47 protein-coding genes (1 of these 47 only partly in view) are annotated in these 57,296 nt (G+C 68.8%); 28 read left to right on the top strand and 19 right to left on the bottom strand.

What is annotated here, in order from left to right; translation table 11 throughout:
• Window positions 1-155: 155 nt before the first annotated feature.
• Window positions 156-770 (top strand): peptide-methionine (S)-S-oxide reductase MsrA, encoded by a 615-nt coding sequence (gene msrA, locus AB5S17_RS07475; RefSeq protein ID WP_369237786.1) that lies wholly within the window; start codon window positions 156-158, stop codon window positions 768-770.
• 74 nt (window positions 771-844) lie between these two features.
• On the opposite strand, the gene AB5S17_RS07470 is transcribed toward msrA, so the two are convergent.
• Entirely contained in the window at window positions 845-1,519 is a 675-nt protein-coding gene (locus AB5S17_RS07470; protein ID WP_369237784.1) for an SDR family oxidoreductase, read from the bottom strand.
• 186 nt (window positions 1,520-1,705) lie between these two features.
• On the opposite strand from AB5S17_RS07470, the gene dps reads away from it, so the two are divergent.
• Window positions 1,706-2,209: a DNA starvation/stationary phase protection protein Dps gene (gene dps, locus AB5S17_RS07465; protein ID WP_369237782.1), complete on the top strand. Its 504-nt coding sequence runs from the start codon at window positions 1,706-1,708 to the stop codon at window positions 2,207-2,209.
• A gap of 103 nt (window positions 2,210-2,312) precedes the next feature.
• On the opposite strand, the gene AB5S17_RS07460 is transcribed toward dps, so the two are convergent.
• Window positions 2,313-3,143, bottom strand: coding sequence for a MipA/OmpV family protein (locus AB5S17_RS07460; RefSeq protein WP_369237780.1), 831 nt, complete (start codon window positions 3,141-3,143; stop codon window positions 2,313-2,315).
• Between the two features lie 650 nt (window positions 3,144-3,793).
• Here AB5S17_RS07460 and AB5S17_RS07455 point away from each other — a divergent pair.
• Window positions 3,794-4,045, top strand: a complete 252-nt coding sequence (locus AB5S17_RS07455) for a hypothetical protein (RefSeq protein WP_369237778.1) — start codon at window positions 3,794-3,796, stop codon at window positions 4,043-4,045.
• An 81-nt stretch (window positions 4,046-4,126) separates the two neighbouring features.
• Here AB5S17_RS07455 and AB5S17_RS07450 read toward each other — a convergent pair whose 3' ends face one another.
• From AB5S17_RS07450 to AB5S17_RS07410, 9 genes are all read right to left on the bottom strand, one after another.
• Window positions 4,127-4,885 carry a TIGR04290 family methyltransferase gene (locus tag AB5S17_RS07450; protein ID WP_369237776.1) on the bottom strand — a complete coding sequence of 253 codons (759 nt, stop codon included), beginning with the start codon at window positions 4,883-4,885 and terminating at the stop codon, window positions 4,127-4,129.
• Between the two features lie 75 nt (window positions 4,886-4,960).
• Window positions 4,961-6,022 (bottom strand): UDP-glucuronic acid decarboxylase family protein, encoded by a 1,062-nt coding sequence (locus AB5S17_RS07445; protein WP_369237774.1) that lies wholly within the window; start codon window positions 6,020-6,022, stop codon window positions 4,961-4,963.
• 58 nt (window positions 6,023-6,080) lie between these two features.
• Window positions 6,081-7,184: a glycosyltransferase gene (locus tag AB5S17_RS07440; RefSeq protein WP_369237772.1), complete on the bottom strand. Its 1,104-nt coding sequence runs from the start codon at window positions 7,182-7,184 to the stop codon at window positions 6,081-6,083.
• Window positions 7,181-8,275 carry a glycosyltransferase gene (locus tag AB5S17_RS07435; protein ID WP_369237770.1) on the bottom strand — a complete coding sequence of 365 codons (1,095 nt, stop codon included), beginning with the start codon at window positions 8,273-8,275 and terminating at the stop codon, window positions 7,181-7,183. Before AB5S17_RS07435 ends, AB5S17_RS07440 begins: the two co-directional genes overlap by 4 nt.
• A complete protein-coding gene (locus AB5S17_RS07430) occupies window positions 8,275-9,405 on the bottom strand; it encodes a glycosyltransferase (RefSeq protein WP_369238324.1) in 1,131 nt (376 codons plus the stop codon). Before AB5S17_RS07430 ends, AB5S17_RS07435 begins: the two co-directional genes overlap by 1 nt.
• 2 nt (window positions 9,406-9,407) lie before the next feature.
• A complete protein-coding gene (locus AB5S17_RS07425; protein WP_369237768.1) occupies window positions 9,408-10,529 on the bottom strand; it encodes a glycosyltransferase family 4 protein in 1,122 nt (373 codons plus the stop codon).
• Between the two features lie 112 nt (window positions 10,530-10,641).
• Window positions 10,642-12,699 (bottom strand): NAD-dependent epimerase/dehydratase family protein, encoded by a 2,058-nt coding sequence (locus AB5S17_RS07420; protein WP_369237766.1) that lies wholly within the window; start codon window positions 12,697-12,699, stop codon window positions 10,642-10,644.
• Entirely contained in the window at window positions 12,696-13,799 is a 1,104-nt protein-coding gene (locus AB5S17_RS07415) for an NAD-dependent epimerase/dehydratase family protein (RefSeq protein WP_369237764.1), read from the bottom strand. The genes AB5S17_RS07420 and AB5S17_RS07415 overlap by 4 nt, the downstream gene beginning before the upstream one ends.
• Window positions 13,800-14,343: 544 nt before the next feature.
• Window positions 14,344-15,297, bottom strand: a complete 954-nt coding sequence (locus tag AB5S17_RS07410; protein WP_369238322.1) for a zinc-binding dehydrogenase — start codon at window positions 15,295-15,297, stop codon at window positions 14,344-14,346.
• Between the two features lie 421 nt (window positions 15,298-15,718).
• Between AB5S17_RS07410 and AB5S17_RS07405 the strand changes: the two genes are divergently transcribed.
• Both AB5S17_RS07405 and AB5S17_RS07400 read left to right on the top strand, forming a co-directional pair.
• Window positions 15,719-17,116 (top strand): cation:proton antiporter, encoded by a 1,398-nt coding sequence (locus tag AB5S17_RS07405; RefSeq protein ID WP_369237762.1) that lies wholly within the window; start codon window positions 15,719-15,721, stop codon window positions 17,114-17,116.
• Between the two features lie 144 nt (window positions 17,117-17,260).
• On the top strand, window positions 17,261-18,046 hold the full coding sequence (locus AB5S17_RS07400; protein WP_369237760.1) for an SDR family NAD(P)-dependent oxidoreductase: 786 nt from the start codon (window positions 17,261-17,263) through the stop codon (window positions 18,044-18,046).
• A 62-nt stretch (window positions 18,047-18,108) separates the two neighbouring features.
• Here the strand turns inward: AB5S17_RS07400 and AB5S17_RS07395 are convergent, their stop codons facing one another.
• On the bottom strand, window positions 18,109-20,007 hold the full coding sequence (locus AB5S17_RS07395) for a glycoside hydrolase family 15 protein (protein ID WP_369237758.1): 1,899 nt from the start codon (window positions 20,005-20,007) through the stop codon (window positions 18,109-18,111).
• A gap of 78 nt (window positions 20,008-20,085) precedes the next feature.
• Window positions 20,086-20,868, bottom strand: a complete 783-nt coding sequence (locus AB5S17_RS07390; RefSeq protein WP_369237756.1) for a glucose 1-dehydrogenase — start codon at window positions 20,866-20,868, stop codon at window positions 20,086-20,088.
• Between the two features lie 289 nt (window positions 20,869-21,157).
• Between AB5S17_RS07390 and AB5S17_RS07385 the strand changes: the two genes are divergently transcribed.
• The 20 genes from AB5S17_RS07385 (at window position 21,158) to glgX (ending at window position 48,508) form a co-directional block, all read left to right on the top strand.
• Window positions 21,158-21,526, top strand: a complete 369-nt coding sequence (locus AB5S17_RS07385; protein ID WP_369237754.1) for a hypothetical protein — start codon at window positions 21,158-21,160, stop codon at window positions 21,524-21,526.
• Between the two features lie 399 nt (window positions 21,527-21,925).
• The gene (locus AB5S17_RS07380) at window positions 21,926-23,194 is read left to right on the top strand and encodes a peptidoglycan-binding protein (RefSeq protein ID WP_369237752.1); all 1,269 of its coding nucleotides are present in this window, start codon (window positions 21,926-21,928) and stop codon (window positions 23,192-23,194) included.
• Between the two features lie 204 nt (window positions 23,195-23,398).
• Window positions 23,399-25,495, top strand: coding sequence for a peptidoglycan-binding protein (locus AB5S17_RS07375; RefSeq protein WP_369237750.1), 2,097 nt, complete (start codon window positions 23,399-23,401; stop codon window positions 25,493-25,495).
• 1,019 nt (window positions 25,496-26,514) lie between these two features.
• Window positions 26,515-26,883, top strand: a complete 369-nt coding sequence (locus AB5S17_RS07370) for a response regulator (protein WP_369237748.1) — start codon at window positions 26,515-26,517, stop codon at window positions 26,881-26,883.
• Window positions 26,880-28,826, top strand: a complete 1,947-nt coding sequence (locus AB5S17_RS07365; protein ID WP_369237746.1) for a chemotaxis protein CheA — start codon at window positions 26,880-26,882, stop codon at window positions 28,824-28,826. Before AB5S17_RS07370 ends, AB5S17_RS07365 begins: the two co-directional genes overlap by 4 nt.
• A 23-nt stretch (window positions 28,827-28,849) precedes the next feature.
• Window positions 28,850-29,329, top strand: coding sequence for a chemotaxis protein CheW (locus AB5S17_RS07360; RefSeq protein WP_369237744.1), 480 nt, complete (start codon window positions 28,850-28,852; stop codon window positions 29,327-29,329).
• Window positions 29,326-31,053 carry a methyl-accepting chemotaxis protein gene (locus tag AB5S17_RS07355; protein WP_369237742.1) on the top strand — a complete coding sequence of 576 codons (1,728 nt, stop codon included), beginning with the start codon at window positions 29,326-29,328 and terminating at the stop codon, window positions 31,051-31,053. The genes AB5S17_RS07360 and AB5S17_RS07355 overlap by 4 nt, the downstream gene beginning before the upstream one ends.
• A 9-nt stretch (window positions 31,054-31,062) precedes the next feature.
• Window positions 31,063-31,530, top strand: a complete 468-nt coding sequence (locus AB5S17_RS07350; RefSeq protein ID WP_369237740.1) for a chemotaxis protein CheW — start codon at window positions 31,063-31,065, stop codon at window positions 31,528-31,530.
• A 42-nt stretch (window positions 31,531-31,572) separates the two neighbouring features.
• Window positions 31,573-32,433, top strand: coding sequence for a protein-glutamate O-methyltransferase CheR (locus AB5S17_RS07345; RefSeq protein WP_369237738.1), 861 nt, complete (start codon window positions 31,573-31,575; stop codon window positions 32,431-32,433).
• A gap of 14 nt (window positions 32,434-32,447) precedes the next feature.
• A complete protein-coding gene (locus tag AB5S17_RS07340) occupies window positions 32,448-33,575 on the top strand; it encodes a chemotaxis response regulator protein-glutamate methylesterase (protein WP_369237736.1) in 1,128 nt (375 codons plus the stop codon).
• Window positions 33,575-35,254, top strand: coding sequence for a hypothetical protein (locus tag AB5S17_RS07335; protein ID WP_369237734.1), 1,680 nt, complete (start codon window positions 33,575-33,577; stop codon window positions 35,252-35,254). The genes AB5S17_RS07340 and AB5S17_RS07335 overlap by 1 nt, the downstream gene beginning before the upstream one ends.
• Window positions 35,255-35,413: 159 nt before the next feature.
• Window positions 35,414-36,775 (top strand): NAD-dependent succinate-semialdehyde dehydrogenase, encoded by a 1,362-nt coding sequence (locus AB5S17_RS07330; RefSeq protein WP_369237732.1) that lies wholly within the window; start codon window positions 35,414-35,416, stop codon window positions 36,773-36,775.
• A 230-nt stretch (window positions 36,776-37,005) separates the two neighbouring features.
• Window positions 37,006-38,652 (top strand): glucose-6-phosphate isomerase, encoded by a 1,647-nt coding sequence (gene pgi / locus AB5S17_RS07325; protein ID WP_369237730.1) that lies wholly within the window; start codon window positions 37,006-37,008, stop codon window positions 38,650-38,652.
• A complete protein-coding gene (locus AB5S17_RS07320; RefSeq protein WP_369237728.1) occupies window positions 38,652-41,150 on the top strand; it encodes a glycogen/starch/alpha-glucan phosphorylase in 2,499 nt (832 codons plus the stop codon). Before pgi ends, AB5S17_RS07320 begins: the two co-directional genes overlap by 1 nt.
• Before the next feature lie 171 nt (window positions 41,151-41,321).
• Complete coding sequence (glgC, locus tag AB5S17_RS07315) at window positions 41,322-42,593, top strand: glucose-1-phosphate adenylyltransferase (protein WP_369237726.1); 1,272 nt, start codon at window positions 41,322-41,324, stop codon at window positions 42,591-42,593.
• A gap of 5 nt (window positions 42,594-42,598) precedes the next feature.
• Window positions 42,599-44,041, top strand: a complete 1,443-nt coding sequence (gene glgA, locus AB5S17_RS07310) for a glycogen synthase GlgA (RefSeq protein ID WP_369238320.1) — start codon at window positions 42,599-42,601, stop codon at window positions 44,039-44,041.
• Window positions 44,038-45,666 carry an alpha-D-glucose phosphate-specific phosphoglucomutase gene (locus AB5S17_RS07305; RefSeq protein WP_369237724.1) on the top strand — a complete coding sequence of 543 codons (1,629 nt, stop codon included), beginning with the start codon at window positions 44,038-44,040 and terminating at the stop codon, window positions 45,664-45,666. The genes glgA and AB5S17_RS07305 overlap by 4 nt, the downstream gene beginning before the upstream one ends.
• 129 nt (window positions 45,667-45,795) lie before the next feature.
• A complete protein-coding gene (locus AB5S17_RS07300; RefSeq protein WP_369237722.1) occupies window positions 45,796-46,122 on the top strand; it encodes a type II toxin-antitoxin system RelE/ParE family toxin in 327 nt (108 codons plus the stop codon).
• Window positions 46,119-46,418 (top strand): helix-turn-helix domain-containing protein, encoded by a 300-nt coding sequence (locus AB5S17_RS07295; protein ID WP_369237720.1) that lies wholly within the window; start codon window positions 46,119-46,121, stop codon window positions 46,416-46,418. The genes AB5S17_RS07300 and AB5S17_RS07295 overlap by 4 nt, the downstream gene beginning before the upstream one ends.
• Window positions 46,419-46,456: 38 nt before the next feature.
• Entirely contained in the window at window positions 46,457-48,508 is a 2,052-nt protein-coding gene (gene glgX, locus AB5S17_RS07290; RefSeq protein WP_369237718.1) for a glycogen debranching protein GlgX, read from the top strand.
• A gap of 130 nt (window positions 48,509-48,638) precedes the next feature.
• Here glgX and AB5S17_RS07285 read toward each other — a convergent pair whose 3' ends face one another.
• The 4 genes from AB5S17_RS07285 to AB5S17_RS07270 all read right to left on the bottom strand — a co-directional run bounded on the left by AB5S17_RS07285 (window position 48,639) and on the right by AB5S17_RS07270 (window position 51,375).
• Window positions 48,639-48,848 (bottom strand): type II toxin-antitoxin system RelE/ParE family toxin, encoded by a 210-nt coding sequence (locus tag AB5S17_RS07285; protein ID WP_369237716.1) that lies wholly within the window; start codon window positions 48,846-48,848, stop codon window positions 48,639-48,641.
• Window positions 48,838-49,113, bottom strand: coding sequence for a type II toxin-antitoxin system ParD family antitoxin (locus tag AB5S17_RS07280; protein ID WP_369237714.1), 276 nt, complete (start codon window positions 49,111-49,113; stop codon window positions 48,838-48,840). Before AB5S17_RS07280 ends, AB5S17_RS07285 begins: the two co-directional genes overlap by 11 nt.
• A 58-nt stretch (window positions 49,114-49,171) precedes the next feature.
• Entirely contained in the window at window positions 49,172-50,863 is a 1,692-nt protein-coding gene (locus AB5S17_RS07275) for an AMP-binding protein (protein WP_369237712.1), read from the bottom strand.
• 131 nt (window positions 50,864-50,994) lie between these two features.
• Window positions 50,995-51,375: a rhodanese-like domain-containing protein gene (locus AB5S17_RS07270; protein ID WP_369237710.1), complete on the bottom strand. Its 381-nt coding sequence runs from the start codon at window positions 51,373-51,375 to the stop codon at window positions 50,995-50,997.
• 260 nt (window positions 51,376-51,635) lie between these two features.
• Between AB5S17_RS07270 and AB5S17_RS07265 the strand changes: the two genes are divergently transcribed.
• From AB5S17_RS07265 to AB5S17_RS07255, 3 genes are all read left to right on the top strand, one after another.
• Window positions 51,636-53,567, top strand: a complete 1,932-nt coding sequence (locus AB5S17_RS07265) for a methyl-accepting chemotaxis protein (RefSeq protein ID WP_369237708.1) — start codon at window positions 51,636-51,638, stop codon at window positions 53,565-53,567.
• 252 nt (window positions 53,568-53,819) lie between these two features.
• Entirely contained in the window at window positions 53,820-55,742 is a 1,923-nt protein-coding gene (mutL, locus tag AB5S17_RS07260) for a DNA mismatch repair endonuclease MutL (protein ID WP_369237706.1), read from the top strand.
• A gap of 118 nt (window positions 55,743-55,860) precedes the next feature.
• Entirely contained in the window at window positions 55,861-56,079 is a 219-nt protein-coding gene (locus AB5S17_RS07255; RefSeq protein WP_369237704.1) for a DUF2093 domain-containing protein, read from the top strand.
• A 2-nt stretch (window positions 56,080-56,081) separates the two neighbouring features.
• Here AB5S17_RS07255 and lpxK read toward each other — a convergent pair whose 3' ends face one another.
• Complete coding sequence (gene lpxK, locus AB5S17_RS07250) at window positions 56,082-57,113, bottom strand: tetraacyldisaccharide 4'-kinase (protein ID WP_369237702.1); 1,032 nt, start codon at window positions 57,111-57,113, stop codon at window positions 56,082-56,084.
• Window positions 57,110-57,296: the end of a lipid IV(A) 3-deoxy-D-manno-octulosonic acid transferase gene (waaA, locus tag AB5S17_RS07245; protein WP_369238318.1), read on the bottom strand. The gene runs 1,133 nt beyond the window's last position; the window shows 187 of its 1,320 coding nt (coding positions 1,134-1,320); its start codon lies beyond the right edge, outside the window — the gene reads right to left on this strand; its stop codon occupies window positions 57,110-57,112. Before waaA ends, lpxK begins: the two co-directional genes overlap by 4 nt.

Genomic DNA, 57,296 nt, shown 5'->3' with positions numbered 1-57,296 from the left:
AGCCTGCCGGGCCCGCAGGATCACGGCCGATTGAACACGCCCGCGAAACCTTTCGCCCGCTCTCACCGAAGCTTGTGTCGAGAGCCGGTGCGCCGGTTTGGTAGGTTCGCCGGCCGCAGCGGACCGCCGGCGAACGGCAGGACAAGGAGACAGGCATGAGATCGACAGTCGCATGGGCGGGCGCCGCCCTGTTCGCAGCGGGCCTTGCGTCGACGGCCATTCCCGCCGGCGCGGCCGGCACCAAGACCGCGATTTTCGCCGGCGGCTGCTTCTGGTGCGTCGAGAGCGACTTCGACCATGTGAAGGGCGTGACCGACACCACCTCCGGCTATATCGGCGGCACGATAGAGAACCCGACCTACGAGAACCATCCTGGCTTTCGCGAGGCGGTGCGCGTCACCTTCGATCCTTCCAAGGTGTCCTACGACCAGCTGCTGACCGTCTACTGGCATTCGATCGACCCGACCGATTCCGGCGGCCAGTTCTGCGACCGCGGCCATCCCTACACCACCGCGATCTACGCCACCGACCAGGACGAGCTCGCCAAGGCCAAGGCGTCGGAAGCGGCGGTGAAGAAGGATCTCGGCAAGGTCGCGACGGTGATCGAAATGGCGCCGAAGTTCTGGCCGGCGGAAGGCTACCACCAGGACTACTACCGGAAGAACCCTCTGAAATATAAGTTCTATCGCTATAATTGCGGGCGCAATGCGCGCGTCGAAGCGGTGTGGGGCGACAAGGCCTATATGGGCATCAGGCAGGCGATGGATTGACCGCCGATCCCGCGCTGCCCCGGTGACAGGACCCGCAGGCGGCGGCCGTTGTTCGTCCGGCCGCCGCCTCGCCGTCAGCGGTTCAGCGGCTCCACCCAGATCTCGCCCGCGAGCACATTGGCCGGCTGGGTGATCGCATAGACGACGGCGCGGGCGATGTCGTCCGCCACCAGGGCGTTCGGCTTGCGCTCGTCGAAGAACGGCGTGTCGACCATGCCGGGCTCGATCAGCGTCACCTTGACGCCCTTCTCGCGCATCTCCTCGCGCAGGTTCTGGCCGTAGCCGCTCATCGCCCATTTGGTCGCGCCATAGACCGAACCGGGAATGATCTTGCGCCCGGCCCCGGAGCTGGTGATCAGGACATGCCCCTTGGCGGCGATCACCGCCTCGTGCGTCGCCTTCACCGTGAACATCACGCCGAGAACGTTGGTCATCACCATCGTCCGCCATTCGTCGGGGTCGCCGCCGGCCGTTCCGGAGCCCTTCGCGCCGACGCCGGCATTGGCGAAGACGACGTCGAGCGTGCCGAATCGGTCCAGCACCGCCTTCACCATGGCCTGCTGCGAGGCATAGTCGGTAACGTCGCACTGGACCGCCATGGCCCGGTCGGGGCCGAGGTCCTTCACCAGCCCGTCGAGCTTCTCCTTCGATCGCGCGGCGAGCGCGACGGCGTATCCCGCCTCGACGGCCCGACGCGCGGTGGCCTCTCCGATGCCGCTCGAGGCGCCGGTGATCAGCATGGTCTTCATCATTCTCTCCAGATCGGTTCAGGCCCGCATCTGGAGCCCGCCGGCCGCTCCGCAACCCGGACATGCCGGCAGCGGGCAACACGAGCGCCGGCGGCTGGCGGCGCCATGGTTGAGAATGGAACCGTTAGCCGCACAAGCGATTATCGCGGCGCCGCCCGATGCCGTCCCTCATCACGGAGACGACCCATGGCCAGCAAGACCGGCAAGACCAAGCTGCATTCGACCATGAACCCGCTCTCGGAGAACATCCGGGGCTCGATGGTGGAGCTGCTCCAGACCCACCTCGCGACTGCGGTGGACATCACCTATCAGACCAAGCAGGCGCACTGGAACGTCAAGGGCATGAACTTCATCGCCGTGCACAAGCTGTTCGACGAATTGCACGAGTTGACCGAGGACTATGTCGACACCATCGCCGAGCGTCTGACCGCCCTCGGCGGCCAGGCCCACGGCACGGTGCAGGCGGCCGCGCAGAACACCCTGCTCGACCCCTACCCCTTGGACCTCGTGAGGTCCGAGGATCACCTGAAGCGGCTGACCGAGAGCTACGCCAAATGGAGCGCGGCGGTCGAAAAGGGCATCGAGGAGGCCGAGGAGGCCGGCGATCCGCTGACCTCCGACCTGCTCACCGCGGTCGGGCGCGGGCTCGACAAGTCGATCTATTTCATGGAGAGCCATTTTCAGGGCTGACCGCCCGCTCTCCACAGGCCGTAAAGAAGCGGCCGGGCGCGTCAGCACCCGGCCGCTTGTCATCTGGAAAAGACCTGCGCGACGATCGGGCGCAGCCCCCCGCTCAGAACAGGTCGAGCGAGAAGCGCTTCGAGATGCCGAGGCCGAAGTAATACTGGTTCTTGTCGCCGGCCTTCACGATCGGCGAGTCGGCAGCGTCGCCGACAAGGCGGTCGTAGGTCGCGTCTGCGGTGATGAAGTAGTCCTTGAAGACTTCGTAGCGCGCCGAAGCCGCGAGGCCGACGCTCTTGAAGCCGCCGCTCGGCGAATAGGCGTCGAGCCGCCCGCCGGTATTGGCCGACTCGCGCGGGGTGACGCCGAAATAGGTGTCCATGTAGTCGCTGGAGGCGAGCGAGACGGTCGGGCCGAACTTCAGCGTCAGGGCCTCGGTCGGCCGGGCGATCGCGCTTGCGCCGAACTCGCCGACGAAGCCGTCAGCGCCGCCGAGCGCATAGCGGACATTGCCGGACACCTCGGCATATTCCCACTCGTAGCTCGCCTTGATGCCGAGCTCATAGGAGGCGTCGACGTCGTCGAGGCCGCGCAGGCTGGAATAATCGGAGGAATCGCGCTTCGGCTGATACTTGAACGACGGCCCGATGGAGAAGCCGAGGCCGTCCGGGCCGCCGAAGGAGCCGATGCCGGGCAGGTTGACGTATTCGACGGAGAAGAGCGCCGACGGGGCGATCTGGTAGTCCTTCGAACCGAGATATTCCGGCTGCACGATGCCTTCGACGCCGAGCTCGAAGACGAAGTCCGCGCCGTTGTAGTCGACCTTTGCGGGCGCCGCCGGCTGCGGAGCCGTCTCGTAGGGCGTCACCACATCGGCGGCATGCGCCAAGAGGGTGGAGCCGAGAAGAAGCGCGAAGGCCGCGCCGGCGCTGCGAAGGGTCATGTCCTGATACTCCAGCCTGCCCGCGTCTTCTGCCGCCCGACGGAGCGGGCCGGACGCGGTGTCCATCCGGTCATACGGGAAAATGTCCAGTCGACAATGAACGAAGGGGTTATTCGGCGGTCGATCCGGGGCTTTCCCCGCCGGCCGTTGCCGCATGACAACAGGAGCGTGTTTCGGCAGGCTTTGGACTGACGCGCGTCGTCGCCCGCGGCGACGCCCGACCGGAGGCGTCGGCTCCGCGAAAACGAAAAAGGGGCGCGGCGATCCCCCGATGCCGCGCCCCATGTCCCCCGCCCTCGATCGGACAGGATCATCCCAAGCAGATCGATCGTTAATGCCTGATTATGTCCGAAAACCGGTTGATTTCCGGGCGCAGGAACCGACCGCATCCCCTTCGATCGCTCAGACTAGAGCCAATTCGTTAAGCCGGAGTTAACCTGTGCCGCTTGCCCGAAGCTAGTGAGGGTGGCGTCGCCGCTCCGGCTCGCGCGCGGCCTCCGGCGCGACGAAGCGGACCCAGGCGTCTCCCGCGATCCGCCTTCGGCGGAACCGCTGCGCGCAACGGCTGGTTTGGCCATCATCCGAACCAGCGTCGGCCGAGCGGCCGACGCTTCGAACCGACATCCGATTTCCAACCGTGGAGAGACATCATGGCTTCGGCAGAACCGGTGACCGATCACGACGAAATCCGCCAGTGGGCGGAGAAGCATGGCGGCCGGCCCTCGAAGGTCGAGACCGGCGGCGAAGGCGGCATCCTGCGCCTCGACTTCCAGGACCCCGACGAGAACCTGACGGAGATCTCCTGGGAGGAGTTCTTCCAGATCTTCGAAGACAACAAGCTGGCCCTGCTCCTGCCCGAGGACAACGACAAGAGCCGCTTCAACAAGTTCGTCGCGCGCTGACGCATTGTCGTGGAGGGCTGGAGGCACTGCCTCCGGCCTTTCCGGCAGATCCCGCGCAACGCCGCCGCCGCGCCCCGCGCCTCAGCGGTACGAGATCTCCGGCGGCGGCTCGACCATGAAGCCGCGCTCGCCCCTGCGACAGAGATAGACTTCGTCGTCGGTCGCATCGACGATGGTGAAGCCGGCGCTGCGCAGCATCGCCTCCATGCCGGCGCGGTTGGGGATCCACCAATTGGTGGGATCGCCGGAATAGTTTTGCTCGACGAAGACCATCCGCGGGTAGCCTTCCCGTTCGAAGACGGCTTCCTCTTCGAAGGGATAGTCCGCGGCGACGTCCGGCCGTTGCGTCGACCCCCGCAGCATCGACTGGAACAAGAGATCGCCCCCCACCACGGTCTCGTAGAGCAGATCCAGCGCCAGCAGCGGATGGCGCAGATGATAGAGCACGCCCATGAAGATCACGAAGTCGAAGCGCTCCTTCAGCGCCCCGACCTCGTAGACCGACAGCTGCCGGAACTCGATGTGTGCTCCGGCGATCTCGGCGGCGAGCCGTGCCTGGGCGAGGTAGCGCGGGTCGGAATCGATCCCGACGACACGCTCCGCTCCGCGCCGCTTCATTTCGAGCGAGTAGAAGCCGGCATTGCAGCCGATGTCGAGCACCGTCATCCCGCTCATGTCCTCGGGAACGAGGTGCCGGAAACGCTGCCACTTGAAGTTCGGATAATCGCCGAGGAAGTGCTCCGGCGCAGTCTTGACGCCGGCGAGGTCGAGATTGTGGAACCAGGGGCCGAGCGCCCGGATGCGGCTTTCGATGTCGGACGTCGAGACTGCGTCGTCCATGATGCTCCCCTCTCGCGCGCCGCCCGTCGGGAACGACGGATGCGCGGCATTCATGTGTTTCAGGCGGGCCCGGCGCTAATGCCGCTGGGCGGCGACGGGCTCCGGCAGGCGGCCCGCCGTCTCGCGCGCCAGATGCGCGCCGCTCGGCACCGCACGCCCGCCCTTTCGCGTCTCGCCGGCGAACCAGTCGATCGTCGGCCGCAGCCCTTCGACGAGCGGGATCTCCGGTTGCCACCCGAAGAGCTCGCGGGCGCGGCTGATATCGGGGCGCCGGCGCTGCGGATCGTCGACGGGCAGCGGGTGCAGCGTCAGCTCCGAGGTCGAGCCGGTGATCTTCAGGACGAGTTCGGCAAGCTCGTTGATGGTGAACTCGCCAGGATTGCCGAAATTGACCGGGCCGCCGGGATTGTCCTTCGCTCCCATCATCTGTACCAGGCCCCTGACGAGGTCCGAGACGTAGCAGAAGGACCGCGTCTGCTCCCCGGTGCCGTAGATCGTCAGCGGCTCGCCGGAGAGCGCCTGGCAGACGAGGTTGGAGATGATCCGCCCGTCGTCGGGCCGCATGCGGGGGCCGTAGGTGTTGAAGATCCGCACCACCCGCACGTCGGCGCGCCCGGCTCGCAGATAGTCGAAGCAGAGGGTCTCGGCCGCACGCTTGCCCTCGTCGTAGCAGGCGCGCGGGCCGGTCGGATTGACGTGGCCCCAGTAGTCCTCCCGCTGCGGGTGCTGCTCGGGATCGCCGTAGACCTCGCTGGTCGAGGCCTGCAGGAAGCGCGCGTCGCAACGCTCGGCGAGCGCCAGAAGGTTGTTGGTGCCGACGACGCAGGTCATCATCGTTCCGACCGGATCGGCTTGGTAGTGCGGCGGCGAGGCGGCGCAGGCGAGATTGTAGATCTCGTCCACCATGAACCCTTCCGGCAGCGGATCGCAGATGTCCTGCTTCAGGATCACGAAGCGGTTGCTGCCGGTCAGCGCCTTGACGTTGCGGAGCGAGCCGGTGGCGAGATTGTCGACGCAGGTGACGTGATGCCCCTGGCCGACGAGAAGTTCGCACAGATGGGAGCCGAGAAAGCCCGCCCCGCCGGCGACGAGGATCCGCTTCATGGCGGCACCGTTGGCGAAGTCTTCACGCTTCATGCCGTCACTTCCTTCTTCTGATACGCAAGACACAGGCACATCGCAGACACCGCCCTCCCTACGGGCGACCGGCCGCGGAAAGCCGCGGCGCGTGATGGATCCTGAGCGCGGCGGCAAGTTCCTTGGCCCGGGCCAGACCGGTATGGGCCGACAGCACGATCTCCTGCGCCGCGTCCGCGAGCCGCCGGCGATCCTCCTCGCCCGTCTCACAAAGCGCGGCGACCACGTCCTCGGTTCCCCGGGCGACCACGATCGCCTCGCCCTCGGGCAGGAGCTCGCCGAGGCCGTCCCAGGCGTCGCTGACGATCGGCACGCCGACGGCGGCCGCCTCGAACAGCCGCACGCTCGGCGACCAGCCCGCGGCGATCATGTCGGCCCGGGTGACGTTGAGCGTGAAACGCTGGCGGCTGTAGAAGGCGGCGTGCTCGGCCGGCGGCAGGTGGTCGATCCGCTCGACATTGTCCGGCCAGGCGATGTCCGCGGGATATTGCGGCCCGGCGACGACGAAGCGCTTGTCCGGCAGCTGCCGCGCCGGCTCAAGCAGCAGCCGCTCCAGCGTCGGCTGGCGGTCCGGGCTGTAGGTTCCGAGATAGCCGAGGTCCCAGACCGGCTCGGCGCCGGTGTGGCGGTAGCGCTCGGACTCGACCGAGCAGAACAGCGCCTGCGCGTCCTTGGCCCCGAACTCCTGCTCCAGCCTGTCGAGCGTCGGGCCGCCGGTGAAGGAGAAATAGGTGGCGAAGTCCGGGATCTGCCGGCGGGCGAGATATTCCTCGTCGCCGCGCATGAGCTTGGCGAGCGTCACCGGCGTGTCGATGTCGTAGAAGCTCACCCGGCCGGGCGCGATCGCCGTCAGCCGGTCGATCACCTCGACGCCGTCCGGCACATAGGAGCCGACGATGACCGCATCGGCCTCGGCGATCTCCCGGCGGTAGGTCGTCGCGAGCTCCTCGACCGAATCATAGAGGCGCAGCTCGCAGAAATCCGGCTCCGGCAGATCACGGTTGGCGGCGTACCAGGGCTTGTCGCGCTCCAGGAACAGGACGCGGTGGCCGAGCGCGGCGAGGCCCTTCAGGAGCGAGCGGAAGGTCGTCGCATGGCCGTTGCCCCAGGACGAGGAGAGCGACAGGCCGACGACGACGATGTCGAGCGGTGCGTTCCTCATGCCGCCGCTCCCGCGCGCCGGGCCGCGAGCGTCTTGCGCAGGAGGTCGTCGACGAGGACGGCGCGCTGCTCGTAGGTGTGCTCGGCGAGCACCCGCTTCAGCGCGGCCTCACCGATCGCGGCGGCACGCTCTTCGGAGAGGTCTGCCATGATGTCGAGAACGTCGGCCCCGTCGCGCGCGACGAGCACTTCCTTGCCGGGCTCGAGGAACAGGTCGATGCCCGGCCACTCGTCGGTGATCAGGCAGGCGCCGGCGCCCGCCGCCTCGAAGACGCGGGTCGGCGGCGAGAAGCCGATCTCCGCCATGCTCGCCCGGTTGATGTTGAGGACCGCCGTCGGCGGGACATTGAAGGCGTTGTGGTCGCGCGTGCCGACATGGCCGATGGGCTTGCCGTTCGCCGGCAGCGGCCGGTCGGTCCAGCCGGAACCGCCGAGGAGGAAGGATGCCTCCGGCAGGCGCTCGGCCGGCTCGAGGAAGAACTGCTCGACCCGCGCCTCGCGATCCGGTAGGCGGTTGCCGAGAAAGCCGAGGCTGGCCGCGAAGCGCTCGTCGCGCGGCACCGGATGATGGGTCCGAGGGTCGAGGGCGTTGTAGACGGGAATGCAGGCCCGCGCGCCGAGGGCGCGATAGGCGGAAACGACGGGGTCGCCGCCGCCATAGGTGAGGACGAGGTCGAGCCTTTCGAGCTGGCGATGGCTCGGATGGTCGGGCTTTTCCTTCAGCTCGGCGAGCGTCGCCGGCGCGTCGACGTCCCAGAAGATCCGCACCGCATCCGGCCGCGCCGCGGAAAGCACCGCCTCCAGTAGCGCATCGTCCTCATAGCCGACGCCCGAGGCCTTGACGACGACATCGGCCTTTGCCGCCTCGGAGGCCGCCGCCTTCAGCGCCTCCGGCGTCGCCTGCCAGACGACGACCTTCGCCCAGTCCGGCGGCTCGATGTCGCGGTTCTCCTGCCGGCCATAGGCGTCCGGCTCGTAGAAGGTGATGTCGTGGCCGTGCGCCGCGAGCGCCCGGAGGAGCCCGCGATAATAGGTGGCGGCGCCGTTCCAGTAGGACGAGAGGAGGCTGGAGCCGTAGAAGGCGATCTTCATTACTGTGCGGCCTCCTTCGGCGCGTCCGCATGCTGGCGAAGGGCGTCGACCGTCTGCAGAAGCTCGTCGACGCGGTGGCGGCAGGTGTGCCGGGCGCGGATCGTCTCGAGGCCGGATGCCGCAAGCGACGCGGCAAGATCCGGGTCGTTCAGGACGCGCCGAAGCTGGGTGCGCATCTCTCCGCCGTCCCTTGCCACGAGATAGTCGGTGCCCGTGCGGAACAGCCCTTCGGCGTCGTCCCAGGGCGCCGAGATCAGCGGGATGCCGCAGGCCATCGCCTCGAACGGGCGGATCGTCGGAATGCCCGGCAGGGCCTCGACGTAAGGCCGGCGCGGAACGTGCACGGTCACCCGGTGGCGGGCGAAGGCCTGCGGCACGTCGGCATTGGCGATCCAGCCGCGAAAGGCGAGGCCGGCATCGGTGAGCGCCACCAGCGCCGGCTCGGGATAGCGCACGCCGTGGACGTCGCCGGAGATCCCCAGCGCCTTGACCGGCTCGATCAGGAAGCGGCGAAGCTCCTCGGTGCGCTCGCCGTCGCCCCAGTTGCCGATCCAGACGAGGTCGGCGGTCTTCTCCGCCTGGGATTGGTCCGCCTCGGGCGGGCGGAACAGCCGGTCGTCGGCCGCCTCGTGCCAGGTCACGACCTGTCGGCCCCAGCCGCGGCCCAGATAGCGCTGGCGAAGCGTCTCACCGAAGGCGAGGACGCCGTCATAGTCGGCGAGCGCCATTTCGGCGATCGCCCGCTCGTCCGAGACCGCGCGATGGTGCGTGTCGTGGAAGAGCAGGAGGAAGTCGCCGCCCTTGCGACGGATGTCGCCGATCGCCTTGACCAGCGCCGGCTCCGTCCACTCGTGCACCACCACGACGTCGGCCCCGTCGAGGGCGGCTTCATGGTCGAAATCCGGCCCGTAGGTGCGGCTCGTCAGCTCCGGAAAATCGTCGGAGAAGCGCTCGATCGCGGCCGGACCCTGGGTCTCCAGGAGATTGGTCCGGCTCCATCCGTCCTCCGGCTCCAGCGCCACGGCCTCATGGCCGCGGGCGACGAGATCGCGCATGACGCCGCGCAGGAAATGCGCGTTGCCATGGTTCCAGTCGGAGACGAGGGAGTGGGTGTAGAAGACGAAGCGCATGGTCACTCGGCAGCCTGGGGGAGGCCGAGGGGGAGCCCGGTGCTGCCGGCTGCGGCAGCGCGGTAGACGGCGAACAGCGCCTCCAGCTGGCAGGCCGGGGTGAAGCGGCGGGCCCGCTCCCTGGCCTGCGCGCCGAGCAGCGCCCGTGCGCCGCTGTCGGCCGACAGCGTTTCGACCGCCCGGGCGAAGGCGGCCGGATCGTTCGGATCGGCAAAGCGCGCCGCACCGCCCCAGAGCTCGCGATAGGTCGCGATGTCGGCGAGGACGAGCGCGGCCCCGGCCGTCGCCGCTTCCAGCACCGCGAGGCCGAAGGGCTCGTAGAGCGACGGCGAGACGAAGATGCCGGCTTCGCCCATCAGCCGCTGCGTCTCGGCGAAGGGCAGATTTCCCAGCGCCTCGGCATGGGTGAAGGACACGCTCTGGCCGTTGTCGCCGCGGGTCGCGCCGGCGGCCTTCACCGACCAGGACACCTCGGCGGCCATGGCGTCGAGTAGCCTTGCGTTCTTGCTCTCGTCCCACCAGCGGGCGGCGGCGAAGACGACAGGCCGCTTCGGCGCCTTCTGCGCCTCCAGCGGCGGCGTGATCGCGTTCGGCACGGTTCGCACCGGCCGGATGCCGGCATAGGCGGCGCGCACCGCCTCGGCATGGGCCTTGGCCGGCGCGACGATGGCGTCCGCACGTTCGAAGCCCGCCCGGTTCAGCGCAAACTGCCAGTCCCAGTCGGCCGGCAGCGGCCCTTCCCGCATCGCCGCCCACCAGGTGACGACGCAGGAATGCGAGACGACGACGACGGGCCTCGCCGTTTCGATCCCGGCCGCCTGGGACGGCAGGTTGAGATGCAGGAGGTCGGCGCCGGTCTCCTCGGCGAGCGCGGCGAGCCGCCGCGGCACATCCGCCAGCGCCTCGGGACCCTCCGCCATCCAGTCGAGCGGCAGGTCCAGCGTCACCAGCCGGGTCGATGTCAGAGCATCGGCCTCGCGCCGCTTGTCCTCCGACGGCGCCGGGCCGAGGCAGGCGAGCACCACCTCGATCCCCGCGGCATTCAGCGAGCGGGCGAGGTCGAGGGAGTAGCGCCAGACACCGCCGACGGCGTCGGTGGTCATCAGCACCCGGTTAGGGATCATCGGAACGCCTCCAATACGCGGAAAACAAGGGACGCAGAGATGGTGGATCGCCCGCCGGACAGGCAGGGCGGGGTGGCGCAGCCGGCGCCTTGCCGGCGGGGGCGAGGCCGGCTCATGCCCGCAGCCTCTGCGCCGCGGGCGCGGTCGTCTCCTCGGCCCGGTCGGCGGCCGGTCCGTTCCACGAGGAGAGCCAGGCGTTGAGGTCGCGCACGCCGTCGCGCCAGCCGATCCTGGCGCGCCAGCCGGTGGCTTCGGCGAGCTTGCGCGTATCGGCCACGAAGTAGGCCTGGTCGCCCTGGCGGGTCTCGGAGAAGCGGATCTGGACCTCGCGGCCGAGCATGTCGCCCATCTCGCGCAGGAGGACGCGCAGGCTGATCGCGTTGACCGGTCCGCCGCCGAGATTGAAGGCGTTGCCGCGCACCGTGTCGATGTTCGACAGCAGCGCCCGGTAGGCCGCGACGGCGTCCGACACATGCAGGATGTCGCGCACCTGTTTGCCGTCGCCATAGATCACGATCTCCTCGCCGTTCAGCGCCCGGATGAGGAAATGCGCGACCCAGCCCTGGTCCTCGGTGCCGAACTGGCGCGGGCCGTAGATGCAGCTCATCCGAAGGACGGCGGTCGGCAGGCCGTAGCTCTTGCCGTAATCGAGGACGTACTGGTCGGCGACGCCCTTGGAGCAGCCATAAGGCGTGCAGAAGTCGAGGTTCCGCCACTCGCCGACGCCGTGGGCGGCCACCGCGTTGTCCGTCGGCACGTAGCGGTCGCCGCTGTCGGCGAGGGACAGGTCGGCGAGATTGCCGTAGACCTTGTTGGTCGAGGCGAAGATCACCGGCGTCTTGCGGCCGGAGCGGCGCACCGCCTCGAGCACGTTCAGCGTGCCGCGGCCGTTCACCTCGAAGTCGTCGACCGGCGCGTCCAGGCTCGTGGTCACGGCAACCTGCGCCGCGAAATGGAAGACCGCCTCGGCATCCCGCACGACGTCGCGCAGCGCCATGCCGTCGCGCATGTCGACCGGCGCCCAGCCGGCGCGCGCACCGTGCCGATCCTTCAGCCAGAAAAGGTTCTTCTCGACGCCGGGACGCGAGAGATTGTCGACGAGGAGCACCTCGCGGCCCTCGGCGAGGAAGCTGTCGGCAAGATTGCAGCCGATGAAGCCGGCGCCGCCGGTGATGACGACCGGGTTGGTCTTGCGCGCGACGTTCGGCGCGGCGAGCGCCAGCGTCGCCTCGATCGCCGCGGGTCCGCCCTCCTGCAGCAGACGCGCCAGGAGCTTCGGCCGGCCGTCCTGGTCGACGACGCCCATGTGGTAGTGCCGCTCGTCGAAGCGCAGGCCTTCCTGCACGGCGACGGTGTCGGCGATGTCCTGCCAGCCGTACCAGTAGAGCCGGTCGGCCGAGGCGTTCAGCGCGTCGAGAAAGCTCTGCGCCTGCGTCGCCTCGTCATGGCGCCAGGTCGAATAGCCGGCCTCGGTGATCCAGATCTCGGCGGCCGGGTTGAACTCGTCGAGGATGGCGCGCATCTGCCCGGTCAGCGCTTGCCAGCCGGCCCAGGTGCCGACGTCGCTGTCCCAGGTGCCGGGAAAGCCATGCAGGCCGACCGCCGTCATGACCGAGAGCACGCCGCGCTCGCCCATCAGCCGCAGCCAGTGCGCATCGAAGGGCGACGGGCCGCCGAGCACGGTCTTGAAGCCGCGCTCGCGCGCCCAGTGGCCGGCGGCGCCCACCATCTCGCAGAACAGCGCCCATTCCGGATCTTCGCGCCAGTCCCAGTCGAGCAGGTTGTTCGGCTCGTTCCAGAGCTCCACCGCCTCGAAATGCTCGCCGTAGCGGGTGAGGACGTGGTCGACGAAGTCGGCATAGTCCTGCAGCCGCTCGGGCGCGCCGGCGGACGTGCCGGTGCGCGACAGCGAGGGCGGGGTGTAGTGGATGCAGGGCAGGAGGGCGAAGCGGCGTCCGACCTCGGGCAGCAGCCAGTCGTACCAGGCCTGCCCGCCCTCGCCGTGATACTCGGCCCAGGACAGATGCGTGCGCACATAGCGCGCGCCGGCCCGCTCCATGCCGTCGAGCGCGGCGAGGGTGCGGTCGTATTCGCCGGGCCGGAACCACTCGGCGAAACCGAACGCCTTGCCGCCGCCGGTGTTTCCTGCCCCTGATGACGGCTTCGTCATGCGACGAGGCCTCGCGCTTCGAGATGCCGGCGCATTTCCTCGTTGCGGTCGGTCACCGTCTGCGACGCGACCCAGTCGGCCAGCTCGCCGAGCGAATCCTCGAGGCTGCGCTGCGGCTCGAAGCCGAGAAGGCGCTTCGCCTTGGAGATGTCGGAGAAGCAGTTGCGGATGTCGCCGGTGCGGGCCTTGCCGGTGATCTCCGGCTGGATGTCGCTGCCCATCGCGCGGGCGACCTCTTCGGCCACCTGGGTGACGGAGTAGGAGCGCCCGCTTCCGACATTGATGACCTCGCCCGTCGCCTCGGGCTTCTCCAGCGCCAGACGGAAGGCGCGGGCGACGTCGTTCACATGCACGAAGTCGCGGCGCTGCTTGCCGTCCTCGAAGATCGTCGGTGCCTTCCCCGCAGCGATGCGCGAGGAAAAGTTGGCGAGGACGCCGGTATAAGGGTTCGACAACGCCTGGCCGGGCCCGAACACGTTGAACAGTCGCAGGGCGACCGCGTCGGTCTGGTAGGCGTTGCCGAAGATCAGCACCGCCTGCTCCTGCTGGTATTTCGTCAGCGCGTAGATCGAGGCGAGATCGACCGGCTTGGTCTCGTCCGTCGCCACCGGCTCCAGCGGCTCGCCCTTGTCGGACAGGATCTCGAAGCGGCCCGCCTTGATCTCGCCCGGCCGGCGGCGGGCATTGTCGACGACGCGCCCGTCCGGCGTGCGGTAGCGACCCTCGCCGTAGACGCTCATCGAGGACGCCACGACGATCCGCTCCACCGGCTGGTCGATCATCTCCTGCAGGAGAACCGCGGTGCCGACGTCGTTGGCGCTGACATAGCGCTCGATCTCGTACATGCTCTGGCCGACGCCCACCTCGGCCGCGAGATGCACCACGCCGTCGATCCCGGCGAGCGCCGCGCGCACCTTGTCCGCATCCCTCACGTCGCCGCGGTGGATCTCGACGTCGCCGAGATCGAGCGTCTCGTTCCCGCCGTGCACCTGTTCGATCATCGCATCGAGGACGCGAACGTCGTGGCCATGGTCGAGAAGCTCGCGGCACACCTGGCGGCCGATGAACCCGGCGCCGCCGGTCACGAGATAACGAGACAATCAGACCTCCTTGCAGTCAGGACTGTTGATGATGAGAACGCATGAGGGGTTCAACCGATCCAAGCCCTGCGCAGGCCGTCGCGCAGTCCGGGCCGGTTGTCGGAAGACAATTTTGCGGATGCCGGCGGAAGGAGCACCGCCACCGCGGCATCCGGCAGAGGGGCGACTGTCGAACGGGCGGCCACGAAAGATTGTGACGCGCTGGACGGTCGATTGGTGGCGGCTGTCCAGGCATTCGCTCGGCAAGATCTGCAAAACCCGATCGGATGGCGCTGCACCCGCAAGACAAGCCGCGGGCGCAGGGAAGAAAGGACGTCGAACGCGGCCACGTTGCCTTGACGCGTGACCGAGGACGACTTCCAATCATCTGGAGCCTTCACGCGGGCGTGACAGAAGCGCGTCGCAACGATTTCGTTAGGAGTCTACAGACAAAGTCCCTCGCAGGCCCGAACGATCAGCGGCGGCCGGACGAAACCGCCGGCCGCCGAACCGTCGGAAAGGCGCCGCCGCGACCACGGGTCGGCGCCGGCCGTAGTGCTTCCCGTCAGAACGTGACGAGCGCCTTCATGAAGCCCTCCGGCCGGTCGCGCGTCGTGTTCAGCGCCTCGTCCAGCCGCTCCAGCGGAAAGCGGTGGGTGTAGAGCGCGGAGGGATCCAGCCGGCCACTGGCGACGGCGTCGACGGCGTCGCGGATGCCCCGGATGTAGATCGCCGGGTCGCGCTCGTGGGCGTTGATCACGTCGAGCCCGCGCCAGTTCCACAGCTGCATGTTGACCTGCCGCGCCCCGTCCTGGTGATAGCCCGCGACGACGAGCGTGCCGCGCTCGCGCGTCAGCTCGGCGGCGAGATCGAGCGGCCACTGCTTGCCGACCGCCTCGATCACCCGGTCGCAGAAGACGCCGCCGGTCAGTTCGCGCACCTGTTCGATGATCTGCCAGTGGTCCTCCATCGGGATCGTCTCGGCCGCGCCCATGTCCCGTGCGACCTGCAGCGAAAAGGGGCGGCGCGAGATGGCGATGACGCGCGCCCCGGCCTGCGAGGCGAGGCGCGTCAGGATCGCGCCGAGAAAGCCGATGCCGATGATCGCGACGGTCTCGCCGGCCTTGATCCCGGAGCGGGCGAAGATGTTCATGGCGCAGCCGAGCGGCTCGCCCGGGAAGGGCGTCTCCCCGAGCGCCTCCGGCAGCTTCACGACGTTCTCGGCCGGCCCGACATCGTATTCGCCGTAGCTCTTGTAGAACAGCGCCGCGACGCGGTCGCCGACAGAGACGGCATCGACGCCCTCGCCGACGGCATCGACGACGCCCCAGCCCTCATGGCCGAGACCGCCCGCCTCGGTCGGAAACTGCATCCATTCCGGCCCGGCCCAGGGCGTCAGGTTGGAGGCGCAGACGCCGCAGCCTTCGAGCTTCACCCGGACCTCGCCCGGTCCCGGCTGCGGCCGCGCGACCGCCTCCACCTTCAGCTCGCCGGGGCCGGTCACCACCGCCGCCCGCATCGTCTCTCGCCCCTCGCTGACGCTCACGCTCTCACTCCGTCGAAACCCGTTCACTCGATCACTGAAAAGGGGAAAGCGCCGGCCCGGCGCCGGCGCATCGCCCAGCCGGCGCATCTGGCGCGCCGGCCGCCGATGAACAGGCGGAAACACGCGGCAGGGCGTCGAGGTCTGAGGGGAACGCATCATCAGGAAGGCGCCGCGCTGCACCGGGCGGAGCCGGCGCCGGTGCATTTCGTGCCGCCCGTCGCCGCGGTTGGATGGAGGGACGCGGGGATGTCCGACCGGCCGCCCTGGGGAGAGCGATGATCACGCCGCAGTGAAGCGACAGCCAAGTGTTGCGCGAGAGGCGCGCCCTTCCCAATCGGTGCCAGTGAACAAAATGAGGATCGCCGGCCTTGCCGGTTCCCAAAGGAGATGACGTATGGCTTTGGATGCGGCGCTGTTCGTCGCCGGCAGCGCAGTGCTCGTTCTCGGCCTTCTCGGCGGCTATGTGAAGAACCGGCTCTGGATCACCGAGACGGCGATCTGCCTGATCATCGGCGTCGCCATCGGTCCGGCCGTGTTCGGCCTCGTCGACATGGCGAACATGCCCTCCGACCGCTTCCAGGTGATGAAGGAGGTGGCGCGGCTGACGCTCGGCCTCGCGGTGATGGGTGCAGCGCTCCGCCTGCCGCCGCGCTTCGAGATCACCCAGTGGCGCGACCTCTCCCTTTCCCTCGTCGGCGGCATGACGCTGATGTGGGGCGCGGGGTCCGCCCTCGCCTATCTCATCCTCGGCCTGCCGCTCCTGCCCTCGCTGCTCCTCGGCGCGATGCTGGCGCCGACCGATCCCGTGCTCGCCGGCTCGATCGTCAGCGGCCGCTCGGCGATCGATTCCGTCCCGACGCGGGTGCGCAACGTCATGAGCGGCGAGAGCGGCGCCAATGACGGGCTCGGCATGCTGTTCGTGATGCTGCCGATCCTGCTCCTCACCAAGGACCCGCAGGACGCCTGGGTGGAATGGGCGACGCAGGTCTTCCTCTGGGAGATCCTCGCCTCGGTGGCGATCGGCGCCATGATCGGCTGGCTGATCGGCCGGCTGCTCATCTGGGTGTACGACCAGCCCTTCTTCGAGAGTCAATCCACCGTCACGGTCGGCCTGGCGCTGTCGGTTACGGTGCTCGCGGCCGTCAGCCTGATGGGCAGCGACGGGATCCTGGCGGTCTTCGCCGCCGGCCTGATGTTCAACCGCTTCATCTCCACCCGCGAGACCCGCCAGGGCCATGCGCAGGAGGCGATGGGCCGCTTCTTCGACCTGCCGGTCTTCATCCTGATCGGGGTGATGCTGCCCTGGGGCGACTGGTTTACGATCGGCTGGCCGGGCCTCGCCTTCGCCATCGCGCTTCTCTTCCTGCGCCGGCCACCCTTCTTTTTCCTCCTGTCGCGGGGAATGACCTGCATCCGGGGCTGGGCGGAATCCGCCTTCGTCGGCTGGTTCGGGCCGATGGGCGTCGCCTCGGTCTACTATTCGATCCTCGCCGACGAGAAGACCGGGCTGCAAGTCTTCTGGCCGGTCGCGACGCTCGCCGTGACCGTCTCGGCGCTGGCGCACGGGATCAGCGCCACGCCGCTCTCGCATTGGCTCGGCCGGTTCGAGGACGCGGCGGAGCGGCGCCGCGAGGCGGCGGAGGACGGCGGGCAGGACGACGACGCTGCCGCACCCGGCTCCTGCCGGGACGAGGAAGCCGCACCCTCGCCCGACCCGGACGGTTCGCCTTCGGCTAAGGAAAGCAGGGGCCGCGCGCCGGAACGGGCCCTTTCGCCCAGCGGTTCTGGCTGACGAGACCAGCGGCCGCCTCGAGCCTTGCAGCCATGTCGGCGTAACCGGCGCGATCCCGCCACGGCGGAAGCGCGCCGGGCGGCCCTGCACCGCGAATGCGCCCCGAGGCGCCGCATCCCGACCTGTCCTTCCCGGAGATACCCCATGGCCGATCAACGCCCACTCGCCGTCGTCACCGGCGCCTCGACCGGTATCGGCTTCGAACTCGCGCGACTCTGCGCCGAGAACGGCTTCGACCTCGTCGTTGCCGCCGACGAGCCCAAGATTGCAGACGCGGCCAGCACCTTTCGGCAGCTCGGCGCGGACGTCACCGCGGTCGAGGCCGACCTCTCGACCACCGAGGGCGTCGACAAGCTCTATGCCGCCGTCGCCGACCGGAAGGTCGACGCGCTGCTCGCCAATGCCGGCCGCGGGCTCGGCAAGGGCTTCCTCGACCAGGACCTCGAGCGCGCCCTCAAGGTGGTCGACACCAACGTCACCGGCACGATCTCGCTGATCCACAAGATCGGCAACGACATGCGCCGGCGCGGCGAAGGCAAGATCCTGATCACCGGCTCGATCGCCGGCTTCATCCCCGGCAGCTTCCAGGCCGTCTACAACGGCACCAAGGCCTTCCTCGACAACTTCGCCTTCGGCCTGCGCGACGAGCTGAAGGATACCGGCGTCACCGTCTCCTGCCTGATGCCGGGGCCGACGGACACGCAGTTCTTCGAGCGCGCCGACATGATGGATACCAGCATCGGCCAGGCGAGGAAGGACGATCCCGCCAAGGTCGCCAAGGACGGCTTCGACGCCATGATGAGCGGCGAAGGCGACCTCGTCAGCGGCTGGAAGAACAAGCTGCAGGCAACGCTCGCCGATATCACGCCGCCGGGCCTCCTCGCCGGCCAGCACCGCGGCATGGCGGAGCCCGGCAGCGGGACGTCGTAAGGCGGGCGGCAAACCCTGACGGAGGAAACCGTGGCTCCCGCGATCGGGCCGGGCCGGCTGTCCTACTGCGCCGGTCCCAGATCGTTGCGACCGCTTGCCTCGGCCTCCGGGCTGCCGGCTTCATCCTCCTCGACCTGTTCGACGCCGCGCGGTGCGACCTGCGCGGCGCGCTGGCGCGCCGGCCCCTGCGCCTTGACGAGGTTGTGCGCGGTGTTGATCAGCCCGATATGCGAGAAGGCCTGCGGGAAATTCCCGACCAGGCGCTTTGCCTGCGGATCGTATTCCTCGGCCAGCAGCCCGAGGTCGTTCGGCAGGCGCAGGAGCCGGTCGAACAGCGCCTGCGCGTCCCCGGTGCGGCCGCAAAGGATGTAGGCGTCGGCGAGCCAGAAGCTGCAGGCGAGGAAGGCGCCCTCCTCGCCGCCGACCCCGTCGTCGGAGGCGTCGGTCGAGTAGCGCAACACGAAGCCGTCGCGCATCAGCTCGCGCTCCACCGCCTCGATCGTCCCGACGACCCGCGGGTCGTCCGGCGGCAGGAAGCCGAGCTGCGGCATCAGGAGCAGGCTGGCATCCAGCGTTTCGCCGCCATAGTACTGGACGAAGCTGTTCTTCGTCTCGTTGAAGCCGTGGGTGCAGATTTCCTCGTGGATCTGCGCGCGGATCTCGCGCCAGCGCTCGACGGGCCCGTCCATGCCGAAGCGCTCGACGCTCAGCACGGCGCGGTCGAAGGCGACCCAGCACATCATGCGCGAATGGGTGAAGGCCTTCGGGTCGCCGCGCACCTCCCAGATGCCGCGGTCGAGCGTCTGCCAGGCCGTCTCCAGATGCTTCAGGAGCACCTTCTGCATGCGCCAGGCTTCCGACTGCGGCTGCAGCTCGGCCTCGCGGGCGGCGTGCAGCATGTCGATCAGCTCGCCATAGACGTCGAGCTGGGTCTGCCCGGCGGCGCCGTTGCCGATGCGCACCGGCCGGCTCTCCTCGTAGCCGGACAGCCAGGGGATCTCGAATTCGGGCAGCGAGCGCTCGCCGGCGAGGCCGTACATGATCTGCAGCTGCTCGGGCTGGCCGGCGACGGCGCGCAGCAGCCATTGCCGCCAGGCCTCCGCCTCCTGCCGGTAGCCGGCATTGAGCAGCGCATAGAGCGTCAGGGCGGAGTCGCGCAGCCAGCAGTAGCGGTAGTCCCAGTTGCGCGAGCCGCCGATCGCCTCGGGAAGCGAGGAGGTCGGGGCCGCAACGATGCCGCCGGTGGGTGAGAAGATCAGCGTCTTCAGCGTGATCAGCGACCGGACCACCGGCTCGCGCCATTCCTCTGGCATCTGCTCGAAGCTGCCGCGCTTCACCCATTCGCGCCACCAGATCACCGTCCGCTCCAGGCTTTCGCGCCGGTCGGGGATGAAATGCGGGTTCTGGTGCGAGGGGTGATAGGACAGCGTCATCGGCACGCTGTCGCCCTTGCCGACAGTGAAGGAGGCGACGGTCTTCATGTCGCGGCCCTCGAGCGGCAGGTGGGTGTGGAGTTCCACCGCATCGGGTCCCGCGACGGCGCTGAGGCCGTAGTCGCGCCGGCGCACCCAGGGCACGTCCCGCCCATAGCCGAAGCGCAGCACCAGCCCCATCTCCATCTCGACCGTGCCTTCGACCCCGGTGACGATGCGCACGAGATCGAGCTTCTTCTCGTTGTCGGTCAGCGGCATGAAGTCGGTCAGCGTCACCGCGCCCGTCGCCGTCTCGAAGCGCGTCTCCAGAACCGCCGTGTCCGGAAGGTAGCGCCGGCTGACCCCGGTGACGGGATCGCTCGGCGCGATCTTCCAGAAGCCGTTCTCGGGACCGCCGACCAGCGCGGCGAAGCAGGCGGGGGAATCGAAACGCGGCAGGCAGAGCCAGTCGATCGAGCCGTCCTTGGCCACCAGCGCCGCGGACAGCATGTTGCCGATCAGCCCGTAGTCCTCGATGCGTTTGCTCATCCTGCCTGTCTCCATGACGAAAAAGGCCGCGCGCTCGAAGCTGCGGTCCCCGCTCTGGGCCGGTTGCGGCGGGCGGCCTCAGCCGCCATGCGCGAAGTCGGGATAATCGGTCATTCCGCCGTCGATGAAAATCGTCGTTCCGGTGATGTATCCGGCGACGTTGGAGGCGAGGACCACGGCCATGCCGGCGATGTCTTCCGGCTTGCCCACCCGGCCGAGCGGGATTTTCGACAGGAGGTCCTTGTAGCCTTCGGGGTCCTCCCAGACGGACTGGTTGATCGGCGTCTGGATCGCGCCGGGCGCGATGTTCAGCACCCGGACCCCGTGCGGCGCCGCCTCCTGCGCCAGCGTCTTCGCCATCATGGAGAGGCCGGCCTTGCTGGCGGTGTAGGCGCTGTAGCCGGTCCAGGCGATCACCTCGTGGACGCTCGACGTGTTGATGATGACCCCGCCCTTCTCCGGCACCATCCGCTTCAGCGCCTCGCGCGCGCAGTGATGTGCGCCCTTCAGATTGACGTCGATCACCTTCGACCAGGCCTCGACGTCGCTCTTCCAGCCGAGCATGGCCTCGCCGTCGATCCCGGCATTGTTGATGAGGACGTCGACGCCGCCGAAACGCTCGTCGATCTCGGCGAACATCGCCTCGACGGCTGCGAAGTCGGAGATGTCGGCGTGGACTCCGATCGCCTCGCCGCCCGCTGCCGTGATCTCGGCGATCAGCTTCTCGGTCTCGTCCGGATGCGCCACATAGTTGATGGCGAGCCTGGCGCCCTCATCCGCGAAGGCACGGACCATCGCGGCGCCGAGCCCCGAATTGCCGCCGGTGACGAGCACGCGCTTGTCCGCAAGATCGAGCTTCATCGTCTTCATCTCCCATGACCTGTCGCTTCGGGCCGCGAAGCGACCGTCCTTAGCCGAGAACCGATGGGTCAGGCCCCCGTTCCCTTAAACACCCGTAAGGTCGGCCAGCGCCGGAGAGGCTCCAGCTCATGGAGGCTCCTGCCGAGCGTCCGCCGCTGTGGATAGATGCCTACCGAAAGACCTTGAACGCATCGGCCCTTCGCAACGTTTTCAAGGAAATAGCGGCGTTGCCATCCGCCCGGGCGACCGGCACCCGCAGTCTTTCCCACCACAGACCAGGAGGTTCGCCATGCCGACATGTGCGACCGTTTCCGCCGCAGGCTTTACCCTGCTTCTTTCGATCGGCGCGGCTCAGGCCCAGAGCCAGGGCGCCGCGGCGAACCCGGCCGGGACCGCCTCCGGCGACCAGACATCGCAGTCGCTGCGCCAGCTGCACGGCACCGAAGCGAACGGCCAGGTCAACGGCCTGATGCCCGGCAGCCGCGCGATGACCGGCGCACAGGCGCTGGAGGCGGCGCGCCGGCAGGTGAACAAGAGCAATCTGGCCGAGCCGTCGAGCCCGGTCGCGGCGCAGCGCCAGAAGCAGCAGCTCGACTCTCCGGCCGCGCCGCCATCCACCACCGGCGGCACGGCACCTGTCCCGGCGACCGGTCGCTGATCCCTCGCAGGCAGCCGGACGAGTCCGGCAGCCGCTTCCCCCCTCGATGATTGCTCCGGCAACCTGGCGCCGCGTGCTGCCGGATCAAACGGCTGCGCCCGACGACCAGACGCCGGCGAGCGCCCCGATCGTCGCGCCGGCTGGCCGCCTCGGTCGGGCGCGGCGGATGATTTGCCAACCACACGTCATTGGTGCAATTCCCGCGACCATTCTTGGGCGGCGAACGTTAGGCGCCTAGCGCACGAAGATTAGATATCAACACAAACATCGTTGAACCCGCTGTGGAATTCGGCGTTCCTTTGTCGACGACGCGGCAAGGGGTCGCATCCGTAATGGTTGCATCCGGCATTGTCGCGTTTTCCCGAGACTCACGACAATCATCTTGAAAGGAGTGACACCATGAGGGCAACCCAGCTTGCTGTCACCACCGCGCTTGCAACTGCTCTGGCAATGGGCACGGCCTATGCGCAGACCTCCACCCGGAGCGGCCAGACGACTGCCGGGGTCGCCAGGTCCAACGGCAGCCAGACCCGCGCCACGCAGTCCGGTTCGCAGAATGCCTCCGGCAACAGCAACATGCGGATCAAGAACGAGGTCGCGCGCTACCAGGGCAGCGAATTGTATGTCAGCCCCGCCGGCACGCGTCAGATCCAGCAGGCCCTGAACAAGAAGGGCTACGATGTCGGCAATGTCAGCGGCAAGTGGAACAAGGCCACCGGCCGCGCCGCCGCGAACTTCATGCAGGCGCAGGGCCTCGAGCCGACGACCGGCCTCACGGTCAGCCTGATCCGCACGCTCGGCCTCAACAAGCTTCTGTCCGGCCAGGGCGTCGGCAGCGCGCGGGGCAACCGCAGCAACCAGCGTCTGGCGCAGGAGCGCGGCCTGAAGGGCACGCCGCTGCGCATCAGCCCGGCCGGCGTTCGCGTCATCAAGCAGGCGATCAACCAGCAGGGCTATGACGTCGGCAACATCAACGGCACCTGGGACGACCAGACGACCAAGGCGGTCAAGACCTATCAGCAGGTCCACGGCCTGGAGCCGGTCGGCATCCTCGACGTCAGCCTGATCAAGGCGCTCGGCGTCGGCAACCGGGTCTATGCGAGCGGCCAGGCGCGCAACAACGGCGCCCAGGGCGGCCGGCAGGCGGCTGGTGCCAAGGGTTCCAAGGGCAGCAGCCAGCGGATCGCGCAGGAGAGCACCGGGACCGGCAACAATGGTGGCAGCCGCGGGGCTGCGGGCCACACGAGCCCCGGCACGCCGCTCTACATCAGCAGCGCCGGCGTCCGCGACGTCACCCAGGCGCTCAACAAGGTCGGCTACGACGCCGGACCGGTGAACGGGCAGTGGTCGAAGGGCCTCAGCAAGGCCGTCGCCAACTATGAGCAGGCCAAGGGGCTGGAGCCGAGCGGAACGCTGACGACCGCTTTCCTCGCCAATATCGGCCTGAACCAGTGGCTGCCGCTCCAGGGTGCCGGGGGCCGGAACGGCGCTTCGGCGGCGAACGGCGCGAACCAGAACATGGCGACCGCCAACGGTGTCCGGGGACGGGGCTCGAGCAACCAGCGGATCTCCAACGAGACCACCACCGGCAGCATCTCCGGCGGCGCCAATGCCGGAGCCAGCGGCGCCAACGGCACTGCCGGCACCGCCGCGGGCAACAACCAGTAAGTCGACAGTCGCCTGTTCTGCGGATGCCAGCCATCCGCAGACAGACGGGAGCCGCGCCCGCGCGGCTCCCCGGGCGCTGGCCTCGCCGCCCGCGGCGGCCGGCGCTCCCGCCTCGCCCGTACTTCGGTTGTTGTTCCGCTTTTTCCGTCGCGTCGCCAACGCCTGAAGCAGCCCGTGATCCGATCTCAGAAAAAGAGGAACATCATGCGACACACCAGTCTCGCTCTTTCGACAGCGCTCGCCGCTGTCCTCGCCGTGGGGACCGCCCAGGCGCAGAGCACCCAGCAGAATCCCACCGCCGGTACCGCCGGACGGAACGCCCCGCAGGTCAGCAATCAGCGGCTGGCGCAGGAAGTCGCCCGCTACAAGGGCAGCGAAATCTACCTCAGCACGGCCGGGACGCGGCAGATCCAGCAGGCCCTGAACAAGAAGGGCTACGACGTCGGCAGCGTCGACGGGCAGTGGAACAAGCAGACCGCCCGGGCCGCCGCGAATTTCGAGCAGGCTCAGGGTCTGGAGCCCACCGGCTCCCTCACGGTTTCGCTCGTCGAGGCGCTCGGCCTCACCAACATTCTCAACGGCCAGGGCATCACCGGCCAGGGCGCCTCGAACCAGCGCCTCGCCCAGGAGACCGCGAACGGCAAGGGCGCGATCCTGAAGGTCAGCCCGGCCGGCGTGCGCGTCGTGCAGCAGACGCTGAACGCGCAGGGCTATGATCCCGGCCGGGTCAACGGCCTCTGGACCAAGGCGACCTCCCGGGCCGCCGCCAACTTCCAGCAGGCGAACGGCCTGGAGCCCACCGGCGTCCTCGACGTCAGCCTCCTGAAGGCGCTCGGCGACTGCCAGCGCGTCTTCTCCGCCGGGAATGCGAGCGCCAGCGCGAACGGCAACAATGCCGGCAACGGGTCCGGCAACGGCGGCTCGAGCCAGCGCATCGCCCAGGAGACCACCGTCGGCGGCACGCCGCAGAAGGGCAATACCGTCGGCAACAGCGGCTCCAGCGGCCAGCAGCAGGCCGGCACCCCGCTCTACATCAGCCCGGCCGGCGTCCGGCAGCTGACGCAGAAGCTCAACGCACTCGGCTATGACGCCGGCAGCGTCGATGGTCAGTGGGACAAGCAGACGGCCACCGCGACCGCCAACTTCCAGCAGGCCAAGGGTCTCGAGCCGACCGGCACGCTGACCACCGAATTCCTCGCCGCCGCGGGACTGAACCAGTGGCTGCCGACGCAGGCCTGCAGCGCCAGCACGGCGAGCCAGGGCTCGGGCTCCCAGGGTCTGGGCAACCAGGCTTCGGGCGGAGCGAATTCGGGCGGAGCGAACCGGCAGGCTGCCGCCGGTGCCGGCGGGATCCAGGGCATGGCGAGCGCCAACGGATCGGCCACGCAGGCCGCGACGGGCGCCAACGGCTCCGCCCAGCAGGGCGGGGGCAACAACGGCCTCGCCACCGCCTCGGTCGGCGCCGGCAATGCCGGCACGGGTGCCGGGACGGCGAACACCGCGTCGCAGTCGGCCGCGAACGCCGGCATGGCGAACGGCAGCAATGGCACGAACGCCGGCGCCCCGACCGGGGCGGCCACCGGGAACGGCAATGCCGGCCTCCAGGCCTCGAACGGATCCGCGCAGGTGAACGGCGCCGGTGCGAGCGGCAACGGGATCAACGGCGAGGCGAAGATCAACCCGAACCAGCAGCAGGCGAGCATCAACACCCTCTCGCAGTCGTCCGGTGCTGGCGGGGCCGCGAATTCGGGTGGCGCGAACGGCGCTTCCGGCGCTGCGGCGCAGACCGGAAACGGTGGCGGCCAGAACGGCGCTGCCGGGTCCGGCCAGACCGCGGCAACCGGTGCGCAGGCTGGCGCTTCGGCCGGTGCGGCTACCGGCGCCGGCACAGCGAACGGCCAGCAGACGGCGTCGCTCGGTCAGAACGGTCAGGCCGGCGCGTCGCAGCAGCCTCGCGAAGGTGCGACGGTCGCGGTCAGCCAGTCGGCCACCGGCCGCCAGAAGGTCAGCGTCCGCAACCTTCTCCAGTACGACGTCGTCGGAGCCAACGGGAAGAAGGTCGGCAATATCGAGCGGATCATCAACATGAAGAACCGTCTCTATGCCGTGGCCGGTCATGGCGGCTTCCTCGGCATCGGCGAACAGAAGACGGCGATCCCGCTCTCGTCCCTAGTGCTGCAGAACCAGGCGCTCGTCGCGCCGAAGCTGACGAAGAACCAGGCGCAGTCGCTCCAGGGCGTTCCTCAGAACGGCTACAGCGAACTGAACCCGAACACCCAGGTGACGATCGGCACGATGTAAGCCAGCGTCAGCGGATGCCGAGGCATCCGCCGCGATCATGACCTGACAAGCAAGGAGAGGCGGTTCCGACCGCCTCTCGTCGTATCTCCCCCTCATCAGCCGGCGCGAAGTCCTGTCCGGGAGCCTAGCCTCAGACACCGGCGCTGTTCAGCGCCGTCGCTCCGGCGCTGCCGGCCACCGATTTTCCAGGAACACCGGGCATGGATGCCTCTGCCCGCCGCCCATTTTGGGGTCCCCCCTGCGCACGCGCTGACGCGGAACCCCGCCGAGCAGCGAGATCGAGCGGAGCGCATTGAGGCGCTGCGGCCGCGCCCGCCGAGCCGGCATCCGCCGCTCCACGCGAACGGGCGATAGCCGCGACCGGGCAGGAGAGTCGCGGGGCGTAGCGGGAAGGATCCTCGCGTGCCCGCAGGACGCCCAGGCGACGACCGCGCTGCCGCTCATCCAGCCGTGGTACGCCGCACATATCATCCGCTAAGCAGTAAATATTTCGCCGCTTTATTTTCATTCGGCAACATCTTCTTTTTGACCCGGGTCGATGAACGGTCGTCATTCGCCTGTTCAAAGTACGTTAACTTCCTGGATCGTATGACCAAGCAGAGAAATTGCGGTCATATTCGATGAAATAAAAACGATCCCTGATTATCCCGTTTCCTTCCTATCATGAATACTGACAGCGGCCGCGACGGCCGCCGGTCCTTCTTCGCACAAAGTGCTCCGGTCCCTCATCGAAGGGTGTCTTATGAGCACCATCCCCATCCTCGACGACTGCCCGGCCCCATCATCGGCGCGAGGTCGACGCAAAATCTCCTGCCCGCCCCGCGTGCAATTCAACAAATGTTAATCTGCACTGGAATACCCCTTAGCAGCAAGAGCAGAAAACGCCTTCAACCTCTTGGACTTACAAGAGCTCACTAACCTTACCTGACGTTCTCCACGGGCGCCCCCGGCTGTCCCCGCGGAAACGCCGAGTGCTTCGGCTGTCGATCTCTTCCCGTCCCTCATCGAAAGGGTCTCGCATGACCAAGACAATCCTGATGGTCGACGACTCGCCGTCGGTGCGGCAGGTCGTCGGGCTGACGCTGAAGAGCGCCGGCTACCACGTGCTCGAGGCGGCAGATGGTGCCGAGGCCTTGAGCAAAGCGCTGGCGAACAAGGTGCATGCCGTCGTCACCGACCTGAACATGCCGGTCATGGATGGCTTGACCTTCATCCGGAAGTATCGCGCCGCGCCGGCCAGCAGCGGCGTCCCGATCGTCTTCCTGACGACGGAGTCGAACGCCGCGATCAAGGAGCAGGCCAAGCAGGCCGGCGCGACGGGCTGGATGGTGAAGCCGTTCCAGCCGGAGCAGCTTCTGGCGGTCGTGCGCAAGGTGGCGGGCGCATGATCACGCTCGATCCGGCCGAGACGTTCCGCCAGGAGGCGGCGGACCTTCTGGACGTCCTCGAGCAGTCGCTGCTCGATCTTGAGAAGCGTCCCGGCGATGCGGACCTCGTCTCCTCCGCCTTTCGCGCCCTGCATACGCTGAAGGGCTCCGGCGCGATGTTCGGCTTCACGGCCGTTTCCGCCTTCATCCATGATTTCGAGACCGCGTTCGACCAGGTCCGCAAGGGCGAGGCGGCCGCGAGCCCCGCTTTGATCGCGGCCGCGCTGCAGGCCAAGGATCACGTGGCCGCGCTGATCGCCGACGAGGCGTCGGCCGATCCGGACGCGGGTACCGCGATCCTCGCCGCCCTTGCCAGGGCCATTGCCGCTCCGGCCGCGGCCGACTGGCTGGTGACCTTCCGGCTGCCGGACAACGCGCTGGAGCTCGGGACCAATCCGAAGCTTCTCCTCGACGAGATGCATTCGCTCGGCGCCTGCGAGATCCTGGAGCGGTCCGAACCGGCGGCTCCGGTCGGCGACATCGATCCGGACTTCCTCCATCTGGCCTGGGTCGTCCGGCTCGACGGTGCGGTGGACCAGGCGGCGATCGAGGACGTTTTCCTGTTCATCCGCGACGACATGAGCCTCGCGATCGAGCGCACGGGCGGCGCGGCGAAGTCCGGCGGCGGCGAGGAGACCGCCCCTGCTGTCGCCGCACCGGCCGCGGCCGCCCGCCGCGAGCCCGAGGCGGAATCCGCGGCGGCAGCGCCGAAGGACAAGGCCGCCACCCTCCGCGTGCCGGCCGAACGGCTGGACGAACTGATGGACCGGGTCGGCGAACTCGTCATCGCCCAGGCCCGCCTCAGCCAGATCGCGGCGAGCCGCCACGACCCGGCGCTGGTCGGCGTCGCCGAGGACATCGAGCGGCTGACGGCCAGCCTGCGCGACACCACCATGGGGACGCGCATGGTGCCGATCGGGACGCTGTTCGGCCGCTTCCGCCGTCTCGTCCACGATCTTTCCGACGGTCTCAGCAAGGAAGTGGTGCTGGTCACGGCCGGCGAGGAGACCGAACTCGACAAGACCGTGATCGAACAATTGGCCGATCCCCTCGTCCACCTCATCCGCAACGCGATGGACCACGGCATCGAGCGGAGCGAGGCGCGCGAGGCGTGCGGCAAGGCCGGCAAGGCGACCCTCCGGCTCTCGGCCGCGCACCGCGGCGCGGAGGTCGCTATCACCATCGCCGACGACGGCGCCGGGCTCGACACCGCCCGCATCCGTGCCAAGGCCGAGGCCAACGGGCTGATCGCGCCGGGCACGCCGCTTTCCGAGAGCGAGATCCATCGCCTGATCTTCGAGCCCGGCTTCTCCACCGCCCAGGCGGTCACCTCCCTCTCCGGGCGCGGCGTCGGCATGGACGTCGTCAAGCGAACGATCGAGGGCCTGCGCGGCTCGATCGACCTTGCCAGCGAGCCCGGCCACGGCACCGAGGTCACGCTGCGCCTGCCGCTGACGCTCGCGATCATCGACGGCCTGCTCGTCCGGGTCGGCTCCGGCCGCTACACCATCCCGCTCGCCGCGGTCGAGGAATGCATCGAACTGCCGCGGAACGCCGACGCCATGCGCGGACGCTCCTTCCTCGACGTGCGCGGCGACCTCGTCCCGTTCATGCGGCTGCGCGATCTCTTCCACGCCGACGGCGAGGCCGACGCCTACCAGAAGGTCGTGGTCGTCTCGTCCGGCCAGATGCGGGTCGGGCTCGTCGTCGACCAGATCATCGGCAACAACCAGACCGTCATCAAGCAGCTCTCGCGCCTGCACTCCGGGATCAAGACCTTCTCCGGTGCGACGATCCTTGGCGACGGCACTGTCGCCCTCATCCTCGACGTCATGAACCTCGTCGGCTTCGGCCAGAAGCTGGAAGAGCGCCGGCGCGAGACGGCGCTCGGACGGGCCGCATGAGCGGGACACAGGGAGTTTCCACCATGGGAGTTTCCACCATGCAGGCGCTGACCATCCGGCTGCAGGACGAGATCTTCGCCCTCGAAGCGACGAGCGTGCGCGAGATCCTCGATCCCGTCCCGATCACGCGCGTGCCGAACGCGGCCGACTTCGTCGGTGGCCTGATCAATGTCCGCGGCACGGTGGTGCCGCTCGCCGACCTGCGCGTCGTGTTCGGCATGGACCGGCCGCCGATGGACAAGGACACGCGGATCGTCGTCGTCGAATTCGACCTCGACGGCGAGCCGATGACCGCGGGCATCCTGGCCGACCGGGTCCACGAGGTCACCGAGATCGAGGCGGACGCGCGCGAGGCCGTTCCCGCGGTCGGCATGCGCTGGCCGCCCGCCTTCGTCCGCAGCATCGGCAAGCGGGACGACGGCTTCATCATCATCCCCGACATGCAACGCATCTTCCGCGACGAGGGTGTCGTCGCGGCTACCACCGAAAGGCAAAATCCGTGAGCAACACCTCCAGCAGCAGGAAGGGCGTCCTGAAGAGCGTCGGCGCCAAGGTCCTGTCCATCCAGGCGATCTCCTTCGTGGCCATGATCACCGTCGGCGGCATGGGCTTCTACGGCATGAATGCGATCGCCGGGAAGATGCGGTCGATCTACGACGACCGGCTCGTCCCGGTGAATCAGATGGCGAGCATCTCGCGGGCCTACGGGGTGAAGATCGCCCGCGCCGCAGCCAACGTTCGCAACGGGACCGAAGCGGACCAGTCCGCGCTGAAGACGATCCAGGCGGCTTCGGATACGGCCGCGAAGGACTGGCAGGACTACCTCGCCACCCAGCTGACGCCCGAGGAGAGGGTCATCGTCGACCGCGTCACGCCGCTGTTGGCGGCGGAAAACGCGGCGGTGGCGGACCTTGAGAAGACGGTGGCGGCAGGCGACCGCGCGGCTCTGGGCTCGCTTATCGACACGCGGCTTCAGCCGGCGACCGCTTCGCTGCTCGACGAAGTGGAGAACCTGCGGAACTATCAGCAGACGGAAGCGACCAAGCTCCTCGCGGCGAGCGAAAGTCTGTTCAGCTTCCTGACCTGGCTGATCACGGGCATGAGTCTCGCCGCCTTCGCGCTGGCCGGAGCATTCGTCCTGGTCTTTGCAAAGCGCACCAAGCAGAACCTTGCCTCGGCAGTCGCACTCGCATCGGCCGTGGCCGGCGGCGATCTCCGCCAGACCGTCGACGTGCGCTCCAGCGACGAGATCGGCGATCTTCTCGCCACGCTGAACCGCATGGTCGAAAAGCTTCGCGACGTCGTCGGCGACGTCTCCGGCGCCGCCCGCAACGTCGCTGCCGGCTCGGAGGAGATGTCGGCGACGGCCGAGCAGCTGTCGCAGGGCGCGACCGAACAGGCCGCCTCAACTGAAGAGGCCTCCGCCTCGATGGAGCAGATGGCCGCCAACATCAAGCAGAGCGCCGACAACGCCACCCAGACCGAGGACATCGCCAAGAAGTCCGCCGAGGACGCCATCGCCTCGGGCGACGCCGTGGCCGGCGCCGTGAACGCGATGCAGACCATCGCCGAGAAGATCCTGGTCGTCCAGGAGATCGCCCGCCAGACCGACCTTCTCGCCCTCAACGCGGCGGTGGAAGCGGCCCGCGCCGGCGAGCATGGCCGCGGCTTCGCGGTGGTCGCCTCCGAGGTGCGCAAGCTGGCCGAGCGCAGCCAGGCGGCCGCCACCGAGATCTCCGGCCTCTCCGGCAACACGCTGAAGACCGCCCAGCAGGCCGGCGACATGCTCGCCAAGCTCGTGCCGGACATCCAGAAGACGGCGAAGCTCGTCGAGGAGATCTCCTCCGCCAGCCGCGAGCAGACGACCGGCGCCAGCCAGGTGAACATGGCGATCCAGCAGCTCGACAAGGTGACGCAGCAGAACACCGCGGCCGCCGAGGAGATGTCCTCGACCGCCGAGGAACTGGCGAGCCAGGCCGAGCATCTCGCCGCCGCGATCAGCTACTTCAAGCTCGAGGACGGCAACAGCCAGGCCCACCAGCCTGCCCGGACCGCGCCGAAGAGCAAGCCGGCTGCGCGCGGAACGTCCAAGGTGACGCCGGAGGCCGAGCGGGCGCTGCGCAAGATGTCGGACCGCATGCACGGCAAGGGCGGCGGCTTCGACCTCGACATGGGCGAGGCCGGCGACGACCTCGACCGGGAATTCTCGCACCGCTCGGCCGCCTGAGGCAGGGTCATGAACCAGATCGTCCAGTATCTGACCTTCGGTGTGGCGGAGAATCTCTTCGCCGCGCCGGTCGGCCGGGTCCGAGAGATCCTCGATCTCTCGCCGATCTCGCGGCTCCCGCGCAGCCCGGCCGAGCTCCTCGGCATGATCGACGTCCGGGGCGCGAGCGTACCGGTGGTCGATGCGAGGCGGCTCCTCGGGTTCGGCGAGGCGAACGACACGGCGAACACCCGCATCGTCGTCCTGACGATGATGCGGGGCGGCCGCGAGACGGTGATCGGCCTGAAGGCCGACCGCGTCTTCGAGGTGACGAGCCTCGACGACGAGACGCTCGAGGCGCCGCCGGAGATCGGCAGCTGCGACTGGAACGCCGGCGCGATCACCGGGATCGGCCGGCGCAACGGCGCCTTCGTCACCGTCATCGACGTCGACAGCCTCTTCGCGGACATCGACGTCGCGCACCGTGCGGCCGCCTGACGGCGCCCGCTCCCCTTCCCGCGGTCCCGAAAGCGATCACCCATGGACGCCATCGCGACACCCACCGGTCATGACCATCTTCCGGCCGCCGATTTCGAGCGGATATCGGCGCTCGTCGGCGAGACCGTCGGCATCCGGCTGACGCCGCAGAAGCGCCTGATGGTGGAGAGCCGGCTGCGCAAACGGTTCCGGCAGATCGGCGAGAACAGCTTCTCGGCCTATTGCCGTCACCTCTTCGACGAGGGCGGTCTCGAGGCCGAGATGGTCCATCTCATCGACGCCATCACCACGAACAAGACCGACTTCTTCCGCGAGCCGGAACACCTCGCCCTCATGGAACGGCAGATGGTTCCCGAGCTGCTGCAGCGCCGGCGCGAGGAGCGCCCGGTGCTGAAGGTCTGGAGCGCGGCGAGTTCGAACGGCGCGGAAGCCTACTCGATCGCCATGATCCTCCAGGGCATGATCGATGACGGTCGGTCGTTCCGCTACGCGGTGCTGGGCACCGACATCTCGACGTCGGTGCTTCATACGGCGCGGCAGGCGATCTATCCGGCCGAGGCAATCGCTCCGGTTCCGAAGCGCCTCGCCGAGCGCTACGTGCTGAGGGGCCGCAGCCCCGAGCGCGGCGATCAGGTCCGGATCGCTCCGGCCGTCCGCAGGCGCGTGCTCTTCGAGCGCATGAACCTGATGGACGCGACCTATCCCTACGACCGCGACGTCGACATCGTCTTCCTTCGCAACGTGCTGATCTACTTCGACAAGCCCGACCAGGACGCTGTCATCGACCGCCTGCTGGGACATCTCCGGCCGGGCGGCTTCCTGATCGTCGGGCATTCCGAATCGATGATCGTGCGGGACGGCCCGGTCCGCCAGATCGGCGCCAGCGTCTTCCAGAAGCTGTGAGGGGAGGAACGACCATGGCGAACGGCCAAACCCAGGGGAAGATCCGCGCCCTGATCGTCGACGACTCCGCCTCCGTCCGATCGGTCCTCGCCGGCATCCTGACCGGGGACCCCGAGATCGCGGTGATGGGGGCGGCAGCCGACGCCTATGCCGCCGCCGAGATGATCCGCGGCGAGATCCCGGACGTGATGTTCCTCGACATCGAGATGCCGAGGATGGACGGGCTGACCTTCCTGAAGAAGATCATGGCGCAGCGGCCGATCCCGGTGGTTATCTGTTCCGGCCTGACCGAAGAGGGCTCGGACATGATGATGCAGGCGCTCGCCGCCGGCGCCGTCGACGTCATCACCAAGCCGAAGGTCCACACCGCGCAGCACCTGCGCGAATCGGCGATGACCATCTGCGACGTCGCCAAGGCCGCCGCGCACGCCCGCGTGCGTTCGCGCAAGCCGCGGCCGGTGGCGGCGACGGTGGAGGCGAAGAACCTCGCCGACGTCCTGATCCCCGAAATCTCGGCCGAGCGTGCGGAGAAGCTGCGGCTCTCGATCCCGGCGACCGAGCCGGTCGTCTGCCTCGGCGCCTCGACCGGGGGCACCGAGGCGCTGGCGGCGGTGCTGACGGCGCTGCCGGCCGACTGCCCGGCGACGCTCGTCGTGCAGCACATGCCCGAGGGCTTCACCGCCGCCTTCGCCCGCCGGCTCGACGGGATGTGCGCGCCGAAGGTCGCCGAGGCCCGCGACGGCGACCTCGTGCGGCCCGGCCAGGTGCTGATCGCGCCGGGCAACCACCACATGATGCTGCGCCGGGCCGGAAGCCGCTATACCGTCGCCATCGCCGAGGGGCCGCCGGTCTGCCGGCACCGACCCTCGGTCGACGTCCTGTTCCGCTCGGCGGCGCAGGGCGCGGGGCCGAACGCCATCGCCGCCATCCTGACCGGCATGGGCGACGACGGCGCCCGCGGCCTCCTGGAGATCCGCCAGACGGGCGGGCGCACGATCGCCCAGAACGAGGAGACCTGCGTCGTCTTCGGCATGCCGAAGGAGGCGATCGAGCGCGGCGGCGCGCAGAGCGTCCTGCCGCTCGGCCGGATCAGAGCCGAGCTTCTGTCGCTGGCCGGCCCGGCACGCACGAAGGTCGCCTGATGGGTGCCGCCTACGCGCTGACAGCGGCGGAGGACGCGGCGCCTCCGAAAGCCCTCGGGCAGGTCGCGGAGGAGATCGGCGCGGTCGCGGCCGACATCGAGAAGGACTTCCTGGCGGTCGGCGACTGCCTCATCGGCGCGATCGGCCTGTTCGACGACATGCGCCGGACCATCGAAGGCTCGGCCGAACGGCTGGCCGGTGACGAGTTGGCCGGCGCGATCGCGGTCCTGTCGTCGCTGCCGGGCCGCATGCGCGAGGTATCCTCGCACCTGGAGAACGAGGATGCGGCGATCGCGGCCGTCTCCCGCGCGGTCAGGGTTCTCGATCGGCCCTTTTCGGCGCTCGCCGCCTCGACTCAGATCATCGAGGCCGTCGCGATGAACGCCCGCATCGTGTCGGCGGGCGTCCCCGATCTCGGTGCGACGGATCTCGCCGTGTTCTCGGACGACGTCCTCGAACTGGCGCGGCAGGCCGTCGCGACGGTGAAGTCGCTGCGCGGCGAGGAGGAGACGCTCGGCGGCCTCGTCCGCGACGCGCTGGAGCGCTCGCAACGGTTCCGGCAGACCTTCGGCGTCTTGCGCGAGACGACGTCGGCCTCCTTGCGCGCCGCGCTCGAACGGTTCGAACGTCACGCCGCCGCCGAACGCCAGCGCGCCGAAGAGGCCGGCGGCGCGATCAGCGCGCAGTCGGCCACCTTCGCCGGGATCGTTCCCGCCCTACAGGTCGGGGATGCGACCCGTCAGCGGCTCGAGCACGTCGTCTCGGCGATCGAGCGCGACCCTGCGTCGCCAACCCTTCTCGCTCTTCAGCAGCATCAGGTGGAGGCGGCCCGGGCAGATCTCTTCGAGAGCGTCGAAGGCATCGCCAGTCGCTTGACGGCGGCGCTCGAACAGGCGGCCGCGACCTTCCGGCTGTTCGTGAAGACGGACGAGAACGATGCCGTCCGCGCGCTCGCCGCGCTCGTCGGGGATCTCGTCGCGAGCCTGCGCGACGCGGCGCACGAACATCAGCAGAACCGCATCCTGAAGGAGGCGATCGAAGCCGCTGTCGCGCGCATCGGTGTCCATACCGCCACCATGCGGGACCTGGAATTCTCGATGCGGATGGTCAGCCTGAACACCGCGATCAGCTGTTCGAAGCTCGCAGCCCGCGGCCGGGCGTTGAGCGTCATATCGCTGCAACTGCGCGAACTGGTGGGCGAAATGCTCGCCCGTTCGGACGATGCGACCGAACTCTCCGAGGCGCTCGGCTCCACCTGTGCCGGGATCGGCAGCAATCTTCGGGACGCGAATGCGGTCGCGGCCATCGGCAGCGAGGCGACCGGAAGCCTGGACCGGCTCGAGCAGGCTCTCGAGAATCACCGCAGCGGCTTCTCCCGGGCGCGTCAGGTTTCCGGCGAGGTGGACGGATTGCTGCAGGACGCCGACGCCGCCCTCGGGCGGCAGGGAGCGCTGGGAAGCCGGGTGGAAGCCTGCGCAGCCGCCCTGAGGGCGCAGATCCCGCAGACGGCCGACGGGGCCGGCGGCGATCTGACGCCGGAGATCGAGGCGCTGCTGCAGGCGGCCTACACGATGGACTGTGAGCGCGCCGTCCACCGCCGCTTCCTCTCGCCCTCGTCCCCCGCCGCCAGCCAGGATGAGGCTTCCGCACCGCCGGACCTTGCCGGCATCCTCTTCTGATTCGGCGCGAGCCGAACCGCTGCGGCGCCCGGCCCGGCCGGCGAAGGTGCGAACAGAGCCTTCGCCCTGTCGAACCCGGCCAGCCGGCCTAAGTCAGGCGAAACGCGCATGGGCTTGGCGGCGGCTCGACCGCCGGCGGGCCCGAAGAAGGAGAACAGCATGCCGACGAGCATCAATCCGGCGACCGGCGAAACCATCGAGGAATTCGCCGAGCACACCGACGGCGAGATCGAGCGGGCGCTCGAAAATGCCGACGCAGCCTTTGCGGACTGGCGGCGCACTCCCCTGCGGCAGCGCTCCGACCTCCTGAACCGCATCGCCGACGAGCTCGAGCGGCGCAAGGAGGAGCTCGGGCGCATCGCGACGCGCGAGATGGGCAAGCGCTTCAAGGAGGCGGTGTCCGAGGTCGAGAAATGCGCCACCGGCTGCCGCTACTATGCCGAGCACGGTCCGGCGATGATCGCCGACGAGACGCGCGAAGGCCCGGCCTCGAAGAACTTCGTCGCCTATCGGCCGATCGGTCCGGTGCTGGCGGTGATGCCCTGGAACTTCCCCTACTGGCAGTGCTTCCGCTTCATCGCGCCGGCGATCATGGCCGGCAATGTCGGCCTCCTGAAGCACGCCTCCAATGTCAGCCAGTGCGCGCTCGAGATCGAGAAGGTGATCCTGGAGGCCGGTGCGCCGCAGGGCGTGTTCCAGACGCTGCTGATCTCCTCGAAGAAGGTCGAGGGCATCCTGCGCGACCGCCGCATCCGCGCCGCGACGCTGACCGGCAGCGAGGGCGCCGGTGCCGCCGTGGCCTCCACCGCGGGTTCGGAAATCAAGACCACGGTGCTCGAACTCGGTGGCTCGGACCCGTTCATCGTCATGCCGTCGGCCGACCTCGACAAGGCCGTCTCGGTTGGCCTCACGGCCCGCATGCAGAACAACGGCCAGAGCTGCATCGCGGCGAAGCGCTTCATCGTCCATGCCGACGTCTATGACGACTATCTCGGCCGCTACCGCGAGGCCGTGGAGGCGATGACGGTCGGCGATCCGATGGACGAAGCCACCGACATGGGCCCGCTCGCCATGCGCTCCTCGGTCGAGGATCTCGGCGACCAGATCGAGCGCTCGGTCAAGGCCGGCGCGAAGCTCGTCACCGGCGGCACCCCGATCGACGGGCCGGGCTTCTACTTCAAGCCGTCCATCCTCGCGGATGTCACGCCGAAGGCGCCCGCCTATCGCGAGGAGTTGTTCGGCCCCTGCGCCATCTTCTTCCGGGTCGATTCGATCGACGCGGCGATCGACCTCGCCAATGATTCCGACTTCGGCCTCGGCGGCGCGGTGTTCACCAATGATGCGGCCGAGCAGGAGCGCTTCATCCGCGACCTTGACCAGGGCGGCACGCACATCAACCGCATGACCGCCTCGGACCCGCGCCTGCCCTTCGGCGGCGTCAAGCGCTCCGGCTACGGGCGCGAACTCTCGCGCGAGGGCATCCACGCCTTCATGAACATCAAGACTGTGACAATCGCTTAGGATAGATGGGCGCCTAGGGATAGACGGGCGCCGGAGGCGGCGGCGCATTCGGCTCCGATCGATCGGCTGGCGGATGATCCGGCTGGCGATCAAAAGTCGGGCAGACTTGCCGCCTGCCTCCGGAAGCGGCATACACGGCCGGCGGAGCCCTGGCTGCCGGCATCGGTTCAACCTTTCGCATCGGACCGTGCCGACGGGCGCGATCCGGCCTCAGCTAGCGGATGACAGCCATGAGCGAGACCACCACCATCACCGGCGCCGCTGCCGACCTTCAGGCCGCGGCGGCGAACGCGAAGGAGCGTGGCATCCGGCCGCTCTTCGCCGAGGACCCGCAGCGCTTCGAGCGGTTTTCCGCGCGGCTCGACGAGGTCCTCCTCGACTATTCCAAGACCGCGATCGACGAGGTGACCCGCGCCGCGCTCTTCGCCCTCGCCCAGGAGCGGCAGGTCGAGCAGAAGCGCGACGCGATGTTTTCCGGCGCGCGGATCAACGAGACCGAGAACCGCTCGGTGCTGCATGTGGCGCTGCGCGGGCAGCCGGCCGACGCCTACCGCGCCGACGGCGAGCCCGTCTCGGGCGACGTCAATGACGTCCTGACCGCCATGGGCGCCTTCTCGTCCCGCGTCCGCTCGGGCGAGATCACCGGAGCGACCGGCGCCGCCTTCACCGACGTCGTCAATATCGGCATCGGTGGCTCCGATCTCGGCCCGGCCATGGCGACGCTGGCGCTGGAGCCCTATCACGACGGCCCGCGCACGCATTTCGTCTCCAATGTCGACGGCGCGCATATCTCGGACACCCTCGCCAAGCTGAAGCCCGAGACGACGCTGATCATCGTCGCGTCGAAGACCTTCACCACCATCGAGACGATGACCAACGCCGCCACCGCCCGGCGCTGGGTGGCGGACGCCCTCGGCGAGGACGCCGTCGGCCAGCATTTCGCGGCGGTCTCCACCGCGCTCGACAAGGTCGATGCCTTCGGCATTCCGCAGGACCGGATCTTCGGCTTCTGGGACTGGGTCGGCGGGCGCTACTCCATCTGGTCGGCGATCGGCCTGCCGCTGATGCTCGCCATCGGCTCGGATGGCTTCTCCGACTTCCTCGCCGGCGCGCGCGAGATCGACCAGCATTTCAAGTCCGCGCCGATGGAGAAGAACCTGCCGATGCTGCTCGGCCTCGTCGGCTATTGGCACCGGGTCTTCTGTCACTATCCGACGCGGGCGATCATTCCCTACGACCAGCGCCTCGCGCGCTTTCCGGCCTATCTCCAGCAGCTCGACATGGAATCGAACGGCAAGCGCGTCGGTCTCGACGGCCGGCCGGTGCCGATCAGCGGGCCCGTCGTCTGGGGCGAGCCGGGCACCAACGGCCAGCACGCCTTCTTCCAGCTGCTGCACCAGGGCACCGACACCGTGCCGGTGGAGTTCCTCGTCGGCGCCATCGCGCACGAGCCGGCCGAGATGAAGGTGCATCAGGATCTGCTGCTCGCCAACTGCCTCGCCCAGAGCGAGGCCCTGATGAAGGGCCGCACGCTGGAGGAGGCGCGCCAGCAGCTCCTCGACGCCGGCCGCTCCAAGGCCGATGCCGAGCGGATCGCGCCGCACCGCGTCTTCACCGGCAACCGGCCGTCGATCACGATCCTCTACCGCACGCTGGATCCGGCGACGCTCGGACGGCTGATCGCGCTCTACGAGCACCGCGTCTTCGTCGAAGCCCAGCTGTTCGGCATCAACGCCTTCGACCAGTGGGGCGTCGAGCTCGGCAAGGAACTCGCGACCGGGCTGTTGCCGGTCGTCACCGGCGAGGCTTCGGCCGAGCGCCGCGACACCTCGACCCGCGGCCTGGTCGAGGCAATCCGCAAGATGAGGGGTAGCTGATGTCCGCCACGCACATGTCGGAAGCCGCCGTCGAGGGAAACGGCGCCCACCTGCCGGAGCCGCGCAAGAACGATCCGGACACGCTGGCGCGGCAGATCGTCGAGAAGCTGACCTATTCGATCGGCCGCAGCCCGGCGCGGGCGCGCAAATACGACTGGCTGCGCGCGACCACGCTGGTGGTGCGCGACCGGATCATGGACCACTGGTTCGCCTCGCTCGACCAGGCGGAGGCGAGCGGCGACAAGCGGGTCTACTACCTGTCGATGGAGTTCCTGATCGGCCGCCTGCTGCGCGATGCGATCAACAATCTGCAGCTGACCCAGCCGATCCGCGAGGCGCTGAAGCGCTACGACGTCGAACTCGACATGATCGAGCTGCTGGAGCCCGACGCCGCGCTCGGCAATGGCGGCCTGGGGCGCCTCGCCGCCTGCTTCATGGAGTCGATGGCCTCCACCGGCGTTCCCGGCTACGGCTACGGCATCCGCTATGTCCACGGCTTCTTCCGCCAGGAAATCGCCGACGGGGCGCAGGTCGAGCTGCCGGAAAGCTGGCTCGCCCACGGCAATCCCTGGGAGTTCGAGCGGCGCGACGCGACCTATGAGATCGGCTTCGGCGGCAAGGTAACGCTGCAGGAGGACGGGAGCGGCGAGCCGCGCCAGGTCTGGCGCCCGGCCGAGCGCGTCCTCGCCCTCGCCTTCGACACCCCGATCACCGGCTGGCGCGGCCGTCAGGTCAACACGCTGCGGCTCTGGAGCGCCCAGGCGCTCGACCCGATCCTGCTTGATGCGTTCAACTCCGGCGACCACATCGGCGCGCTGGTGGAATCGAACAAGGCCGAGGCGATCACCCGCGTCCTCTACCCCGCCGATTCGCATCAGGCGGGCCAGGAACTGCGGCTTCGCCAGGAATACTTCTTCTCCTCCGCCTCGCTGCAGGACATCATCCGCCGGCACCTGTCGGAGAACGACAGCCTGCACAACCTGGCGGACAAGGTCGCGATCCAGCTGAACGACACCCATCCCGCGGTGTCGGTCGCCGAGCTGATGCGCCTCCTCGTCGACGTCCACGGCTTCGACTGGGACGAGGCCTGGACGATCACCCGCAACACCTTCGGCTACACCAACCACACGCTCCTGCCCGAAGCGCTGGAGCACTGGCCGATCCACCTGTTCGAGCGGCTGCTGCCGCGCCAGATGCAGATCATCTACGCCATCAACGCCGACATCATCCGTCAGGCGGCCCAGGAGCACGGCTTCGACGGCGGCAAGGTGGCGGCGATCTCGCTGATCGACGAGGGCAACGGGCGGCGCGTGCGCATGGGCCAGCTCGCCTTCGTCGGCAGCCATGCGGTGAACGGGGTTTCGGCGCTGCACACCGAGCTGATGAAGGAGACGGTGTTCCGCAACCTTCACGAACTCTATCCCGACCGCATCCAGAACAAAACCAACGGCGTCACCCCGCGGCGCTGGCTGATGGAAGCCAATCCCGGCCTGACCCGGCTGCTGATCGACGCGATCGGCCCGGCCTTCCTCGACGACATCGAGAAGATCCGCGACGCCGACAAGCTTGCCGGCGATGCCGCCTTCCGCGAGCGCTTCGCGGCGGTGAAGCGCGAGAACAAGGTGCGGCTCACCCAGACCATCGCCGACCGCATGGCGATCCGGGTGGACCCGGACGCGATCTTCGACATCCAGGTCAAGCGCATCCACGAATACAAGCGCCAGTTCCTCAACATCATCGAGGCGATCGCGCTCTACGACCAGATGCGCGCCCATCCCGAGCTCGACTGGGTGCCGCGGGTGAAGATCTTCGCCGGCAAGGCGGCGCCGAGCTACCTGCAGGCCAAGGAGATCATCCACCTGGCCAACGACGTCGCGCGGCTGATCAATTCCGACCCGGCGGTGCGCAACCTTCTGAAGGTCGTCTTCATCCCGAACTACAATGTCAGCCTGGCCGAGATCATCATGCCGGCGGCCGACATCTCGGAGCAGATCTCGACCGCGGGCCTGGAGGCGTCCGGCACCGGCAACATGAAGTTCGCGCTGAACGGCGCGCTGACCATCGGCACGCTCGACGGCGCCAATGTCGAAATGCTGGAGCATGTCGGCGAGGAGAACATCTTCATCTTCGGGCTGAGGGCGGACGAGGTGGCCCAGCGCCGGCGCGAGGCGCATTCCGGCCGCTCGATCATCGAGAGCCTGCCGATGCTGCGCGAGGCGCTGGCGGCGATCTCGTCCGGCCTGTTCTCCCCGGACAACCCGTCGCGCTACCACTCGCTGGTCTCCAATCTCTACAACAACGACTGGTGGATGATCTGCGCCGACTTCCAGGCATACTGGGACACCCAGCGCCAGCTCGACGCGCTGTGGGGCGAGGCCGGCGAATGGACGGGCAAGGCGATCCACAACACCGCCCGCATGGGCTGGTTCTCCTCCGACCGCTCGATCCGCGAATATGCCAGCGACATCTGGCATGCCGGGCCCGCGGCCCGCGGCTGAGGCGAGGATCTCGGCGGCCGCGGGAAACTTTACAGCCCGGTGGAAGCTTGACTTCCGCCGCCTAGATCAGCCTCCTTGAAGCGGGCGCGGAGGGAGAAGTCACTCCAAGGCCGGGCGATGCCATCAGCGCGTCGCCACGGCGAATGGTCCGCACGCCCGTGGGAGGACTTCATGGCTGACAAGAGACCCGTCGCACCGCTCGCCCGCGACACGATGGCCTATGTGCTGGCCGGCGGGCGCGGCAGCCGCCTGATGGAACTGACCGATGCGCGCGCCAAGCCGGCGGTGTATTTCGGCGGCAAGACGCGCATCATCGACTTCGCGCTGTCGAACGCGATCAATTCCGGCATCCGCCGCCTCGGCGTCGCGACGCAGTACAAGGCGCACAGCCTGATCCGGCACCTGCAGAACGGCTGGAACTTCCTGCGCCCCGGCCGCAACGAAAGCTTCGACATCCTGCCGGCCAGCCAGCGCGTCTCCGAGGACCAGTGGTATGCCGGCACCGCCGACGCGGTGTACCAGAACATCGACATCATCGAGTCCTACGCGCCCCGCTACATCGTCATCCTGGCGGGCGACCACGTCTACAAGATGGACTACGAGATCATGCTGCAGCAGCATGTCGACACCGGCGCGGACGTGACCGTCGGCTGTCTCGAAGTCCCGCGCATGGAGGCGGTCGCCTTCGGCGTGATGCATGTCGACGAGAACTACCAGATCACCGATTTCGTCGAGAAGCCGAAGGATCCGCCGGCGATCCCCGGCCGCCCGGACACCGCGCTGGCCTCGATGGGCATCTACGTCTTCGACACGCACTTCCTGATGGACCAGCTGCGGCGCGACGCCGCCGATCCCGGCTCGCAGCGCGACTTCGGCAAGGACATCATCCCCCACATCGTGCAGCACGGAAAGGCCTTCGCCCACCGCTTCTCCCGCTCGGTGGTGCGCTCGGCGATGGAGCCGACGGGCGAGGCCTACTGGCGCGACGTCGGAACCGTCGACGCCTACTGGCAGGCCAATATCGACCTCACCGACGTCGTCCCGCCGCTCGACATCTACGACCGCGACTGGCCGATCTGGACCTATGCCGAGATCAACCCGCCGGCGAAGTTCGTGCATGACGAGGAGGGCCGGCGCGGCATGGCGATCTCGTCGCTGGTCTCGGGCGACTGCATCATCTCCGGCGGCTCGCTGCGCCGCTCGCTGCTGTTCACCGGCGTCAGGATGCGCTCCTACTCGATGCTCGACCACACCGTAGCGCTCCCCTACACCCATATCGGCCGGCACGCGCGCATCTCGCGGGCGGTCATCGACCGCGGCGTGCAGATCCCCGACGGCCTCGTCATCGGCGAGGATCCCGAACTCGACGCCAAGCGCTTCCGGCGGACCGCCGGCGGCGTCTGCCTTGTGACCAAGCCGATGATCGACAGGCTCACCTACTGATGACGATCAGGGCGCTGGCGGTCGCCTCGGAAGTCTTTCCCCTGATCAAGACGGGCGGCCTCGCCGATGTCGCGGGCGCGCTTCCGGGCGCACTCGCGGAACACGGCATCGAGGTCGCGACCCTCGTGCCCGGCTATCCCGCCGTCATGCGGCAGCTGGGCGAGACCCGCCTGGCGCACCGCTTCGACGACCTGCTCGGCGCTCCCGCCGACGTTCTCGCGGCCAGGGTCGGCGGCCTCGACCTCTTCGTTCTCGACGTGCCGGAACTCTACGACCGGCTGGGCGGCCCCTATACCGACGCGGGCGGCCTCGACCATCCCGACAACTGGCGCCGCTTCGCGGCGCTCGCCAAGGCCGGAGCGGCGATCGGCCAGGGCGCGATCGCAGGCTTCCAGCCGGATATCGTGCATTCGCACGACTGGCAGGCGGCGCTCGCGCCGGTCTATCTCGCCGCCTCCAACCGGCCGCGGCCGAAGACGATCCTGACCATCCACAACCTCGCCTTCCAGGGGAACTACCCCTACAACATCTTCCCACAGCTCGGCCTGCCGCCGACCAACTGGTCGATCGAGGGCGTCGAGTATTACGGCAATGTCGGCTTCCTGAAGGGCGGGCTGCATGCCTGCGACATCGCCACCACCGTCAGCCCGACTTATGCCGACGAGATCGTCACGCCGGAGGGCGGCATGGGTCTCGACGGGCTCCTGCAGGGCCGCGGCGAGCGCCTCGTCGGCATCGTCAACGGGATCGACACCGCCGTCTGGGATCCGCAGACCGATGCGGCGATCGCCAAGCCCTATGCCGCCCGATCGCTGCGCGAGCGCGCGCACAACAAGCGGGCGCTGGAGGGGGAGTTCGGCCTGCGGCGCGAGGACGGTCCGATCTTCGCGGTAGTAAGCCGGCTCACCTGGCAGAAGGGTCTCGATCTCGTCGCCGACATCTGCGACGATCTGGTGGCCCGCGGCGTCCGCCTGGTGGTCGTCGGCTCGGGCGAGGCGATGATCGAGGGCGCCTTCCTCGCCGCCCATGCCCGCCATCCCGACCTGATCGGCGTCAGGATCGGCTATGACGAGACGCTGTCGCACCGCGTCCAGGCCGGCGCCGACGCCATCCTCATCCCCTCGCGCTTCGAGCCCTGCGGCCTCACCCAGCTCTACGGCCTGCGCTATGGCTGCATTCCGGTGGTGGCCAAGGTCGGCGGCCTTGCCGACACGGTGATCGACGCAAATTATGCCGCCGTCAGCGCCGATGCGGCGACGGGCGTCATCTTCTCGCCCCCGTCCGCAGGCGCGCTGCTCAAGGCGGTCGACCGGACGCTGCGGCTCTACCAGGACCAGAAGACCTGGCGGAAGATGCAGAATGCGGCGATGAAGGCCGACGTATCGTGGCGCAAGAGCGCCAAGCTTTATGCCGATCTCTACCGGGATCTTCTGAGAGAACAGCCATGATCGAGACGATCGCCACCACGCCCTATGACGACCAGAAGCCCGGAACGTCGGGCCTGCGCAAGAAGGTGCCGCATTTCCAGCAGCCGAACTATGCGGCGAACTTCATCCAGTCGATCTTCGACGCGGCGGGGCTCTCCGGCGGCGAGACGCTGGTGATCGGCGGCGACGGGCGCTTCTACAACCGCGAGGTCATCCTCACCGCCATCCGGATGGCGGCGGCGAACGGCTACGGCCGGGTGATCGTCGGGCAAGGCGGCCTGCTCTCGACGCCCGCCGCCTCCAACCTCATCCGCAAGCGCGGCGCTTCGGGCGGCATCATTCTGTCGGCGAGCCACAATCCGGGCGGCCCGAACGGCGACTTCGGCATCAAGTACAACATCGCCAATGGCGGCCCGGCACCGGAGAAGATCACCGAGGCGATCTTCGAGAAGACCAAGACGATCAGCCGCTACCGCATCTGGACCGAGACGCCGCCGGACATCTCCAGGCTCGGCGAGGCGAAGCTCGGCGACATGGTGGTCGAGGTGATCGACCCCGTCGCCGACTACGCGGCGCTGATGGAGCAGCTCTTCGACTTCGGCAAGATCCGCGACCTCATCGCCTCCGGCTTCACCCTCGCCTTCGACGCCATGCACGCCGTCACCGGGCCCTATGCCAGGGAGATCCTGGAGAACCGTCTCGGGGCGCCACAGGGGACCGTGCGCAACGGCGTGCCGAAGGAGGATTTCGGCGGCGGCCATCCCGATCCCAACGCCGTCCACGCCGCGGAGCTGATCGGAACCATGATGGGCGATGACGCGCCCGACTTCGGCGCGGCGTCCGACGGCGACGGCGACCGCAACCTGATCATGGGCCGCGGCATCGTCGTCTCGCCCTCCGATTCGCTCGCCGTGCTCGCCGCCAACGCGCATCTGGCGCCCGGCTATGCCGGCGGCATCGCCGGCGTCGCGCGCTCCATGCCGACCAGCCAGGCTGCCGACCGGGTGGCAGAGGCGCGCGGCATCGGCATCTACGAGACGCCGACCGGCTGGAAGTTCTTCGGCAATCTGCTCGACGCCGGCAAGGTGACGATCTGCGGCGAGGAAAGCGCCGGCACCGGTTCCAACCATGTGCGCGAGAAGGACGGTCTGTGGGCCGTGCTGCTCTGGCTCAACATCCTGGCGGAACGGCGCGAGAGCGTGAAGGCGATCATGGAGAGCCACTGGGCCGAATTCGGCCGCACCTTCTACCAGCGCCACGACTACGAGGAGATCGACAAGCGCGCCGCCGACGGGCTGATGGGCTCGCTCCACGACAGGCTGGCCTCGATGGCGGGGCAACGCTTCGGCACGCTGGTCGTCTCGGAGGCCGACGACTTCTCCTACAAGGACCCCGTCGACGGCTCGGTCGCCACCGGCCAGGGCATCCGCATCGTCTTCTCCGGCGGCTCGCGCATCGTCTACCGCCTCTCCGGCACCGGCACCAAGGGCGCGACGCTCCGCGTCTATATCGAGCGCTACGAGAAGGACGTCAGCCGGCACGGCCAGGATCCGGCCGAGGCGCTGAAGGAACTGATCGAGACCGCCGACGCCATCGGCGAGATCCGCAAGCGCACCGGGCGGAGCGAGCCGGACGTGGTGACGTGAGAGCGGATCAGGCGTCAATCGCTTGGGCGCCGTGAGGAAAATCCTCTGCACCAGGGCCTGGACCCGAGCGTGAGCTCTCTTCGAAGTACACGCCGTTGACGTGCTACGTCATCGACGTATGATGCCCGGATGAGGATCGTTCGGCTGCGTCCTTACTTGCGAGCGATGGAGCGGATGGGCCTCGACGATGCGGCAATGCGCCGGGTCGAGGCTGATGTCGCGGCCGCGCCGGCCGCGCATCCGGTCATGACCGGGCTCCGGGGCGTCCGGAAGGCGCGGTTCCGGTTGCCGGGGCGCGGCAAGAGCGGCGGTGGTCGCGTCATCTACTTTCTTGCAGTCGGCGAGGCGATTTACATGATGACCGCCTATCCGAAGAATGAGCGGGACGATCTCTCTGCGGAGCAGCGCAAGGCGATCTTGGCAACGATCGAAAGCATCAAGGGAGGTATCCGATGAGCGACGTAGGCAATGATCTCGTGGAAGCCTTTGCGGAGATCGCGGCGGATCTGCGCGGTGAAACCCGTGCGCAAAGCTATGAAATCCCCTCCGACCTCATGACTCCGGAACGCATTCGCGCCATTCGGCGGCGGGTGGCCTCCTCTACGCGCGCCTTCGAGCGAGAATTCCATGTTCCCGCCCGCACGATGGAGGCTTACGAGCAGGGCCGTCGGCGGCCGGACAAGGCGACCGAGGCCTTGCTTCGCATCATCGACAAGGAGCCCGATGCCGCCCGCAGGGCTCTCGTATCCTAGGCACCGCGCTCAATAAAGTCTTCAGCCAACCCTCGCTCATGACCTTCCAGATCACCGCCGAGCGCGGCATCCCCGAGCGCCCGGGCGCGACCCTGGCCCCTGACGGCACCCACTTCGCCGTCGTCTCGGAGAACGCCGAGGCGATCGAGCTCTGCCTGTTCGATACGGCTGGGACGAAGGAGGTCCAGCGCCTCGCGCTGCCCGGCCGCACGGACGGCGTCTTCTTCGGCTTCGTGCCGGGGCTCAAGGCCGGCACGCGCTACGGCCTGAGGGCGCACGGCGCTTATGCGCCCGACGATGGCTACCGCTTCGACGCGTCGAAGCTGCTCGTCGATCCTTACGCGCTGCAGATCGACCGGCCGTTCCTCTACCACCCGGTGCTCGCCGCGCCGCCGGGCCAGGGCCTCGACAGCGCGCCCTATATGCCGAAGGCGATCGTCGCCGACCCTGCGCGCGATGCGCAGCCCCTGCCCTTTTCGCCGCCCGGCTTCACCTACGAGGTGCTGGTGCGGGCGTTCTCGCAGCGCCATCCGGACATCCCGACCGCGATCCGCGGCACCATCGCCGCGCTCGCCGAGCCGGTGCTCCTCGACCATCTCGAGCGGATCGGCGTCGAGACGGTCGAGCTGATGCCGCTGGCCGCCTGGATCGACGAGGCGCATCTGACACGGCTCGGCCTCACCAACGCCTGGGGCTACAACCCGATCACCCACATGGCGCCGGACCCGCGGCTGGCGCCCGGCGGCCTCGCCGACGTCCGGCGGACGGTCGAGGCGCTGCACGCCCGCGGCATCCGGGTTCTCCTCGACGTCGTGCTCAACCATTCCGGCGAGGGCGACGAGGCCGGGCCGACGCTCTCCTATCGCGGCCTCGACAACTTCCTCTACTACCGCCATGCCGAGGCCGAGCCCGGCATGCTGGTCAACGACACCGGCTGCGGCAACACCTTCGCCGCGCACAGGCCCCCGGTGGCGCGCCTCCTCGTCGACACGCTGCGGAGCTGGGTCGAGACGACCGGCATGGACGGCTTCCGCTACGACCTCGCCACCGTGCTCGGCCGCATGCCGGACGGCTTCTCGCCGCAAGCACCGGTCTTCCGGATGATCGCCGCCGACCCTGTGCTGAAGCACCGCATCCATGTCGCCGAACCCTGGGACATCGGCCCCGGCGGCTATCAGGTTGGGCGCTTCCCGCCGCCCTGGTTCGAATGGCAGGACAAGTTCCGCGACGACGTCCGCCGCTTCTGGCGCGGCGAGGACGGCATGGTCGGCGCGCTGGCGACGCGTCTCGCGGGCTCGGCGGACCTCTACGCGACAAGCGGGCGCCGCCCCTCTTCCGGCGTCAACATGATCGCCGTCCATGACGGCTTCTCGCTCGCCGACCTCGTGGCCTACGAGGAGAAGCACAACGAAGCGAACGGCGAGCAGAACCGCGACGGCCACAACGACAACCATTCCTGGAACCACGGCGTCGAGGGCGAGACAGGCGATCCGGCCGTCATAGAGGCCCGCCGGCGCGATATCCGCGCGCTGCTCGCGACCCTCTTCGTTTCACGCGGGAGCCTGATGCTGGTCGCCGGCGACGAGTTCGCCCGCACGCAGGGCGGCAACAACAACGCCTATTGCCAGGACAACGAGGTCACCTGGCTCGACTGGAGCCGGGCCGACGAGACGCTGACCGCCTTCGTCGCAAGGCTCGCAGCGCTGCGGCGGGCGCATCCGGCGCTGTCCGCCGACCGCTTCCTCACCGGCCAGCCGGCGAAGGGCGGCGACATCCCGGATGTCGTCTGGCTGCGCGAGGACGGCGCGGCGATGACCGAGGCCGACTGGGAACAGCCGGGGCGGCGCCTCCTCGGCATGAGCGTCTTCGTGCCGCAGGCGACCGGTGACACCGGTGCCGAGAGGGCGATCGTCTATCTCAACGCCGCCGAGGACGAGGCGGGGGTCGCACTACCGGCCGCTCGCCCGGGCCGCGTCTTTTCGCTGCAGGTCCGGTCGGACCGGCCGGAGGCTCTGCCACGGCGGCTTGCCGAGGGCGCGCTGCTCGTCGCTGCGCGGTCGGTCGCCATCCTGGTCGAGGAGCGTCTCTGAGGGAGCCGCGGCCCCATCACCAGTCGTCCGACTTCGCCGCCTCCTGCCTCAGCAGTTCCTCGGTGTCTCGCCCGGCATAGAAAACTCGCAGGATCGTGACCCGATCCGGCTCGACGCGATAGGCGACCAGTCAGGTTCGGACCAGGGTGAGGGTCCGGACCTCTGCAGAAAATTCCGGGCGCCGGCGGCCAAGGGGCGGAAAAGCCGAAAGCCGGTTGCACGACTGTCTGACCCTGCGTACGACCCCGATTGCGGCCATCGGGCTGTCTTGCGAAATGAAGTCGTAGATGTGGTCGAGGTCTTCGGCCGCCCTCCGATGGTAGACGACCTCACGCGCCACGCCCGCTGGCCTTCATCCGCTCAGCATGTCGTTCTTCCAGGCGAGAGAAGACGTCGGTGGCCTTGAGGACGGGGCTTTGATCGTCGAGCGCATCCTGGATCCCGGCGCGCATTTCCTCGCCGAGCGGCCAATCTTCCCGCTCGAGCGCCAAGAGGCCGGCCCTCAGCACCTCACTGGCGTCGGCGTAGTCTCCGGAAGCGAGCTGCTCGTCCAGGAGGCGTTGCTCCTCGCCCAGCGTTACCGTGATGCGTCGTTCGGCCGTCATCGTGTATCTCCGCCATTGCCTTCAAGCTAATGACCTTCGAACGACCGCGCCAGCATTCTCAAGCCGTCGTCTCAGCCTCGACGCCCAGCTCTCCCATCATCGTCTCGCGCATGACGAACTTCTGGATCTTGCCGGTCACGGTCATCGGAAAGGCATCGACAAAGCGGATCACCCGCGGCACCTTGTAATGGGCGATCCTGTCGGCGCAGAAGGCGGCGATCTCGTCCTCGTCCAGCGCCGCGCCCTCGGCCGGAATGATCCAGGCGCAGAGCTGCTCGCCGTAGCGCGGGTCGGGCACGCCGAAGACCTGCACGTCGCGGATCTTCGGATGGGTGTAGAGGAACTCCTCGACCTCGCGCGGATAGATGTTCTCGCCGCCGCGGATCACCATGTCCTTGATCCGGCCGACGATGTTGCAATAGCCGGCGGCGTCGATCTCGGCGAGGTCGCCGGTGTGCATCCAGCGCGCCCGGTCGATCGCCGCCGCCGTCATCTCCGCGTCGTCCCAATAGCCGGACATGACGGAATAGCCGCGGGTGAGCAGCTCGCCCCGGACCCCGCGCGGCACCATCCGGCCTTCCGCGTCGACGATCTTCACCTCGACATGCGGATGCACCCGCCCGATGGTCGACACGCGCCGCTCCAGCGGATCGTCGACGGCGCTCTGGAAGCTGACCGGGCTCGTCTCAGTCATGCCGTAGGCGATCGTCACCTCCGGCATGTGCATCTGGCCGAGCACCTTGCGCATCACCTCCACCGGGCAGGGCGATCCCGCCATGATCCCGGTGCGCAGCGAGGTGAGGTCGAAGGCGGAAAAGTCCGGATGATTCAGTTCGGCGATGAACATCGTCGGCACGCCGTAGAGCGCCGTGCAGCGCTCCGCCGCGACCGTCTCCAGGACCGCACGCGGATCGAAGCTCTCGCCGGGGATGACCATCGCCGCGCCGTGGGTGACGGCGCCGAGATTGCCCATCACCATGCCGAAGCAGTGGTAGAAGGGGACCGGAATGCAGATCCGGTCCACCTCGCTCAGCTTCATCGCCTCGCCGACGAAATAGCCGTTGTTGAGGATGTTGTGGTGCGACAGGGTCGCGCCCTTCGGCCGGCCGGTCGTCCCGGAGGTGAACTGGATGTTGATCGGATCGTCGGGCTGCAGCGCCGCCCCGATTTCCGCCAGCCGCGCGCGATGCGCATCGTCCGCCAGCCCCGGAATGTCGGCGAAGTTGAACATGCCGGCCGTCTTGTCGGCCCCCATGCGGATCACGGTCCTGAGGGACGGCAGCCGCGCCGCTGCAAGTTCTCCCGGTCGGCAGTCGGCGAGCTCGGGCGCCAGCGACTGCAGCATGGCGATGTAGTCGCTGGACTTCAGCGCCGGCGACAGGATCAGCGCGGCGCAGCCGACCTTGTTCAGGGCGTATTCCAGCTCGTGCACCCGGTAGGCCGGGTTGATGGTGACGAGGATCAGGCCCAGCTTCGCGGTGGCGAACTGCGCGACCACCCATTCGGTGTTGTTCGCCGACCAGATGCCGATCCGCTCGCCGGGCCTCAGGCCGAGCGCCAGCAGCCCCGCGGCGAAGGCGTCGGCCTCGTCGCGCAACCTCGCCCAGGTCCAGCGCGTGCCCTGATGCGGGACGACCAGCGCCTCGCGCTCGGGAAAACGCGCTGCCGTCTCGTCGAGACAGGCCCCGATGGTGAGGCAGAGGAGCGGCGTCGCGCTCGCTCCGTGCACATAGCTCAAGTCCTGCGTCATCTCCGACCGTCCTCCCGTCTCGTCGCGACCCGCTGGTCAGGCAATGCCCTTTTCGTCGCGCGGCCGGAGCCTCCCGCCTCGGGTCGCGCGTCTCTGCCTCCGGCGTCGGCCCGCCGCGCCGACGTCCGGCCTCAGCTGCCGGGCTCGGTCTCGCCGCCGGCCTCGGCCCAGTCCTTGAAGCCGCCGAGATTGTAGACCTTCTCGTAGCCCATCTCCCGCAGCGTCTTGCCGGCGAGCGCTGCCCGTGCGCCGGCGGCGCAGTAGATCACCACCGGCCGGTCTCTCGCAAAGGCCGGATCCGCCGAGGCGGCGCCGGGATCGGCCTTGAACTCCAGCATGCCGCGCGGCACGTTCAGCGCGCCCTTGGCCTTGCCGGTGGCCGCCACCTCGGCCGGCTCGCGCACGTCGAGGATCAGCGCGTTCTCCTCGGCCGCGAGGCGCTGCGCCTCCTCAGCCGAAATCTTCGGCACGGCGGCATTCGCCGCATCCATCATGTCCTTCATCGATGTCATCGTGGGTCTCCCACCGCGGTTCCGTTCGTCGTCACGGGAGAGGATAGGCGCTTGCGGCCCTCTTGGCGATGCGCGGATGCCGCTCCGGAATCTCTGAACGCCCGGGGCATGCTCCAGCAGAAAGAGCTTGCGGCCGATGTCTGAGGGAGGCGGGACCGGTTCACGCGCGCCCGCCGGCCTCCGCTCCTAAACATTTCTTCGCACATTTAGGCAAAGCTCGCGCGCGTCGCATCTCATTCTCCAGCAACCGGCTCCATTCGATGAAGTTCTCCATAACACGTAAGCTCGCCCTACTAATCGCGTCCGCCGCCTTCCTCAGCATCGTGGCGATGTCGGTCCAGCTTTACTCGCTCCACCAGTCGATGTGGGCGGACCGCAAAGAACTTCTGAAATCGGAAGTTGAGACCGCCCTGACGATCGTCAAGGGCTTTGCCGCACAGGCGGAGAAGGGCGAAATTTCGCAAGCCGATGCCCAGCGGCTGGCGGCATCGGCCGTCCGGTCGATCCGCTACGGCAACAACAACTATTTCTTCATCCACAAATACGACGGCGACGTGGTCGTTCATCCGAATCCGAAGCTGGAGGGGCGGAACGATTGGGACACGGTCGACGCGAATGGCTTTCACCAGACGCGCGATCTGATCGGCCATGCGAAGGAGGGGGGCGGCTTCACCGCTTATGTCTGGCCCCGGCTGAACGAAAAGCAGCCGTCGCCCAAGCTCGCCTATGCCGAGAGCTTCGGGCCCTGGCAGTGGTCGATCGCGACCGGCGTCTATGTCGACGATCTCGACGCGCAATTCCTCGGCCAAGCGAAATTGACGGCGCTCTGGTCCGGCCTCCTGCTGCTCGTGCTCGTCGCCTGCGCCTGGCCGCTGGCCCGGTCGATCTCGCGGCCGATCAACGCCATGACCGCGGCGATGCGGCGCCTCGCCTCGGGCGACAAGAGCGTGGAAGTGCCGGCGGTCGGCCGCGGCGACGAGATCGGCGAGATGGCCGGCGCGGTGCAGGTGTTCAAGGAGCAGGCGATCGAGCGTGACCGCCTCGCCGAGGAGGCCGAGGCGGCGCGGATTTCGCAGGACCAGGCCAAGCAGCGCCAGGCGGCGCTGGACAATGCCAAGGCCGAGGACCTCCGGGCCTTCGTCGGCATGGTCGAGGTGGGCTTCGACCGGCTGTCGGCCGGCGACCTCACCGTGCGCATGGCCGGCCAGGTGGCGCCGGAATTCGAGCCGATCCGGGCCAAGTTCAACGCCTCGGTCGAGGCGCTCGAGGGCGCGATCGGCCAGGTGCTCACCTCGGTCGGCTCGATCCGCACCGGGCTTTCCGAGATCACCATCGCCTCCGGCGACCTCGCCCAGCGCACCGAGCAGCAGGCGGCGAGCCTGGAGGAGACGGTGGCGGCGCTCGGCGAGGTGACCGGGGCGGTGAACCAGACCGCCGACGGCGCCGGCAATGCCCAGAAGGTGGCGAGCGCGGCCCGCGAGAAGGCCGCAAAGGGCGGCGCCATCGTCGCCCGGGCGGTCGAGGCGATGAGCGAGATCGAGGCCTCGTCCAACCAGATCGGCCAGATCATCTCGGTGATCGACGAGATCGCCTTCCAGACCAACCTCCTCGCCCTGAACGCTGGCGTCGAGGCGGCGCGCGCGGGCGAGGCCGGCAAGGGCTTCGCGGTGGTCGCGCAGGAGGTGCGGGGCCTTGCCCAGCGCTCGGCGGAGGCGGCCAAGGAGATCAAGGGGCTGATCCAGGCATCCGGCGAACAGGTCGGGCGGGGCGTCGAGCTGGTGACGGCGTCGGGCCAGTCGCTGGAGGAGATCGTCGCGGAGGTCTCCTCGATGACCGAGGTGATCGCGACGATCGCCGCCTCGGCGCGCGAGCAGGCGGTGAGCCTGCGGGAAGTCTCGACGGCTGCCGACCAGATGGACAAGGTGACCCAGCAGAACGCCGCGATGGTGGAAGAGTCCACCGCGGCGGCGCAGACGCTGGCGGCCGAGACCGACGAGCTGGCAGCGGCGATCACGAAGTTCAAGACCAAGAGCGCAACGGCTTCGGCAAAGCGCGCCCAGCCGGCCACCCAGGCGCCGGCGCCTCGCCCTGCCGCCGCGCGCGCCGTGCCGCAGCTGCGCGCCTCGGGATCGGGCGGCGCCGCCCGCAAGCCCGCGGCCGCAACAGCCGAGGAGAGCTGGGAGGAGTTCTGAGCCCTCGCCGCCGCTGCGAGACTCGCGATCGCAATCGAAGGGCCGGCCGCAACGCCGGCCCTTTTCGTATCGCCGCCCAGCGCTGGCGGAGATCGCGCGGGCCCGGCCGGATCCGCCGCCACAGCAGCCCGGCGGGCCGTCTTTGGTCGGCCGCTTGTCCACACGCCATGCTCCCATGGCGTTTGAAGCCGCTCGACGGCTGCCGTAAAAGGGGCGCTCAGTCGCCGATGCGATTCCGGCCGGAGCCGTCCCTTGCCCATCGTCCAGCTCGACGAACACCTGATCGACCAGATCGCCGCCGGCGAGGTGGTCGAGCGGCCGGCGAGCGTCGTCAAGGAGTTGGTCGAGAACGCCCTCGACGCCGGCGCCAAGCGGATCGAGATCGCGACCGCCGGCGGCGGCAAGACGCTTCTCAGGGTCACCGACGACGGCACCGGCATCGCGAAGGGCGAGCTCGCTCTCGCGGTGCGCCGCCACTGCACCTCCAAGCTCGCCGGCGGGCTGGAGCAGATCGCGACGCTCGGCTTTCGCGGCGAGGCGCTGCCCTCGATCGGTTCGGTCGCGCGGCTGACGCTGAAGTCGCGGGCGTCCGGCGCGCCGGACGCCTTCGAGATCGCGGTCGACAACGGCCGCTGCGACGGCCCGCGCCCGGCGGCGCTGTCCAGAGGCACGGTCGTCGAGGTGCGCGACCTCTTCCACGCCGTCCCGGCGCGGCTGAAATTCCTGAAGAGCGACCGGGCCGAGAGCGCCGCGATCACCGACGTCGTCCGGCGGCTGGCGATCGCCGCGCCCGCCGTGCGCTTCGAGATCGCCGGGCCGGACCGCTCGACAACGATCTTCGAGTCCGCCGCGCTCGATCCGCTGTCGCGCATCGCCGACGTCCTGTCGGGCGAATTCGCCGAGAATTCCGTGCCGATCGATGCGCTGCGCGAGGGCGTCGCGCTCGCCGGCCATGCCGGCCTGCCGACCTACAACCGCGGCAACGGCCTCGCGCAGTATTTCTACGTCAACGGCCGGCCGGTGCGCGACAAGATGCTGATCTCGGCGCTGCGCGGCGCCTATGCCGACGTCATCGCCAAGGACCGCCATCCCGTCGCCGTCCTGTTCCTGACGCTCGATCCGGCGCTGGTCGACGTCAACGTCCACCCGGCCAAGGCCGATGTCCGGTTTCGCGATCCGGGCCTGGTGCGCGGCCTCGTCGTCGGCGCCATCCGCCAGGCCTTTGCCGAAGCGGGCCTGCGGTCCTCCACCGCCGGCGCGAACGGGCTGATGGCCCGCATGCGGCCGGCGGCGCCCCCGAGCGTCACGCCGGCGCCGCGGCGCTTCGACGGCTTTGCCCCCGGCGGCTTCTCGGCGCCGCGGCAGGCGGAGTACGATGCGGGCGCGTCGCCCTTCCGGCCGTTGGACGCGCAGGCAGCGGATCGCGCCGATGCGCCCGTGCTCCACCGGACAGCTGCCGAGGCCCAACCTGCGGCAGCGTCCAACGGCGCCTTCAATCCTTCGGCCGCTCCCGACACCGGGGGCGCACCATCGCCGGGTCCCTTCGCCGAGGCTGCGGTCTCGGGGCAGCCGGAGCAGGCCGATCACGGCGAACGCTATCCGCTCGGCGCGGCGCGGGCGCAGCTGCACGGCAACTTCATCGTCGCCGAAACGCGGGACGGCCTCGTCATCGTCGACGCCCATGCCGCACACGAACGCCTGACCTATGAGGCGCTGAAGGCGGCGCTCTACGGCAAGACGATCGCCTCGCAGCTCCTGCTCATCCCGGAGATCGTCGATCTGCCGGAGGACGACGCCGACCGGCTGGCGGAGAGCGCCGAGACCCTCGCCGCCCTCGGTCTTTCGCTGGAGCGCTTCGGTCCGGGCGCTGTCGCGGTGCGCGAGACGCCGGCGATCCTCGGCCAGGTGGACGTTGGCCGCCTGATCCGGGACCTCGCCGACGAACTCGCCGATTTCGGCACCGCCGACACGGTGAGGAGCCGCATCGACCACGTCGCCGCGACCATCGCCTGCCACGGCTCGGTGCGGACGGGCCGGCAGCTGCGCCCGGACGAGATGAACGCGCTGTTGCGCGAGATGGAGGTGACGCCCGGTGCCGGCCAGTGCAATCACGGCCGCCCGACCTTCATCGAGCTGAAGCTTTCCGACATCGAGACGATGTTCGGGCGGAGGTAGACGCCGGAGCGCTTTGCCGGGAATTTGATTTTCGCGGAAAAACGCCATACCTCCCGGCGACGTCCTTCCGCCTGCAGCCGCGCCTTGCCGTGGCTGCCGCGGCCAGTCGAGAAGCTTCATGAACCGCATCGACAACACCGGCGAAGCCAAGCTTCGCTATGCCACTCCCGACTTCCAGATCGTGCGTCCCGGCGCCTATGTGCGCTGCGCCGTCACCGGCGAGGCGATCCCGCTGGACCTTCTGAAATACTGGAGCGTCGAGCGCCAGGAAGCCTATGTCGACGCCGCGGCATCCTTCCGCCGCGAGATCGAGAGCCGCAACTCCCGGGCGCGCTGACGTCAGCCGAGCTTGCGCCGCCGAAAGGCGGCAAGCGCCTCGCGGATCACCCGTTCGCCGATGCTCTGCGGCATGAAGACGAGTTCGACGTCGAGGATGTCGCACTCCTTCAGGAAAAGCCGGGCGGCTTCTCCGCCGGTCGCGAGCCGCACCGCATCCTTGCGCGTGGTGACGAGCTGCAGGCCCGACCGCCAGGCGTTCGCGGACAGGCCATCCATGTCGTCGCGGGTGAACATGTGATGGTCGGGAAAGTCCTGCGTCTCGGCCACTTCGGCGCCGACGCTGCGCAGCGAGGCGTAGAACTTCTCCGGATCGGCGATCCCCGCGAAGGCGAGCACGCGCATGCCGGCGAAGCGCTGCGGCTCCAGCGGCTCGAGCCGCGCCTCGAAGATCGGCTTGTTCGCCCGCGCCGTCTGCCGGATCGCCGCGTCGCCGCCCGACCCCTCGCCGATCACCAGCAGCGCGTCGGCATGGCGGATCTGGTCGATCAGCGGTGCGCGCACCGGCCCCGCCGGGATGACGGCGCCGTTGCCGAGGCCGCGCCGGGCATCGAGCGCGATCAGCGCATAGTCGATCCTGAGGCGCATCGACTGGAAGCCGTCGTCCATGATGACGAGGTCGCAGCCCCGCTCGCGCTTCAACAGTTCGGCCGCCTGCCGCCGGTCGGTGGCGACGGCGGTCGGCGCGACCGCAGCGAGCAGCAGCGGCTCGTCGCCGACGGCCGAGACGCCGTGGTGGTCCGGGTCGATGAGCATCGCGTCGGAGCGCGAGCGGCCATGGCCGCGCGAGACGAAACCGGGCGTCAGGCCCATCCGCACCGCCGCGCGCCCGAGCGCCAGCGCCGTCGGCGTCTTGCCGCCGCCGCCGACGGTGAAGTTGCCGACGCAGACGACGGGAACGCCGACATCGGCGCGCCGGCCGCGCTCGAGATTTCGCCGCGCGACGCGGCCGTAGACGAAGGCCGCCGGTGCGAGCAGGCGCCGCGACAGCGAGCGCTCGTCCCACCAGAAGGGCGGCGTCTCGCGGTCCATCATCGAACGAGCGCGCCCCGGCCCTGCTTCTCGAGATTCACCGAGAGCTTCAGGGGATGCAGGAAGGGATGGAGCGCCTGCAGGCTCCGCTCCAGCGCGCCGCGCATCTCCTCCACCGTCCCGGAGGCCGCGCGGGCCATCTTCAGCCGCGTCGCCGGCTCCTGCAGAAGCTGGTCCACCGCCGCC

The sequence above is a fragment of the Jiella sp. M17.18 genome, assembly GCF_041027365.1.
In the GTDB taxonomy this organism is placed as follows: Bacteria; Pseudomonadota; Alphaproteobacteria; order Rhizobiales; family Rhizobiaceae; genus VKMB-3413.
Note: the sequence above shows the minus strand (reverse complement) of the source record. Positions and strands in the feature narration are given on the sequence as shown.

Bases quoted from the DNA above. Each gene is read 5' to 3' on its own strand.
- msrA (WP_369237786.1), top strand. From the start codon at position 156: ATGAGATCGACAGTCGCATGGGCGGGCGCCGCCCTGTTCGCAGCGGGC.
- AB5S17_RS07470 (WP_369237784.1), bottom strand. From the start codon at position 1,519: ATGAAGACCATGCTGATCACCGGCGCCTCGAGCGGCATCGGAGAGGCC.
- dps (WP_369237782.1), top strand. From the start codon at position 1,706: ATGGCCAGCAAGACCGGCAAGACCAAGCTGCATTCGACCATGAACCCG.
- AB5S17_RS07460 (WP_369237780.1), bottom strand. From the start codon at position 3,143: ATGACCCTTCGCAGCGCCGGCGCGGCCTTCGCGCTTCTTCTCGGCTCC.
- AB5S17_RS07455 (WP_369237778.1), top strand. From the start codon at position 3,794: ATGGCTTCGGCAGAACCGGTGACCGATCACGACGAAATCCGCCAGTGG.
- AB5S17_RS07450 (WP_369237776.1), bottom strand. From the start codon at position 4,885: ATGGACGACGCAGTCTCGACGTCCGACATCGAAAGCCGCATCCGGGCG.
- AB5S17_RS07445 (WP_369237774.1), bottom strand. From the start codon at position 6,022: ATGAAGCGTGAAGACTTCGCCAACGGTGCCGCCATGAAGCGGATCCTC.
- AB5S17_RS07440 (WP_369237772.1), bottom strand. From the start codon at position 7,184: ATGAGGAACGCACCGCTCGACATCGTCGTCGTCGGCCTGTCGCTCTCC.
- AB5S17_RS07435 (WP_369237770.1), bottom strand. From the start codon at position 8,275: ATGAAGATCGCCTTCTACGGCTCCAGCCTCCTCTCGTCCTACTGGAAC.
- AB5S17_RS07430 (WP_369238324.1), bottom strand. From the start codon at position 9,405: ATGCGCTTCGTCTTCTACACCCACTCCCTCGTCTCCGACTGGAACCAT.
- AB5S17_RS07425 (WP_369237768.1), bottom strand. From the start codon at position 10,529: ATGATCCCTAACCGGGTGCTGATGACCACCGACGCCGTCGGCGGTGTC.
- AB5S17_RS07420 (WP_369237766.1), bottom strand. From the start codon at position 12,699: ATGACGAAGCCGTCATCAGGGGCAGGAAACACCGGCGGCGGCAAGGCG.
- AB5S17_RS07410 (WP_369238322.1), bottom strand. From the start codon at position 15,297: ATGCGGGCGGCGGTGGTGACCGGCCCCGGCGAGCTGAAGGTGGAGGCG.
- AB5S17_RS07405 (WP_369237762.1), top strand. From the start codon at position 15,719: ATGGCTTTGGATGCGGCGCTGTTCGTCGCCGGCAGCGCAGTGCTCGTT.
- AB5S17_RS07400 (WP_369237760.1), top strand. From the start codon at position 17,261: ATGGCCGATCAACGCCCACTCGCCGTCGTCACCGGCGCCTCGACCGGT.
- AB5S17_RS07395 (WP_369237758.1), bottom strand. From the start codon at position 20,007: ATGAGCAAACGCATCGAGGACTACGGGCTGATCGGCAACATGCTGTCC.
- AB5S17_RS07390 (WP_369237756.1), bottom strand. From the start codon at position 20,868: ATGAAGCTCGATCTTGCGGACAAGCGCGTGCTCGTCACCGGCGGCAAT.
- AB5S17_RS07385 (WP_369237754.1), top strand. From the start codon at position 21,158: ATGCCGACATGTGCGACCGTTTCCGCCGCAGGCTTTACCCTGCTTCTT.
- AB5S17_RS07380 (WP_369237752.1), top strand. From the start codon at position 21,926: ATGAGGGCAACCCAGCTTGCTGTCACCACCGCGCTTGCAACTGCTCTG.
- AB5S17_RS07375 (WP_369237750.1), top strand. From the start codon at position 23,399: ATGCGACACACCAGTCTCGCTCTTTCGACAGCGCTCGCCGCTGTCCTC.
- AB5S17_RS07370 (WP_369237748.1), top strand. From the start codon at position 26,515: ATGACCAAGACAATCCTGATGGTCGACGACTCGCCGTCGGTGCGGCAG.
- AB5S17_RS07365 (WP_369237746.1), top strand. From the start codon at position 26,880: ATGATCACGCTCGATCCGGCCGAGACGTTCCGCCAGGAGGCGGCGGAC.
- AB5S17_RS07360 (WP_369237744.1), top strand. From the start codon at position 28,850: ATGGGAGTTTCCACCATGCAGGCGCTGACCATCCGGCTGCAGGACGAG.
- AB5S17_RS07350 (WP_369237740.1), top strand. From the start codon at position 31,063: ATGAACCAGATCGTCCAGTATCTGACCTTCGGTGTGGCGGAGAATCTC.
- AB5S17_RS07345 (WP_369237738.1), top strand. From the start codon at position 31,573: ATGGACGCCATCGCGACACCCACCGGTCATGACCATCTTCCGGCCGCC.
- AB5S17_RS07340 (WP_369237736.1), top strand. From the start codon at position 32,448: ATGGCGAACGGCCAAACCCAGGGGAAGATCCGCGCCCTGATCGTCGAC.
- AB5S17_RS07335 (WP_369237734.1), top strand. From the start codon at position 33,575: ATGGGTGCCGCCTACGCGCTGACAGCGGCGGAGGACGCGGCGCCTCCG.
- AB5S17_RS07330 (WP_369237732.1), top strand. From the start codon at position 35,414: ATGCCGACGAGCATCAATCCGGCGACCGGCGAAACCATCGAGGAATTC.
- pgi (WP_369237730.1), top strand. From the start codon at position 37,006: ATGAGCGAGACCACCACCATCACCGGCGCCGCTGCCGACCTTCAGGCC.
- AB5S17_RS07320 (WP_369237728.1), top strand. From the start codon at position 38,652: ATGTCCGCCACGCACATGTCGGAAGCCGCCGTCGAGGGAAACGGCGCC.
- glgC (WP_369237726.1), top strand. From the start codon at position 41,322: ATGGCTGACAAGAGACCCGTCGCACCGCTCGCCCGCGACACGATGGCC.
- AB5S17_RS07305 (WP_369237724.1), top strand. From the start codon at position 44,038: ATGATCGAGACGATCGCCACCACGCCCTATGACGACCAGAAGCCCGGA.
- AB5S17_RS07300 (WP_369237722.1), top strand. From the start codon at position 45,796: ATGAGGATCGTTCGGCTGCGTCCTTACTTGCGAGCGATGGAGCGGATG.
- AB5S17_RS07295 (WP_369237720.1), top strand. From the start codon at position 46,119: ATGAGCGACGTAGGCAATGATCTCGTGGAAGCCTTTGCGGAGATCGCG.
- glgX (WP_369237718.1), top strand. From the start codon at position 46,457: ATGACCTTCCAGATCACCGCCGAGCGCGGCATCCCCGAGCGCCCGGGC.
- AB5S17_RS07280 (WP_369237714.1), bottom strand. From the start codon at position 49,113: ATGACGGCCGAACGACGCATCACGGTAACGCTGGGCGAGGAGCAACGC.
- AB5S17_RS07275 (WP_369237712.1), bottom strand. From the start codon at position 50,863: ATGACGCAGGACTTGAGCTATGTGCACGGAGCGAGCGCGACGCCGCTC.
- AB5S17_RS07270 (WP_369237710.1), bottom strand. From the start codon at position 51,375: ATGACATCGATGAAGGACATGATGGATGCGGCGAATGCCGCCGTGCCG.
- AB5S17_RS07265 (WP_369237708.1), top strand. From the start codon at position 51,636: ATGAAGTTCTCCATAACACGTAAGCTCGCCCTACTAATCGCGTCCGCC.
- AB5S17_RS07255 (WP_369237704.1), top strand. From the start codon at position 55,861: ATGAACCGCATCGACAACACCGGCGAAGCCAAGCTTCGCTATGCCACT.
- lpxK (WP_369237702.1), bottom strand. From the start codon at position 57,113: ATGATGGACCGCGAGACGCCGCCCTTCTGGTGGGACGAGCGCTCGCTG.